At 67.4% G+C, this 49,625-nt stretch carries 40 protein-coding genes (1 of these 40 only partly in view); 15 read left to right on the top strand and 25 right to left on the bottom strand.

Annotated features, from left to right (window positions below):
• On the bottom strand, positions 1 to 4,374 hold a 4,374-nt coding region (locus DUGA2_RS02780; protein ID WP_229214569.1), incomplete at its 3' end, for a two-component regulator propeller domain-containing protein.
• A 118-nt stretch (positions 4,375 to 4,492) separates the two neighbouring features.
• Between DUGA2_RS02780 and DUGA2_RS02775 the strand changes: the two genes are divergently transcribed.
• Positions 4,493 to 5,443, top strand: coding sequence for a 2-hydroxyacid dehydrogenase (locus tag DUGA2_RS02775; RefSeq protein ID WP_070267110.1), 951 nt, complete (start codon positions 4,493 to 4,495; stop codon positions 5,441 to 5,443).
• A gap of 16 nt (positions 5,444 to 5,459) precedes the next feature.
• On the opposite strand, the gene DUGA2_RS02770 is transcribed toward DUGA2_RS02775, so the two are convergent.
• The 5 genes from DUGA2_RS02770 to DUGA2_RS02750 form a co-directional block, all read right to left on the bottom strand.
• Positions 5,460 to 6,245 carry a GGDEF domain-containing protein gene (locus DUGA2_RS02770; protein WP_070267063.1) on the bottom strand — a complete coding sequence of 262 codons (786 nt, stop codon included), beginning with the start codon at positions 6,243 to 6,245 and terminating at the stop codon, positions 5,460 to 5,462.
• A 2-nt stretch (positions 6,246 to 6,247) separates the two neighbouring features.
• Positions 6,248 to 6,637 carry a DUF1987 domain-containing protein gene (locus DUGA2_RS02765; RefSeq protein ID WP_008448922.1) on the bottom strand — a complete coding sequence of 130 codons (390 nt, stop codon included), beginning with the start codon at positions 6,635 to 6,637 and terminating at the stop codon, positions 6,248 to 6,250.
• A 22-nt stretch (positions 6,638 to 6,659) separates the two neighbouring features.
• The gene (locus DUGA2_RS02760; RefSeq protein WP_070267062.1) at positions 6,660 to 7,217 is read right to left on the bottom strand and encodes a SiaB family protein kinase; all 558 of its coding nucleotides are present in this window, start codon (positions 7,215 to 7,217) and stop codon (positions 6,660 to 6,662) included.
• Between the two features lie 11 nt (positions 7,218 to 7,228).
• Positions 7,229 to 8,443, bottom strand: a complete 1,215-nt coding sequence (locus DUGA2_RS02755; protein WP_070267061.1) for a SpoIIE family protein phosphatase — start codon at positions 8,441 to 8,443, stop codon at positions 7,229 to 7,231.
• Between the two features lie 113 nt (positions 8,444 to 8,556).
• Positions 8,557 to 8,814, bottom strand: coding sequence for a hypothetical protein (locus DUGA2_RS02750; protein WP_070267060.1), 258 nt, complete (start codon positions 8,812 to 8,814; stop codon positions 8,557 to 8,559).
• A gap of 188 nt (positions 8,815 to 9,002) precedes the next feature.
• On the opposite strand from DUGA2_RS02750, the gene DUGA2_RS02745 reads away from it, so the two are divergent.
• Together DUGA2_RS02745 and DUGA2_RS02740 are read left to right on the top strand one after the other, a co-directional pair.
• Positions 9,003 to 10,649 carry a methyl-accepting chemotaxis protein gene (locus DUGA2_RS02745; RefSeq protein ID WP_070267059.1) on the top strand — a complete coding sequence of 549 codons (1,647 nt, stop codon included), beginning with the start codon at positions 9,003 to 9,005 and terminating at the stop codon, positions 10,647 to 10,649.
• 54 nt (positions 10,650 to 10,703) lie between these two features.
• Positions 10,704 to 11,570 carry a type 1 glutamine amidotransferase domain-containing protein gene (locus DUGA2_RS02740; protein ID WP_070267058.1) on the top strand — a complete coding sequence of 289 codons (867 nt, stop codon included), beginning with the start codon at positions 10,704 to 10,706 and terminating at the stop codon, positions 11,568 to 11,570.
• Between the two features lie 18 nt (positions 11,571 to 11,588).
• On the opposite strand, the gene DUGA2_RS02735 is transcribed toward DUGA2_RS02740, so the two are convergent.
• The 4 genes from DUGA2_RS02735 to DUGA2_RS02720 all read right to left on the bottom strand — a co-directional run bounded on the left by DUGA2_RS02735 (position 11,589) and on the right by DUGA2_RS02720 (position 20,132).
• Positions 11,589 to 13,706 carry a TonB-dependent siderophore receptor gene (locus tag DUGA2_RS02735; protein ID WP_083296183.1) on the bottom strand — a complete coding sequence of 706 codons (2,118 nt, stop codon included), beginning with the start codon at positions 13,704 to 13,706 and terminating at the stop codon, positions 11,589 to 11,591.
• 62 nt (positions 13,707 to 13,768) lie between these two features.
• Entirely contained in the window at positions 13,769 to 17,917 is a 4,149-nt protein-coding gene (locus DUGA2_RS02730) for an EAL domain-containing protein (protein WP_070267057.1), read from the bottom strand.
• Complete coding sequence (locus tag DUGA2_RS02725; protein WP_070267056.1) at positions 17,917 to 19,086, bottom strand: ABC transporter substrate-binding protein; 1,170 nt, start codon at positions 19,084 to 19,086, stop codon at positions 17,917 to 17,919. The genes DUGA2_RS02730 and DUGA2_RS02725 overlap by 1 nt, the downstream gene beginning before the upstream one ends.
• A 119-nt stretch (positions 19,087 to 19,205) precedes the next feature.
• Entirely contained in the window at positions 19,206 to 20,132 is a 927-nt protein-coding gene (locus DUGA2_RS02720; protein ID WP_070267055.1) for an ABC transporter substrate-binding protein, read from the bottom strand.
• 181 nt (positions 20,133 to 20,313) lie between these two features.
• Here DUGA2_RS02720 and DUGA2_RS02715 point away from each other — a divergent pair, with 181 nt between their 5' ends.
• Positions 20,314 to 21,660: an MATE family efflux transporter gene (locus DUGA2_RS02715; RefSeq protein WP_070267054.1), complete on the top strand. Its 1,347-nt coding sequence runs from the start codon at positions 20,314 to 20,316 to the stop codon at positions 21,658 to 21,660.
• On the opposite strand, the gene DUGA2_RS02710 is transcribed toward DUGA2_RS02715, so the two are convergent.
• The gene (locus DUGA2_RS02710; RefSeq protein WP_070267053.1) at positions 21,657 to 22,556 is read right to left on the bottom strand and encodes a LysR family transcriptional regulator; all 900 of its coding nucleotides are present in this window, start codon (positions 22,554 to 22,556) and stop codon (positions 21,657 to 21,659) included. The genes DUGA2_RS02715 and DUGA2_RS02710 overlap by 4 nt on opposite strands.
• 117 nt (positions 22,557 to 22,673) lie before the next feature.
• Here DUGA2_RS02710 and DUGA2_RS02705 point away from each other — a divergent pair, with 117 nt between their 5' ends.
• Positions 22,674 to 23,417, top strand: coding sequence for an SDR family oxidoreductase (locus tag DUGA2_RS02705; protein ID WP_070267108.1), 744 nt, complete (start codon positions 22,674 to 22,676; stop codon positions 23,415 to 23,417).
• A gap of 51 nt (positions 23,418 to 23,468) precedes the next feature.
• Here the strand turns inward: DUGA2_RS02705 and DUGA2_RS02700 are convergent, their stop codons facing one another.
• The 4 genes from DUGA2_RS02700 to DUGA2_RS02685 all read right to left on the bottom strand — a co-directional run bounded on the left by DUGA2_RS02700 (position 23,469) and on the right by DUGA2_RS02685 (position 29,532).
• Positions 23,469 to 23,879 (bottom strand): hypothetical protein, encoded by a 411-nt coding sequence (locus DUGA2_RS02700; RefSeq protein ID WP_070267052.1) that lies wholly within the window; start codon positions 23,877 to 23,879, stop codon positions 23,469 to 23,471.
• Positions 23,880 to 23,890: 11 nt separating this feature from the next.
• Entirely contained in the window at positions 23,891 to 25,096 is a 1,206-nt protein-coding gene (locus tag DUGA2_RS02695; protein WP_070267051.1) for a hypothetical protein, read from the bottom strand.
• Positions 25,097 to 25,371: 275 nt separating this feature from the next.
• Positions 25,372 to 25,812 carry a carboxymuconolactone decarboxylase family protein gene (locus DUGA2_RS02690; protein WP_008448900.1) on the bottom strand — a complete coding sequence of 147 codons (441 nt, stop codon included), beginning with the start codon at positions 25,810 to 25,812 and terminating at the stop codon, positions 25,372 to 25,374.
• A 111-nt stretch (positions 25,813 to 25,923) separates the two neighbouring features.
• A complete protein-coding gene (locus DUGA2_RS02685; protein ID WP_070267050.1) occupies positions 25,924 to 29,532 on the bottom strand; it encodes a CHASE domain-containing protein in 3,609 nt (1,202 codons plus the stop codon).
• A 148-nt stretch (positions 29,533 to 29,680) separates the two neighbouring features.
• Here DUGA2_RS02685 and DUGA2_RS02680 point away from each other — a divergent pair, with 148 nt between their 5' ends.
• The 5 genes from DUGA2_RS02680 (at position 29,681) to DUGA2_RS02660 (ending at position 36,413) form a co-directional block, all read left to right on the top strand.
• Positions 29,681 to 32,335, top strand: coding sequence for an ATP-binding protein (locus tag DUGA2_RS02680; RefSeq protein ID WP_070267049.1), 2,655 nt, complete (start codon positions 29,681 to 29,683; stop codon positions 32,333 to 32,335).
• Between the two features lie 122 nt (positions 32,336 to 32,457).
• Complete coding sequence (locus DUGA2_RS02675) at positions 32,458 to 32,883, top strand: DUF2141 domain-containing protein (protein ID WP_070267048.1); 426 nt, start codon at positions 32,458 to 32,460, stop codon at positions 32,881 to 32,883.
• 13 nt (positions 32,884 to 32,896) lie between these two features.
• On the top strand, positions 32,897 to 34,384 hold the full coding sequence (locus DUGA2_RS02670; RefSeq protein ID WP_070267047.1) for a carotenoid oxygenase family protein: 1,488 nt from the start codon (positions 32,897 to 32,899) through the stop codon (positions 34,382 to 34,384).
• Between the two features lie 17 nt (positions 34,385 to 34,401).
• On the top strand, positions 34,402 to 35,622 hold the full coding sequence (locus DUGA2_RS02665) for a sensor histidine kinase (protein ID WP_070267046.1): 1,221 nt from the start codon (positions 34,402 to 34,404) through the stop codon (positions 35,620 to 35,622).
• A gap of 20 nt (positions 35,623 to 35,642) precedes the next feature.
• On the top strand, positions 35,643 to 36,413 hold the full coding sequence (locus tag DUGA2_RS02660; protein WP_070267107.1) for a LytTR family DNA-binding domain-containing protein: 771 nt from the start codon (positions 35,643 to 35,645) through the stop codon (positions 36,411 to 36,413).
• 34 nt (positions 36,414 to 36,447) lie between these two features.
• Here the strand turns inward: DUGA2_RS02660 and DUGA2_RS02655 are convergent, their stop codons facing one another.
• Together DUGA2_RS02655 and purT are read right to left on the bottom strand one after the other, a co-directional pair.
• Entirely contained in the window at positions 36,448 to 37,230 is a 783-nt protein-coding gene (locus DUGA2_RS02655; protein WP_070267045.1) for an ABC transporter substrate-binding protein, read from the bottom strand.
• Positions 37,231 to 37,249: 19 nt separating this feature from the next.
• Positions 37,250 to 38,461, bottom strand: coding sequence for a formate-dependent phosphoribosylglycinamide formyltransferase (gene purT / locus DUGA2_RS02650; protein WP_070267044.1), 1,212 nt, complete (start codon positions 38,459 to 38,461; stop codon positions 37,250 to 37,252).
• Between the two features lie 284 nt (positions 38,462 to 38,745).
• On the opposite strand from purT, the gene DUGA2_RS02645 reads away from it, so the two are divergent.
• The 3 genes from DUGA2_RS02645 to DUGA2_RS02635 are packed head-to-tail and all read left to right on the top strand — an operon-like array spanning position 38,746 to position 41,101.
• Entirely contained in the window at positions 38,746 to 39,315 is a 570-nt protein-coding gene (locus DUGA2_RS02645; RefSeq protein ID WP_070267043.1) for a transcriptional regulator, read from the top strand.
• A complete protein-coding gene (locus tag DUGA2_RS02640; protein WP_070267042.1) occupies positions 39,312 to 40,346 on the top strand; it encodes a sensor histidine kinase in 1,035 nt (344 codons plus the stop codon). The genes DUGA2_RS02645 and DUGA2_RS02640 overlap by 4 nt, the downstream gene beginning before the upstream one ends.
• Positions 40,343 to 41,101, top strand: coding sequence for a LytTR family DNA-binding domain-containing protein (locus DUGA2_RS02635; RefSeq protein ID WP_070267041.1), 759 nt, complete (start codon positions 40,343 to 40,345; stop codon positions 41,099 to 41,101). The genes DUGA2_RS02640 and DUGA2_RS02635 overlap by 4 nt, the downstream gene beginning before the upstream one ends.
• Positions 41,102 to 41,110: 9 nt before the next feature.
• On the opposite strand, the gene DUGA2_RS02630 is transcribed toward DUGA2_RS02635, so the two are convergent.
• Positions 41,111 to 41,857, bottom strand: coding sequence for a YdiY family protein (locus tag DUGA2_RS02630; protein ID WP_070267040.1), 747 nt, complete (start codon positions 41,855 to 41,857; stop codon positions 41,111 to 41,113).
• Between the two features lie 126 nt (positions 41,858 to 41,983).
• Between DUGA2_RS02630 and DUGA2_RS02625 the strand changes: the two genes are divergently transcribed.
• Complete coding sequence (locus DUGA2_RS02625; RefSeq protein WP_070267039.1) at positions 41,984 to 42,388, top strand: hypothetical protein; 405 nt, start codon at positions 41,984 to 41,986, stop codon at positions 42,386 to 42,388.
• A gap of 12 nt (positions 42,389 to 42,400) precedes the next feature.
• Entirely contained in the window at positions 42,401 to 43,048 is a 648-nt protein-coding gene (locus DUGA2_RS02620) for a PEP-CTERM sorting domain-containing protein (RefSeq protein ID WP_070267038.1), read from the top strand.
• Here DUGA2_RS02620 and DUGA2_RS02615 read toward each other — a convergent pair.
• The 7 genes in view from DUGA2_RS02615 to DUGA2_RS02585 are tightly spaced (at most 6 nt apart) and all read right to left on the bottom strand, a layout consistent with a single transcriptional unit that may run on beyond the window.
• Positions 43,024 to 44,034, bottom strand: coding sequence for a class II aldolase/adducin family protein (locus DUGA2_RS02615; protein ID WP_168167750.1), 1,011 nt, complete (start codon positions 44,032 to 44,034; stop codon positions 43,024 to 43,026). The genes DUGA2_RS02620 and DUGA2_RS02615 overlap by 25 nt on opposite strands.
• Positions 44,031 to 44,783, bottom strand: coding sequence for an HAD family hydrolase (locus DUGA2_RS02610; RefSeq protein ID WP_070267037.1), 753 nt, complete (start codon positions 44,781 to 44,783; stop codon positions 44,031 to 44,033). The genes DUGA2_RS02615 and DUGA2_RS02610 overlap by 4 nt, the downstream gene beginning before the upstream one ends.
• A 6-nt stretch (positions 44,784 to 44,789) precedes the next feature.
• On the bottom strand, positions 44,790 to 46,796 hold the full coding sequence (locus DUGA2_RS02605) for a uridine kinase (protein WP_070267036.1): 2,007 nt from the start codon (positions 46,794 to 46,796) through the stop codon (positions 44,790 to 44,792).
• A complete protein-coding gene (locus DUGA2_RS02600; RefSeq protein ID WP_070267035.1) occupies positions 46,793 to 47,404 on the bottom strand; it encodes a phosphatidylinositol-specific phospholipase C/glycerophosphodiester phosphodiesterase family protein in 612 nt (203 codons plus the stop codon). Before DUGA2_RS02600 ends, DUGA2_RS02605 begins: the two co-directional genes overlap by 4 nt.
• Positions 47,401 to 48,099, bottom strand: coding sequence for a glycosyltransferase family 2 protein (locus DUGA2_RS02595; RefSeq protein ID WP_070267034.1), 699 nt, complete (start codon positions 48,097 to 48,099; stop codon positions 47,401 to 47,403). The genes DUGA2_RS02600 and DUGA2_RS02595 overlap by 4 nt, the downstream gene beginning before the upstream one ends.
• A complete protein-coding gene (locus DUGA2_RS02590) occupies positions 48,096 to 48,503 on the bottom strand; it encodes a GtrA family protein (protein ID WP_070267033.1) in 408 nt (135 codons plus the stop codon). Before DUGA2_RS02590 ends, DUGA2_RS02595 begins: the two co-directional genes overlap by 4 nt.
• Positions 48,503 to 49,625 carry the 3' portion of a sugar phosphate nucleotidyltransferase gene (locus DUGA2_RS02585; RefSeq protein ID WP_070267032.1) on the bottom strand. Its footprint extends 563 nt past the window's final position, so 1,123 of the gene's 1,686 nt are visible here — the last part of the coding sequence; its start codon lies off the right edge, out of view — the gene reads right to left on this strand; the stop codon is at positions 48,503 to 48,505. Before DUGA2_RS02585 ends, DUGA2_RS02590 begins: the two co-directional genes overlap by 1 nt.

Raw genomic sequence — 49,625 nt, 5'->3', positions numbered from 1 at the left:
GTCCATCAGCACCGCGTCGTAGCGGCCGGCGGCGGTCATGCGCGCCGCCTCTTCGCCGCTGCCCGCCAGGTCCACGCGCACGCCGGCCCGCTGCAGGATCTCGCTGGCCACCTGCTGGTTGATGCTGTTGTCGTCGACCACCAGCACGTGGGCGCCGCGGATGCGCTGCACCGCCACCGACGGCGCGGCCACCAGCCTGGCCGCCGGCTGGCCGCTTTCCAGTCCGAGCGCCGCCAGCACCACGCTGCGCAGCAGATAGGGGTGGGCCGGCTTGTCGAGGAAAGGCATCAGGCGGCTTTGCTCGCCGGTCTGGCGGCTGTGCTCGCGCGCGTAGGCGGTGGTCATCAGCACCGCCGGCACGGCCGCCAGCTCGGCGTCGCCGGCGATGCGCTGCAGGGTTTCGATGCCGTCCATGTCGGGCATGTCGGCGTCCATCATCAGGATGTCGTAGTCGTCCAGCTGCATCGCCGCCACCGCCGCCGTGCCCGACGCCACCGCGCGCGCCTTCAGGCCCAGGTTGGACAGCTGGATCTTCAGCATGTGGCGCACCGCTTCGCTGTCGTCCACCACCAGCACGCGCTTGCCCAGCACCGACGGCGGCAGCGGCGCGGCGCGCGGGGTCTGGTCGCTCGCCAGCTGCACGGCGATGCTGAAACCGAAGCTGCTGCCGACGCCCGGTTCGCTGTCGACGCGGATCACGCCGCCCATCTTGCGCACCAGCTGCTGCGAGATCGCCAGCCCCAGTCCGGTGCCGCCGTACAGGCGCGTGGTGCTGGCGTCGGCCTGGGCGAAGGCCTGGAACAGGCGGGCCTGCTGCTCGTCGCTGATCCCCAGGCCGCTGTCCTCGACGACGAAGCGCAGCCCGATGTAGCCGTCGCCGGGCACCGGGGCCTGGTGGTCGCGCTCGACCCGCAGTTCGATGTGGCCGCGCGCGGTGAACTTGAGTGCGTTGCCGACCAGGTTGACCAGGATCTGGCTCAGGCGCAGCGAGTCGCCCAGCAGGTTGGACGGCACGTCCGGCGCCGCCCAGATCACCAGTTCCAGTCCGCGCTCCGCGGCCCGCCACGAGAACAGGTCGGCCAGCTGGCTCAGGGTGTCGGGCAGGTCGAAGGGCAGCGCCTCCAGTTCCAGCTTGCCCGATTCGATCTTGGAGAAGTCCAGCACGTCGTTGATGATCTCCAGCAGGCTCTGGCCGGCGCGGCCGATCTTGCGGAAGTAGTCCAGCGGCTGCGGCGGCAGGTCCAGATGCGTGCCCAGGCCTGCGAAGCCGAGGATGGCGTTCATCGGCGTGCGGATTTCGTGGCTGATGTTGGCCAGGAAGTCGCTCTTGGCGCGGGTGGCCGCTTCGGCGTTGGCGCGCGCCTGCTCCAGCAGCCGCAGCGCGCGCGCCTTCTGGTAGGCCGAGACGAAGGGCTCCTTCAGCGCCTTGAGCAGATCGAGGTCGGTGGGGGCGAAAGCCGCCTGGTACTGGTAGTTTTCGAAGATCAGATAGCCTTCGACCTGGCCGTCGATCACCACCCGCACCGCCAGCAGCGCGCAGACGTCGCCTGGCAGCGAATTGCGGTGGTGGACTTCGAAGATGTCCGGCGCGATCATGCAGTTGGCCGGCGCGTAGCGCAGCTCGGCCTGGCGCAGGTCGATGGTGTAGGCGTCGGCCGTGGTGTCGATGCGGCCCCAGGCCGCGCGCAGCGACAGCGTCTCGGTGCCGGCCTCGCGCACCAGCGCCATCGCCGAGTCGATGCCCTGGATGACGGTCGACTCATGCAGGATGGTGTGCAGCAGGGCGTCGAAATCGAGCTGCTCGTTGATCGACTTGACGATGGCGTTGAGTTTTTCCAGGTGCTGGGTGCGCGAGTACACCAGCGCCTGCAGCGTCTCGCCCTTGTGGTGCAGCTGCCGCACGCGCCAGCGCACCAGGCCCCATGCGAGCAGGCAGGCGGCCAGCAAGTAGCCCAGCCACGCCCACCAGGTCTGGTGCCAGGCCGGCAGCACCACCACCCGCAATTGCAGCTCTTCGGCGTTCCACAGGGCGTCGCGGTTGCTGCCGCGCAGGCGCAGGCGGTAGCTGCCGGGCGGCAGATGGTTGTAGGCGGCGATGCGGCGCGTGGCGTCGGCCTCCACCCAGCGCTGGTCGAAGCCTTCCAGCAGATGGGCGTAGCGGTTGCGCTGCGGCGCCGAGAAGTCCAGCGCGGCCAGCTCCACTTCGAAGCCCTGGTTCTCCGGCTTGAGCGTCAGCGTCGGGCCGTTGTCGCCTGCCAGCTGGGCCGGGGCGACAGGCTGCTGGTCCAGGCGCACCGCGCTGATGACCAGCGGCGGGCGGTAGCCCCAGTCGTTCAGGCGGCCCGGATACACCACCGCCATGCCGGAGGTGGCGCCGAACACCAGGTCGCGTTCGGCCGTGACGGTGCTGGAACCGATGAAGAAGGTGCGGAAGGCCAGGCCGTCGGCGCGGGTCAGCGCGCACGCCTTGAGGGTGGCGGCGTCGATCACGGCGATGCTGTCGGCGGTGGAGGCCCAGATGCGGCCCACGGGGTCGGCCTGCATGGACATGATGGTGCCGGTGGTCAGGCCCGCCAGGGAGCCGACCCGCTGGAATTCCGGCACGCCTTGCGCATCGCGCCCGGTCATGACGCAGATGCCGCCGCCGTAGGTGCCTACCCACAGCCGGCCGCGCGGGTCGATCACCAGCGAGCTGATGATGGCCTCCGACAGCGCGGTCGACACGGCGGGATTGGCGCGTATCTGTTCCACCTTGCCGGTTTCGGGATCCAGCCAGTTCAAGCCGTTGCGGGTGGCGATCCACAGCGCGCCGTCGCCGTCGGGCGCCACCGCGTGGATGCGGTTGTCGGTCAGGCCGCCGGCGTCGGCCGCGCCCTGCACGTAGCGGCGCACGGTGTTGGCCTGCGGGTCGTAGCGCAGCAGGCCGTCGAAAGTGCCCAGCCACAGTTCGCCCTTGCGCGCCAGGATGGTGCCGATGCGCGGATAGGCACTGGCCTGCGGCAGCGGCACGCGGCGCACGCTGCGTCCCTGGGCGCTGGTACGGTAGAGGCCCAGCTGGGTGCCGATCCAGGCCTCGCCGGGACTGGCCTCGGCCAGCGCCAGCACCACCCGGTTGGGCAGCGCGCTGTCCGGGCGGGCCGGGTCCGGGCGCAGCACGGCGGAGCGGTCGCCGTTGGCGTGCACGATGTCGACGCCCTGGTCGGCCAGCGCGATCCACACCTGGCCCTGTTGGTCCGTCATCAGCGCGGTGACGGCGGCTTCCTGCGCGCCCTGGGCGCCGAACACCGAATCGACGCTCTCGTTGTGCGGATCGTAGAAGTCGACGCCGCGTTCGGTCGTCACCCAGATCATGCCGCTGCGGTCGCGCAGCAGGGCGGCGGTGCGGTCGTTGCTCAGGCTGAAGGGCACGGCCGCCTGGTGCTGGATGCGGTGGCCCTCGTTGCTGCCGCTGCGGTACTCGACCACGCCGCCGCCGTAGGTGCTGGCCCACCAGGTGCCGGGGGTGGTTTCGACCACCGCCAGCACCATGTTGGCCTGCAGCTCCTTGACGCCCTTGATCGGCAGGATGCGGCCGCGGTCGGCCTGCGAGTCGATGACGCCGATGCCGCTCTTGAGCGTGCCGAAGGCGATCTGGCCCATGGCGTTCTCGCCCAGCGCCATGACGGTGTCGCTCCAGCCGGACTGGCCTTCGCCGCTGACGGCGACCTGGGTGATGGCGCCGCCCTCGCGCAGGCGCGCCAGGCCGGTGCCCGTGCCTATCCACAGGGTGCCGGCGTGGTCCACCAGCAGGGCGCGCACCTGGTTGTCCGGCAGCCCGGCATGGGTTTCGTGGGTGTAGCGGCGCAGCGTGCCTTGCACGGTGTCGTAGTATTTCAGGCCGTTCGGCGTGCCTATCCACAGGTTGCCCTTGGCGTCGCTGGCGATGGCGCTGACCTGGCCCTTGCCCAGTTCATCGTTGAGGCGCGTGAACTGTTCGCTGCGTTTATCGAACATGGCGATGCCGGCGGCCGCCGTGCCTATCCACAGGCGGCCGCGCCTGTCCACGTGCAGCACCTGGATAAAGTCGCCGGGCAGCGAGGCGGGGTTGGCGGCGTCGTGATGGAAGCTGCGCATATGATAGCCATCCCAGCGCGCCAGGCCGGTCTGGGTGCCGACCCAGATGTAGCCGTCGCCGTCCTGCGCCAGCGCCATGCCGATCGGGTGCGGCAGCCCCTGTTCCAGGCCAAGGTGCTCGAACAGCGGCGTGGCCAGCTTGCCCCAGCGCTCGGGCCCTGCGGCGGCGCCGCTGCACAGCATCGCGCATGCCGCCAGCGCCGCGGATAACCAGCGGCGGAAGGCGAGGCAAGTTTGCGGAGTGGTGGCGGGGACGTTCAAATCGGGGCGCGCTCCAGGATGGTGGGTCCAGCATACGGAAATGCCGACAGAAAGTCCATGCAAAGCAACGGGAATCTGGGCCTGCTTGTACAATCGCCACATGCATAAGGATACCGATATGAAACCGGAAATACTGGTGCTGGCGGCCAGTCCGTCGGCGGACGTGATGGCGCAGCTGGAGCAGGCGTTTCACTGCCACCACCTGTGGCGCCAGCCCTGCGAGGCCCAGCCGGCCTGGCTGGCGAGTGTGGCGCCGGGCATACGAGGGGTGTTGACGACCGGCTCGATAGGCATAGGCCCGGCGTTGCTGGCGCAGCTGCCGAAGCTGGAAATCGTCGCCGTCAACGGCATCGGCACCGATGCGGTGGCGCTGGAAAAGACGCGGCAACGTGGCATTTTTGTTACCAACACTCCGGGTGTGCTGACCGAGGACGTGGCGGACCTGGCGCTGACGCTGTTGCTGTCGGCGGCGCGCGGGTTGCCGGCGCTGGACCGCCTGGTGCGCAGCGGCGCCTGGGAGCACGGCCTGCCGCTGGCGCCGACGCGGTCCCTGCGCGGCAAGGTGTGCGGTGTGTTCGGTTTCGGCCGCATCGGCCAGGCGGTGGCGGCACGGGCGACGGCCTTCGGCATGCGCGCGCTGTACTACCAGCCGCGCGCGGTGGATGGCGTGGCGGCCGGGCGCTGCGCGTCGCTGCTGGAGCTGGCGCAGGCCAGCGACTACCTGGTGCTGTGCGCGCCGGGCGGCGAGGCCACGCGCCATGCGGTGAATGCGGAGGTGATGGCGGCGCTGGGGCCGCGGGGCACGCTGGTCAACGTGGCGCGCGGTTCGCTGGTGGACCAGGAGGCCTTGGTCGCGGCCTTGCGCGACGGCGTGCTGGGCAAGGCCGCGCTGGACGTGTTCGACCACGAGCCGCATGTGCCGGCGGCGGTGCGGGAGCTGGACAACGTGGTGCTGACGCCGCACGTAGGCAGCCTGACGGTGGAAACCCGGCACGCGATGGGCCAGCTGGTGGTGGACAACCTGCGCGCCCACTTCGGCGGCCGCCCGCTGGTCACGCCGGTGGCCTGACTGGACGCCTGACGTATCAGTGGCAGGGCGCCGGCAGGTCTTCCGGTGTGGGCGGCGTGGCGGCCGGATGCGGCGGCGGCAGTGTGGAATACAGCTTGACGCAATTGCGGCCGGCGCGCTTGGCGGCGTACAGCGCTTCGTCGGCGTGGCTGTAGGCGGTTTCGAAGCTGGTGCCCACGCGGTTCCAGCTGATGCCCACGCTGGCCGTGATCTGGCGGTTGATCGGCGCGGCGAACACCTGGTCGGCGATGGCGTCGCAGATGCTGGCCGCCACGCGCTGCGCTTCCTCCACGGAGCTGGTCGGCCACACCACCGAGAATTCCTCGCCGCCGACGCGGCCTATCGCCACCTCGGGGCCCAGCAGCGCCTGCAGGCACAGCACCACGGTCTTGATGACGGCGTCGCCGGCCGGGTGGCCGAAATCGTCGTTGACCCATTTGAAGTGGTCGATATCGAGCACGATCAGCGCCATGTCGCCGCGTTCCAGGCAGCCGGAGGCATGCTCGATGACGGCGGCGCGATTGAGCGCGCCGGTCAGCGGATCGTGGGTGGCGCGGTACTCCAGCTGCAGCGCCAGTTCGTGCAGCTGGCGGTTCATCTGGTTCATATCGAGTTCGGCGCGGTCGCTGCGGCGTATCAGGCGGCGGCTCTCGCGCATCAGGCGCTCGTAGTGGACGATCATCTCTGCCAGCGCGGCGCGGGCGTCGGCGCGCGGGTCGGCGTGGGCCGCGCGGGCGTTGGCCAGCGCCGCGCTTTCCAGCGCAAACAGGTCAGCCTCTTCGCGGCCCGGGATGGTCATCATGGTCAGTTTCCGCTCACGGGGTGGTCGTGGAAGTCCAGCGCGCCGAAATCGTCCTGCAGCTCCTGGCCGAATTCGAGGATGGTGTCGTCGTCCTCGTCGTGGTACCAGTTCAGGCGCACCTGGTTGCCGGCGATGGCGGCCTTGTTCAGCGCATCGAAGAAGGAGAACAGCATCTTGGTGCTGGAGCTGTTGAAGTAGGCCAGCGAGACGTTGACGGTGATGCTGGCGTCGCTGCAGCCGTCCAGGTAGGCCTGCACGCGCGCGATCAGCGGGCCGTAGAAGGCGGCCGCGTTTTCGGGATAGGACTCGCCCTTGATCGACAGGGTGTCCTGGTCGAAGCGGAAGTCGATTTCCGGCGATGTGGGCGAGGCGCTGATAAAGAGTGGTTCCATAACTGTTCCAGTACTGATTTTTTTAAATGATCGCTTTGATGCAGAACACCGTGGTGCCCGGATCGTGCGCTTCCTGCACGAACTCGAACTCCAGCGGCTCGCTGGCGTCGCGCGCCATGGTCAGGAAGCCCAGGCCCGCGCCCTTGCTGTCGGCCGGCGTTTCGTCGCGCAGCGCCTTCTTGTAGGCGGACTTGATCTCTTCCATGGTCATCGTGTGCAGCGGCTCCAGGCGGCTGCGGATGCGCTCGACGTTGGTGCTGTCGACCGGATTGGCGCACAGCAGGAAGAAGCTGTCGTCCTTCATGCCGATGCAGAACGAGCCGCGGCGCATCTGGTTGTCGCTTTGTGCGTGCGGGGTCAGCGTGTCCGACGAGTAGTGCATGATGTTCTGCGACATCTCGACGAAGGACGAGAAGATGCGGCGGCGCGTCGGCCCGGCCGCGCCGGCCGTGTCCAGCCGCGCCTTGATGGTTTCGGAAATGGCGGCCACCACGTGCTGCGAGAAATAGCCCACGTAGAAAAAGATGATGTGGCGCTTGCGGGCCACATCCCAGAAATCGTTGAATTCTTCGTACAGCAAAATCGGCGCTCCTATGGGCGGAAACAGAAAAAGGTCAGGTCGTCGCGGCGCGGCTGTTCGCCTTGCCAGGCCTGGTAGTCGGCCAGCATGGCGTCGCTGACGTCGCGCGCGCCGGCGCCGCGCTGGGCCAGCATCACGTCGCGCATGCGGCGCTTGCCGTAGGCGATTTCCTTGGGACCGCCGATCTGGTCGATCAAACCGTCGGTGGTCAGGAACAGCAGGCTGCGCTCGGGAATGGCGATGGTCTTGTTGGTCCAGGCGTAGTCCAGCGGCGTGTCGACATAGCCCACGCCCATGCGGTCGCCGTCCACCGTCTGCACCGCTTGCTGGTCCGGGTCGAGCTGGAACAGCGGCAGCTTGGCACCGGCGAAATGCAGCTGGCGGCTGGCGTAGTCGAACCACAGGAAGGCGGCGTCCATGCCGTCGTTGGAGGCCGCCGCGCCGTGCTGGCTGTGGCGCTCGTCGACCTGGCCCAGCATGCTCTTGACGCCGCGATTGACTTCGGCGATCAGCGCGGCCGGATCGCGCGGACCCAGTTGCTGCAAGGCCTGCGCCAGGGTCGACGAGGAGATCAGCGTCATGAAGGCGCCCGGCACGCCATGGCCGGTGCAGTCGGCGATGGCGGCGAACCAGCCGTCCGGGTAGCGCGCGAAGTGATAGAAATCGCCGCCGACCACGTCGCGCGGCTGCCATTCGAGGTGGGCGTCGCGCAGGGTTTCGGCCAGCGCCAGGTCGGAGGGACGCAGCAGCGAGCGCTGGATCACGCTGGCGTAGTCGATGCTGTGCATGATCTGGCGGTTTTTCTCGGCCTGCATATTGGCCACCACGTTCATCAGCTGCAGGCCGAAGCCGACGCCGGCCAGGCCGCCGTCGCGGGTGACGATGAAGCCGTCGGCCAGCGCCTTTTCGCCCGATTCGACGGCGCGGAAGGTCAGCTCTTCGATGCTCATGGCGGCATCGACGATCAGCGGTTCCTTGTCCATGAAGGCGATGCAGCTCTTCTTGCCGTACAGCTCATGGTAGAAGGGCTTGGACATCTGCGACATGAAGATGTTGCGGCTGATGAGGCCGATAGGGCGGTCGCTTTCCAGCACCGGCAAGCTCATCAGGTCACGGCGTTCGGTGAACAGTTCCAGCACGCCGAAGTTGCTGGTGTCGGACACCACCGAGACCGTCTCCACGCACAGGTCGGCGGCGACGGACAGGCGAAAACGGGGCAGGTGCAAACGAGAGGCGTTGAACTCCACGGGCAGTTACCTTTAGTTGACTACAGTGCCGGTAATGCTAGTGGGAAATTGTTACGAGCCTATTACATCTTAACCAAAAGAAAAGAATGTTATCAGTCTGCGCATAATGACAACATGAAGCGCAGGTGCTGGCTGATGGCGCCGCGTTCGGCGTCCAGGCGCGTGTCGGCGCTCTCGGCGGCGAACTCTTCGCGGATGGCGTGGCATTGCGCGACGGTGGCGTCGAGCGAGCGCAGCATGCCGTGCAAGCCCGCTTCGCTGTACCAGATGTGCAACAGCTTGCTCAGCGCGAGCAGGGCGTCTTGTTCGGATTGCAGCAGATCGGCGTCGGCGGAGAGGAGTGGGCTCACGATTTTCAGAGGTGGCGAGTGGGTCGAAGCAGTATATACGAATCCCCCATAAAGTTTCTCTTGAAAAATATCTATTGTTTCGTAATAAACATATAAGAATAAGTTTCCGTACGGTAATAACGGCGTCATATTTGTTGCGTATAGTCGGCTTTATCTTGTACGAACCGCACTTCTCTTATAGAAACGTTATGAAAATTCCTCAATTGAATACCGGTGTCCGCGTGATGGCATCGTTCGCCGCACTGTTGTTTTTAATGGCATGTATGTCGGCGGTGGCGCTGTGGCGCCTGCAAACGGCCAACGATACCGCCTCCAACCTGGTCAGCGAGAAGCTGGCCAAGCAGCTGCTGACCTCCGAGCTGCTGGGTATGACGGAACTGAATGGTTTGCGCGCCACGTCGATCGCCCGCAGCGACAGCCTGGAAGTGGGCGACATCTTCCAGGCCCAGCTGACCGCCGGCGACAAGCTGGCCACGGCCATGGAAGCGAAGCTGGCGGCGATGCCGGCGCAGGGCGCGGAGGCGGAATTGTTGCGCGCGGTGGCGGCCAGGAAGGGCGTCTACATGGCGTTGCGCGCCGAACTGTTCAAGCTGAAGGACGGCGGCCGCACGCAGGAAGTAAGCGACCTGCTGGACACGAAGATGGCGGCGGTGTTCCAGGCCTATACCGGCGCGCTGGGCAAGCTGCTGGCTTACCAGACGCAGCAGGCCAGGCAACTGGCCGAGCAGTCCGCCAGCCAGTTCCAGGGCAGCCGCGCGCTGCTGGCGGGCTTCGGCCTGGTGACGCTGGCGCTGGGCGCGGCACTGGCGCTGGCGCTGACGCGCAGCATCGTGCGTCCGCTGACGCGGGCGGTGGCGCTGGCCGAACAGGTGGCGGCGGGCGAGCTGCATGGGGCGATCCGCCATGGCCGCAGCGACGAGATCGGCCAGCTGTTCAATGCGCTCAGCCACATGACGGCCCGCCTGGCCGACACCGTGGGCCGCGTGCGCGATGGCGCGGTGGCCATCGACGCCGCCTCGCGCGAGATCGCCAATGGCAATATGGATTTGTCGCGCCGCACCGAGCATCAGGCCGGCGCGCTGGAGGAGACGGCGTCGGCGATGGTGGAGCTGACGTCGGCCGTCAAGCAGAACAGCGGCAATGCGCGCCAGGCCAACCGCCTGGCCGAGTCGGCGTCGGCGGTGGCGGGCAAGGGCGGCAAGGTGGTGTCGGAGGTGGTGCAGACCATGGCCAGCATCAACGACTACGCGCACAAGATCGTCGACATCACCAGCGTCATTGACAGCATCGCTTTCCAGACCAATATCCTGGCGTTGAACGCGGCCGTTGAAGCGGCGCGGGCCGGCGAGCAGGGGCGCGGCTTCGCGGTGGTGGCGTCCGAGGTGCGCAACCTGGCGCAGCGTTCGGCCAGCGCGGCCAAGGAGATCAAGCAGCTGATCAACGAATCGGCCGAACGCATCGCCAGCGGCAGCGAGCTGGCGCAGGCGGCCGGTGCGACGATGGAAGAGATCGTGCAGAGCGTGGAGAAGGTCACAGGCATCATGTCGGCCATCAGCGCCGCCAGCGCCGAGCAGGAGCACGGCATCGAGCAGGTCAACGCCGCCATCGGCGACATGGACGACGTCACGCAGCAGAACGCCGCGCTGGTGGAGGAAGCCGCTGCCGCGGCTGACGCGATGCAGGACCAGGCGCGCGAACTGGCGCAGCTGGTCGGCTCGTTCAAGATCGAAGGCGACAAGCACAGCGTGCACCAGTTCCCGGTGGCCGCGCCGCGCATGGCCTTGCCGGCGCCGGCGCCGGCGTCCAACGCAGGCAGCTTGCGCCGGGCGGCATGATGATGGGGGTGCGCGGCATGTAGAATGAACGCCCGACCATTCCGCGTTCACGCCATGAGCCATAGTCGCCGCATCCTGATACCGATACCGCTGCACGACTTCGATCCGACCGAAGTGGCGCTGAGCTGGCGCATCCTGCGCGATGCCGGCCACCACATAGCGTTCGCCACCGTCGACGGCACGCGCGGCCATGCCGACCCGTTGATGCTCAGCGGCGAAGGACTGGATCCGTGGGGCTGGCTGCCCGGCCTGCGCAAGCTGCGCCTGTTTGGCCTGATGCTGCGCGCCGACCATCACGGCCGCCAGGCCTACGCCGCGCTGGAGCAGGATCCGGCCTTCCTGCAACCGCGCCGCTTTGAAGACCTGCACGCCGCGCAGTACGACGCCTTGCTGCTGCCGGGCGGTCACGCCAAGGGCATGCGCCCCTATCTGGAAGACCAGGTTCTGCAAACCGTAGTGGCGGAGTTTTTCGACAGCGGCAAGCCGGTGGCGGCTGTGTGCCACGGCGTGCTGCTGGCGGCCCGCTCCATCTCGCCGCGCACGCAGCGTTCGGTGCTGTACGGCCGCAAGACCACGGCGCTGACGTGGAAGCTGGAACGCAGCGCGTGGGACCTGACGCGCTTCCTGGCCCGCTTCTGGGATCCCGGCTATTACCGCACCTACGGCGAAAGCAAAGGCGAGCCGGCAGGCTATTGGAGCGTGGAGCAGGAGGTCAAGCGCGCGCTGGCCTCGCCTGAGGACTTTATCGACGTCCCGGCCGGCACGCCGGACTATTTCCGCAAGACGGGTGGCCTGGTGCGCGACCGTGTGGGCGACGATCGCGCCGCTTGGGTGGTGCAGGACGGGAACTACCTGTCGGCGCGCTGGCCGGGCGACGTGCACACCTTCGCGCGCCGCTACGCCGCCATGTTGGCGGCGTAGCGATGCTCGGGAAGCCGCTTACATCTTGTACGAGGCTTGCAGCGACAGGGCGCGCGGCGCCATCGGCAGGTCGTGCGGCAGGTTCAGGCCGGGTGCAGGGCTGGGCTCGCGCACGTCGGCGTTGAAGGCGTTGCGCAGCGCCAGCGCGAAGTTCCATTGGTTGCGGCCGTTGCGGGTCGCCAGCGTGAAGTCGATGGTGGTGTAGTCGGCGATCACCGGACGTGCATCGCCGAAGGCGCGCTGGCGGCCGGCCACCCAGTTCAGCTGCGAACCGGCCTGGTAGCCGCTGGCAAAGGTCCAGTCGGCGCGGCCGAAGGCGTGGTGGCGCGGCGCGTAGCCGGCGTCCGCATGCGTGGCCTGGTCGGTCGAACGCTGCCAGGCGTAGTTGCCGGACAGGCGCAGGTCGCGTGTCACCGTCCAGTTCGATTCGAGCTCGACGCCGCGCCCCTTCTGGTCGCCGGTGTTGGCGTAGGTGGCGCCGGTGCCGGGGATGGGGTTGGCCACGGTGCGGATGATGTTCTTCATATCGTAGCGATAGAAGGTCAGGTTGACGGTGGCGTCGGTGCGGGCCTGCCAGGCGAACGACAGTTCGGTGGTGGCGTTGCGTTCCGGCTTCAGGTTCGGATTGCCGAGCGCGACCGGATTGCTGATGCCGTAGCTTTCCAGGAAGGCCGGGGCGCGGAAGGCGCGGCCGTACAGCAGCTTGGCGGTCAGGTCGAAGCTGGCGTCCCACACCAGCGCCAGGCGCGGATTGGTGGTGCCGCCGAAGTCCGAGTAATGGTCGTGGCGCACGCCGGCCGTCAGGTTCCAGTCCTTGGCGAAGTTCCACTCGTCCTGCAGGTACAGGTAATCGACCTTGCGCCGCTGCGGCAGCATGAAGGGCGTGGTGCCTATCGTGTCGATCACCGCAGGCAGCGGGATCGGCGTGCCGTTGGGCGCATAGTTGAAGTTGCGGCGCTCGGTCGTGCGGTACAGCTCGATGTCGTCGTGGCCGGCGCCGATGCGCACGTGATGATTGTTGAAGCCGCTGTAGTCGGCAAAGCCGGACAGCCGGTAGGTCCGTTCGAAAGTCTCCGGCGCGCCCAGCATGCCGTTCGGGAAGGCGCCGGTCGGGAAGGTTAGGCCGGGCGGCAGCAGCTGGTAGATGGTGCTGACTTCCTGCGCATACTGCTGGCTGCTGAGCGTGGCGCCCAGGCCCCAGTCGCGCGTGAACTGCGGGTCGGCCCAGGCCAGGCTGCCGGTGATGCGTTCGCCGCGCTGGCGGCCCACCGGGTCCAGCGCCGAGGCGATGCCGGCGCCGGTGCCCATGTCATAGCGCTTCTTGTAGCCGAAGCGGCCGCGCCACTGGCCGTAGATCAGGTCGAGGTTGGCGTCGATCGCCTTGAGCTGGTTGTTGAGCGAGCCGGGCGCCAGGCTGGCGTGGGTCTTGAACAGCGTGTCGTTGCGGGTCTGGGCGTCGGCGTCGATGATGGCGTCGGTGCCGTCGGTCTTGCCGAGGCGGACATAGGCCGCCACCTCGACCGGGCCGATCTTGCCGCCGTGCTGCACCCAGCCGTCGTAGCTGCCGAAGGAGCCGGCGCGGGCGCCGAACTCGCTGCCCTGGGCTTCGCCCGGGCCCTTGGTGATGATGTTGATGACGCCGGAGAAGGCGTCGGAACCGTACAGCGCCGAGCCGGGGCCGCGGATGATCTCGATGCGGGCGATGTGTTCGACCGGATAGCCGCCCCAGATATTGCCCTTGTTGCCGACGTAGGCGGTGGTGATCGGCACGCCGTTTTGCAGCATCAGGATTTGCGGCGTGTAGGCGCTGACGATGCCGCGCACCACGTACAGCGGCGAGTTGCTGTTCGGCGTGCGGTTGACGTGCACGCCGGGGACGGTCTCCAGCACTTGATCGAGGTCGGTGGCGCCCATGGCGGCGATGTCGGCCGCGGTGATGACGGAGGCCACGGCCGGGGCGCGGCGCAGCGCTTGCAGATTGCCGGTGGCGATGCTGACGCTGTCGCTGGTGCCGTAGACCAGCGCCAGTTCGTCTTCCTCAGTCACGGGGTCGGCATGGGCCATGCCGTGGACTGCGACCAGCGGTAGGGTGAGTGCCGCGGTCAGGTACAGCCGGTGGGCGCTCAACGCTTTCAAAATGCTATCTCCTGTTACGTTTTTTTGATTCTAGCCTGCCGGTTGTTGCTTATGTGTAAAAATCAACAAATTCGCGCGGCGACTGTTGTAGGCGTGTCGATATGGCGACGCACCAGTTCGGCGAATTGGTCCGCCGGCACGGCCGGACTCAGGTAGAAGCCCTGCAGCAGGTCGCACTCGCGGCCCTTGAGGAACTGCAGCTGGGCCTCGGTCTCCACGCCCTCGGCCACCACCTCCAGGCGCAGGCTGTGGGCCAGCGCGATGATGGCGCTGACGATGGCGGCATCGTCGGCGTCCTGCGGCACGTCGCGCACGAAGGAGCGGTCGATCTTGATGATGTCGACCGGGAAGCGCTTCAGGTAGGACAGCGAGGAGTAGCCGGTGCCGAAGTCGTCGATGGACAGGCGCACGCCCAGCGAGTGCAGGCGGTGCAGCGCGGCCAGCGTGTCCTGGGCGTTTTCCATCAGCGTGCTCTCGGTGATCTCCAGCTCCAGCAGGTCGGGCGGCAGGCCGGTGTCGGCCAGCACGGCTTCGACCGAGGCGGTGAAATCCTTTTGCAGCAACTGGCGCACCGACAGGTTGACCGCCACCCGCATCGGCGGCAGGCCGGCGCAGATGAACTGCTGCAGCTGGGCGCAGGCGGTGCGCAGCACCCAGTCGCCGAGCGGGTTGATCAGGCCGGTTTCCTCGGCCAGCGGGATGAAGTCGACCGGCGCGATCATGCCGCGGGTCGGATGGCGCCAGCGCACCAGCGCCTCCATGCCGATGATCTTGCCGCTGGCCAGGCAGGCTTGCGGCTGGTAGTACACTTCCAGCTGGTGCTGCTGCTCCATGGCGCGGCGCAGGTCGCTCTCCAGCCGCACGTGCTCGGAGATCGAATGCTCCATCGATGCTTCGTAGAACTGGAAGCCGGAGTTGGTGCGCTTGGCGCGGTACATGGCGCTGTCGGCGTGCTTGACCAGCGTGGCGACGTCGGCGCCGTCGTGCGGATACATGGCGATGCCGACGCTGGCGGTGACGAAGATGTCGTGGCCGTCGATGGGGAAGGGCGCCGACAGCACGCGCACGATGTTGTGGGCGGCGGTGGCGGCCGCGGCCGGGCTGTCGAGCTCGTTGAGGACGACGGTGAATTCGTCGCCGCCGAGGCGGGCCACGGCGTCGTCGGCGCGCACGGTGTGGCGCACGCGCTGGGCCACGGCCTGCAGCAGGCGGTCGCCGACGTCGTGGCCGAGGTTGTCGTTGACATACTTGAAGCGGTCCAGGTCCATGAACAGCACGGCCACCTGCTGGCCGTTGCCGGCGTGGCGGGCCTGCTCGATGCTGGCGGCCAGCAGCTCGAAGAACAGCGTGCGGTTGGGCAGGTTGGTCAGCACGTCGTTGTAGGCCAGGTGGCGGATGCGCTTCTCGGCGCGGTTGGCCTCGATGATGCGGCGCACCCGCTGCGACAGCACGGCGTAGTGGATCGGTTTCGGGATGTAGTCGCTGGCGCCGGCGGCGAACGCGCGCTCGACCGAGGAATTATCCTGCAGCGCGGTGATCATCAGCACCGGCACGGCGCCGGCGTTGGGCAGTTCCTGCATGCGGGCGCAGGCGGTGAAGCCGTCCATCACCGGCATCATCGCATCCATCAGGATCACGTCGGGCTGGAAGCGGGCCAGCATGGCCAGCGCTTGCGCGCCGTCGGCCGCTTCCTCGACGCGGAAGCCGTCGCGCTGCAGGGTGTGGCGCAGCGTGCTGCGGGTGCTGCGGTCGTCGTCGACCACCAGCACCTGCGGGCGCTCGTCGCCGGTCTGCGGCGCGGCCGGGGCGGTGTCGCTGATCTCGGCTTGCAGGAAGGCGGCCAGCGCCTCGTAGTGGGCGCGCAGCGGCGCCAGCAGCGGTTCGATCTGCCCGGGCTGCTGTTCGGCGGCGAAGTGTTCGGCCTGCTGCGCCAGCTGGGCCAGCGTTTCGGCGCCGAAGTTGCCGGAGGAGCCCTTGAGCGCGTGGGCGCGGGCGCGGGCGGTATGCATGTCGCCCGCTTGCACGGCTTGTTCCAGTTCGTCCAGGCAGGCCGGGGTGTCTTCCAGGTAGGGCGTGACGGCGTGCGGCAGCGTGTCGCCCAGCACTTCGCGCAGCTTGTCGAACACGGCCGGGTCGACCGGGCAGGGGATGCCGGCGCCGCGCGGCGCCGCGGCATAGGCCTGGGCCGCCGTGGCCTGCGGGGTGGGCGTGCTGAGCGGGCCGCCGTGCGGCAGCCATTTTTCCAGCTTGTGGCGCAGCTCGACCAGCGTGATCGGCTTGGCCAGGTAATCGTCCATGCCGGCGGCCAGGCATTTTTCGGCGTCGCCGACCTGGGTGTTGGCGGTCATCGCCACCAGCGGCGTGCGCCGGCCCATGGCCAGCTCGGCCAGGCGGATGTGGGCGGTGGCTTCGTAGCCGTCCATCTCCGGCATGCTGCAATCCATCAGGATCAGGTCGAAGCGCTCGCGCTGGGCGGCGCGCACGGCTTCGACGCCGTCGGCCGCGAATTCGCAGACGCAGCCGTTCATCGCCAGCATGCCGGCGGCCACCATCTGGTTGGTGCGGTTGTCCTCGGCCACCAGCACGCGGAACTGGCGCTCGGGCTCGGCGGCGGCCGGGCTCAAGGTCGGCGTCAGCGACGGCACCGGCAGCGGCGCGGCCGATGGCGCGGCGGTTGGCGGACGCATCGGCAACGGCGGGCCGGCCACTTGCTGCAGCGCCGGGCGGCACAGGATGGAGAAGGTGAAGGTGGTGCCACGGCCGGCCTCGCTGTCGACGCCGATGCGGCCGCCCAGCAGCTCGACCAGCTGCTTGCAGATGGCCAGGCCGAGGCCGGTGCCGCCGTAGCGGCGCGTGGTGCTCGGGTCCGGCTGCACATAGGCTTCGAACAGGTGGCGGCGCACTTCTTCGCTCATGCCGATGCCGGTGTCGCGCACTTCGAAGCTCAGGCCGAAGGCGGCGCCCGGCAGCAGCGCGACGGCGATCGCCACTTCGCCGCGGTCGGTGAACTTGATGGCGTTGCCGATCAGGTTGATGAGGATCTGGCGCAGGCGCAGCGAATCGCCGGCGATGCGGGCCGGCACGTCGGGCGCGATGGTCCAGTTCAGGGACACGCCTTTCTGCTGCGCCGGGCGGGCCACCAGCTCGGTCACTTCGGACAGCAGGGTGCCGAGGCAGAATTCGGTTTCCTCCAGCTTGAGCTTGCCCGCTTCCATCTTGGAGAAGTCGAGGATGTTGTTGATCAGCGCGATCAGCGTGCGCGAGGAATTCCAGGCGACGTCGACGAACTCCTGCTGGCGCTGGGTGAGGCGGGTTTCCTTCAGCATGTCGAGCATGCCGACCACGCCGTTGAGCGGCGTGCGCACCTCGTGGCTGACGGTGGCGGCGAACTGCGCCTTCATCTGCGCCATGTTGACGGCGGCGTCGCGCGAGTCCTTCAGTTCGGCCTCGCGCTGCTCCAGCACGTTCATCATCTGGTTGAAGGCGTGGGCCATCTCGATCAGGTCGCGCGGGCCGGCCGGCGCCGCGCGCATGCCCGATTCGCCGGACTCGGCGCGGCGCATCAGCGTCGACAGCGCGTTGAGCGGGTTGATCATGTGGCGCGTCAGCAGGCGGCCCAGCACCAGCAGCACCACGGCGAAGGACAGGGTCAGCGCCAGGTTGCCCAGCAATAGCGACCAGGTCAGCTGCTTGAGCGTGCTCTTGGCGATCTGCACGTGGACGTAACCGAGCAGCTGCTGCTGGTGTTCCTGCAATTCGAACGGCGAAGCCTCGCTCTGGCCGCCGTAGACCGGCGCGGCGAACAGCCAGCCGTCGGCGGTTTCGCCGACCAGGCCGGCGTGGGCTGGCACCGGCTTCGACAGGTTGGCTTGGTCCAGCCTGGCGCCGTCGACCACCTTGGACAGCAGCACCTTGCGCTTGGTATCCATGATCTGCAGCGCCGCCACGTCCGGGAAGGACAGCGTGGAGTTGACCACTTCGCGGGCGTTCTCGGACGAGTGGAACAGCAGCGCCAGCGTGCTCTGGCGGGCCAGGTTGTCGGCGATGCGCTGGCCCTGTTCGATGAAATAGTCGCGCATGCGGGCATTGGCTTCCCACGAGTTCATCAGCGCGGAGAACACGGCCAGCCCGAGAATCGCGCCGGAGACGATGACGGTGAGCTGGCGCTGGAAACCGGTACGGCGCAGGAAATTACGGACTATGTTAATCATCAGGGCTGCGGATAGACGAAATCGAAACTGCGCTGTTGCAATGCGCCCAGGTTGAGACCGATGTGGCTGGCCGTGCGGAGATTGATGGCGGTCTGCAGCTCGCGCAGCGGCACCAGCGCGCGGCGGCGGACGTCGCCGGCGATCACGCCCAGCGCCGAGGCGGCCAGCGTGCGGCCCAGCTCGACGTTGTCCGGCACCATGGCGAACAGCGCGCCTTTCTTCACGTGCAGCACGTTGCTGGAGAACAGCGGCACGCCGCTGTTCCACGATTCGCGCAGCACCAGCGGCAGGATGGTGCTTTCCTCGACGGTGGTGCTGTCGTGCGGCAGCCAGACGGCGTCGTGGCGGTTGTCGGCGGCGGCGATCAGCTGCGGATACAGCTGGGCGGCGCGGGCCAGGTCGCCGGCCACGTGGGCTTGCAGCTCCAGCCCCTGGGCCTTGGCGGCCTCGCGCGCCAGCTTGACCAGCCATTCGGATTTCTGCGGGTTGTAGACCACGATCACGCGCTTGAGTTCCGGCAGCAGCGCGCGCAGGCGCGAGAACAGCATGGCCGGATCGGGCGTCATGCTGATGCCCATCACGTTCTCGGCGTCGGACAGCAGCAGCACGCCGCCGGCCAGCACGGCGATCTCGCGGTCCAGCCCGGCGGTGGCGTTCAAGCCCTGGCGGCCCAGCGCGATCACCACCTTGGTGCCGTTGCGCTTGAGCGTGGCGTTCAGCTCGGCGGTATCGACCCTGGGATCGACCGGGTAGCTGCGGACCTTGAGCTTGGTCCGCTCCTCGATGCCCTGGATCATGGCGATGAAGGCGGAGCGGAACGGTTCCTCGACGTTGGGGTAGACCACGGCGATGGTGCCCTTGCCGATGGAAGCCTGCAATTCGGGGCGGCGCAACTGGTCTTCCAGCTGGGCCAGGGTGACGGGGCGCACGTCGGCGCGCAGCGGCGCCGGCATGGGCATGGGCGGGGAAGACTGGAGCGGCGACTGCGGCGGCGAGACGAGCGGCGCGGCCGGCTCGATCAGCATGCCGCCATGGGCGGCGCCGGCGCTGACCAGCGCTATGCTGGACGGAATCACGCCGCCCCCGGCCTGCGCGGCGCCGGCGACGCTCGCCAGCAGCAGGGCGGCGGCGCGTCTCCAGCGCCGTGGATTGAATATTGTGTTTTTCATCAGACGATCTTTACTGCACTTCTACTGCGGCGCCAGGAATGACGTTATTAAGATGCTTTCATAGTATAAGCTGAGAATTTGCAATTCGGAAATAATATCGGCCTATGGCGGGCTCGTCCCTAGGGTTCGGGGAAGACGGCGTCGAAGCTCCGTTGTTGGCTGGAGACAAGATTGAGGCCGATGTGGCTGGCGGTGCGGGAATTGAGCGCGCTGCGCACCGCGCGCAGCGGCGTGACGCCGCGCCTGGGCTGCTCGCCGTTTTGCATGGACAGCGCCAGCGCGGCGAGGTCGCGGCCCAGCTGCACATTGTTGGGATACATGCCGAACAGTACACCTTTCTTGACGTGCAAGACGCTGCTGGAAAACACCGGCACGTTGCGGCTCCACGACTCCTTCAGCACCAGCGGCAGGATGGTGGTTTCCTCGACGGTGGTGCTGTCCTGCGGCAGCCACAGCGCGTCGCGGTGGCCGTCGGCGGCGGCCAGCTGGGTTTCGTAGGCGCGCGCCGCGCCGGCCAGGTCGGACGCCTCCAGCGCGGCCAGCTCCAGCCCCAGGCTTCGGGCGGCCTCGCGGGCCAGGCGGATCTGCGTCTCGTTGACGGCCGGGTTGTAGACCACGATCACGCGGCGTATGCCGGGCAGCAGGTTTTTCAGCATGGAGAACAGCAGGGCGGGGTCGGGCGTGAGGCTGATGCCGTTGAGGCGGTCGGCGTCCGGCGACGGGCCGACGCCGCCGACCACGACGGCCTGCGCCGGGTCCAGCGTGCCGGCCGCCTTCAAGCCCTGGCGGCCGAGGGCGATCACCACCTTGCCGTTTTTGAGCAGGTTGCGCAGTTCGCCCAGGTCGGTGGCGGCCGTCAGCGCGATGGCGCGCGGCCTGGCCTTCGATTGTTCCTCGATGCCCTGGAGGATTTCGGCAAACACCGTGCGATAGGGATCGCCGATGTCGGGATACAACACCGTCAGCGTCTGGGCGTTGGCCTGCCCGCCGAGTAAGCTCAGCAACAGGACCAGCAAATGGGCAACGACGTAAATGGTGAATCGCACAATGATAGTCGCGGCTGGGTAAGAACAGCGGAAGTGTATCCTTTGCTAACGATTCTACCTTCATAGATAATTTCAATGTAGAGGATGAAAGCGCTTCCAGTTGATATAAACTAAGATTCTGGCAACACTTATTTAACATTGCTCCATGCCTGCCTCCAAAACCCCGGTCCGCACACCACCCATGTTCAACCTCGCCTGGCCCCTGCTCGTGGAGCTGGGACTGGCGATAGCCTCCAGCGTGATCGGCACGGCGCTGGCCTCGCGCATCTCCGACGCCGCCGGCGGCGCCTTCGCCATCGCCAGCCAGGTGTCGGCCACCTTGTTCATCCTGTTCCGCATCATCGGCGCCGGCGTCAGCGTGGTGGTGACGCAAAACCTGGGCGGCGGCCAGCGCGCGGCGGCCGACCGCGTGGCCTGCGCGGTGGTGGGCGCCAGCACCTGGCTGGGCGTCGTCACCGGCCTGATGGCGCTGCTGGGCGCGCACGGCGTGCTGCACCTGCTGAACGCGCCGGCCGAAGTGCTGCCGCTGGCGGCGCCGTTCCTGCAGGCGCTGGCGCCGGCCATGCTGCTCGACGCCTGGAACGCCTCGATGGCCAGCGTGATGCGCGCCCACCTGCGCACGCGCGACACGCTGGTGGTGCTGGCGATCATGCACCTCAGCCACCTGGCGCTGGCGATACCGCTGATGCACGGCTGGGGGCCGATACCGGCGCTGGGCCTGCCCGGCTACGCGGTGGCGCTGGCGGTCAGCCGCGCCATCGGCCTGGCGCTGCACCTGCTGATGTGGCGCGTGCACCTGCACATCCGCGTGGCGCGCGACGACTGGTGGCGCCTGCCGCGCCGCGAACTGGGCGCGGTGCTGCACATCGGCCTGCCCGGTGCGGCCGAGAACATCGCCTGGCGCCTGGCCTTCATGGTCAGCGTGGCGACGGCGGCGGAGCTGGGCGCGAGGTCGCTGGCGACGCAGGCCTATGTGCTGCAGCTGATGGGCGGCGTGATGATGTTCAGCATCGCCACCGGACTGGCGGTGGAAATCGTGGTCGGCTATCTGATCGGCGCCGGGCGGCTGCGCGAGGCGCATGGCGTGGTGCGGCGTTCGCTGGCGCGCGGACTGGTGGTCTGCGTGCTGATCGCCGCCTGCGCCGCGCTGCTGGGGCGATGGCTGCTGGGCTGGTTCACGCAGGACCAGGAGATCATCGCGGCCGGGGCCACGCTGTTGTGGATCACCGTGCTGCTGGAGCCGGGCCGCACCTTCAACCTGGTGGTGATCAACGCGCTGCGCGCCGCCGGCGACGCGCGCTTTCCCGTGATGGCGGGCGCCCTGTCGATGCTGCTGGTGCTGGCCGGCGGCAGCTGGCTGCTGGGCGTGGTGCTGGGCTGGGGCTTGCCCGGCGTGTGGATCGCCTACGCCGCCGACGAATGGATACGCGGCCTGGTCATGTGGCGCCGCTGGCAGACCCACGCCTGGGTGCCGCACGCGCGCGCCTCGCGCAAGCGGCTGCGGCCTGTCATCGTGGTCGAAGGCTAGGCCAGTTCCGCGAAGCGCCCGGTGATCCAGTCGATGAACACGCGTACGCGGTTGCTCAGGTGCCGGTTGGGCGGATAGACCACGTGGAACGCGTAGGGCGCCGGCTGCCAGCTTTTCAGGATGGGCACCAGCGCGCCGCTGGCGATGTGGTCGCGGGCGATGTAGTCGAAGGTCTGGATCACGCCCAAGCCGGCCAGCGCCGCCGCGAAGTGGGCATTGCTCTCGTTGATGCCGATGGCGTGGCGCGGCCGTATCTCCAGCTTCTGGCCGGCGCGCGCGAAACTGGCCGGCACCGGCCGCCCGCTGCGGGCGGACAGATAATTGATGAAGCGGTGTTCGCCTTCCAGCTCGGACGGATGGCGCGGCGTGCCGTGCGCCGCCAGGTAGTCCGGCGTGGCGCAGGTGATCCAGGCCGCCTTGCCGATCGGCCGCGCCACCAGCGACAGGTCGGTGATGACGCCGCCCCGTATCACGCAATCGACGTTGTCGCTGATGAGGTCCACGTGGCGGTCGCTGACGCCCAGGTCGAGCTGGATGCCGGGATAGCGTTCCAGGAATTCCGGCAGCGCCGGCACGATGATGCGGCTGGCCACCGAGGAACCGGTGTCCACGCGCAGGTGGCCGCGCGGTGTGCCGTGGGCGGCGCCGAAGCTGTTGTCGATGTCCCCGAGATCCTTGATGAACCGCGTCGCCCTCTCGTAGTACAGGGCGCCGTCTTCCGTGACGGCGACATGGCGCGTGGTCCGCTGCAGCAGGCGCACGCCCAGGTGCGCCTCCAGCGACTGCACCAGCTTCGTCACCGTGGCCTTGGGCATTTGCAGCGAATCGGCCGCCTTGGTAAAGGTTCCCGCCTCCACCACGCGGGCGAAGGTGCGCATTGCCAGTAGCTGATCCATGATTCCTCCTGCTTCGATTATACATACAGGGGAATAAAGCATTCATTTATAGCTACTTTATCGAATAATGCGATGGCCTTAAAGTGGCTGCACTCAACTCACTTTATGGAGCAGATCATGAAACTTCAAGGCAAAGTAGCACTCATCACCGGCGGCACCTCGGGCATCGGCCTGGCGACGGCGCAGGAGTTCGCGCGGCAGGGCGCCACCGTCTACGTTACCGGCCGCCGCCAGCCGGAGCTCGACGCCGCGGTCGACGCCATCGGCCACGGTGCCGTCGGCGTGCGCGCGGACAGCGCCAATCTGGCGGACCTGGACCGCGTGTGTGCGGAAATCGGCCGCCGCTCCGGCCAGCTGGACATCCTGTTCGCCAACGCCGGCGGCGGCGACATGCAGCCGCTGGGGGCGATCACCGAGGAGCATTTCGACCGCATCTTCGGCGCCAATGTGCGCGGCACCGTGTTCACCGTGCAGAAGGCGCTGCCGCTGCTGAAGGATGGCGCCTCGGTGATACTGTCCGGTTCGACGACGACGGTGCAGGGCACGGAGAACTTCAGCGTCTACAGCGCCAGCAAGGCGGCGGTGCGCAACTTCGCCCGCTCCTGGCTGCTGGACCTGAAACCGCGCGGCATCCGCGTCAACGTCATCAGCCCTGGCCCGGTGGCCACGCCGGGTTTGGCCGGGCTGGTGCCGGCCGAGCATGTGGACGGTTTGTATGGCCACCTGGCCAGCCTGGTGCCGATGGGCCGCCTGGGCGATGCGGCGGAAATCGCCAAGGGCGTGCTGTTCCTGGCCTCCGCCGACAGCAGCTTCGTGAACGGCATCGAGCTGTTCGTCGACGGCGGCGTCGCGCAGATCTGAGGATAAAAAAAGCGCCGGAAATTCCGGCGCTGTTGCTGGCAGCGGTGCGGCTTACTGCACCGTGAGGATCACCTTGACGGTGTCGTCGACCTGCGATTTCTCGATGTAGCCGATGGCCTGCGGATCGGCCGCCACGGCTTTCTTCACCTCGGCGCTGGAGCCCAGCTCCTTCGGTGCGCTGGCCTTGCCGGTAAATACCAGCTTGGACCAGATGGCCTTGACCTGCGTGGAATCCTTGTCCAGCACTTTTTTATAGAACTCGTTGCGCAGCGGGCCGTCGGTGTGCTCGATAGGCGTGAACAGCGTCGATTTACCAAGGAAGAACTGGGCCGCCTGTTCGCTGAACATGCGCGTGGCCGGATTCTTCGGGCTGACGATGACGACGATTTCCGCCGCGAATACAGGGGCTGCGGCCAGCCATACGCCTGCCGCCAGCAGCAATTTTCCGATAGTCGTTTTCATATGGGTTCTCCTTAGAAGACGAAATCGATGGCGGCGGCGTACACGTTGACGGTGCTGCCCGCAAAGCCCGGTTTGGGATTGAGGAAGTAGCCCGCGCCGTCGCGCGTTTTGATGCGATCCATCTGCACCTTGAACGCGGCCGATTTGTAGAAGTCCCAGCGCACGCCGATGCCGGTGGTCGATTGCAGGCCGGATTTGATGGCCGCGTTGGTGCCGGCGGTCAGCGCCGCCAATGGACCCGCGGTCGGCATCGACGCGAAGTCGCGGACGCTGTCCTGCTTGACGTCGCCGTGCACGATGAAGGGCACGAACTTGCCGTAGCGGTAGCCCATCATGATGTACCAGGAACTGGTGTCCGGCACCAGGCGCGATTCGGTCTTGCGCTTCGCGTATTCGGCCTGGCCGATGATATTGTTGTAGTCCATCGTGATGCCGGCCGACGTGAAGGTGCCCTTGATGTCGGTGAGCTTGACTTCATTCGCCACCGAGGTCAGGCCGACTTTGTTCAGCGTGCCCACCAGGCCGGTGAGGCTGGCGTTGTCGTAGATGCCGAAGCTGGCCTGCGAGCGGCCGATGCGGTAGGTGAACGGGCCGTTCTCCACCAGCAGCTGGGTCGAGACCACAGGCTTGAAGTCGACGTAGTAATTGCCCGGCGAGCGCACCTTGGCGCGGCCGACCGCCGCCTGCGCGGTCACGGTGGTGTCGCCGAAGCTGTGCTGGTAGACCACGTCGCCGCCGTCGGCGTTATCGACCGTGACCTGGCGATACACCTCGTTCGGCGGGCGCAGCATGGTGTTGGCGTAGCCGACGTTGCGCACGTCGGAAATCATGTACACCGGCAGGCCGATGCGGCCCACGCGCAGCGAGAAATCGTCATTGAGCTTGAACTTGGCGAAAGCCCATGCCAGTTCGGCGCCGAACTGGTCGTTGTTGCCATTCTTGCGGACCAGGCCTTGCGCGGTGAACGAGACGGTGTCGCTCCATTTGGCGGTGGCCTGGATGCCGAGATTCGAATCGACGCCGGGGCGTGCGTGCTTGGTGACGCCGGACGCCTGGTTGACGCGGTTGAATTCCGCCTGGTCGGAGTTGGACATCGTCAGGGCGCCGGTGCCGAAACCGCTGACGGTGATCGGCATGCCGTCCTGCGCACGGGCGGTGGTGGCGGCCAAGGCGCCGAGGACTGCTAAAGCTGTAATTGCAAGCTTGGGTTGTTTCATCGTGTACCCCTCCGTTGGTTGATGGCGCCGTTATAGGTTGTTGTGTGCGCCTTTTTTAGTGTGGCCCGGGGAGCAGGGCTTGTGGGCGATTTTGTGGAGAAATGTCACAATTGCGTTGTGCAGAGGCAACAAATTGCAAGATGGAAGCGGTGTCATATGATGCAAACGGCAAGCTTGTCTAAAGGATGTGCTTGATCTACAGAGGGTATTCGGCGGCGGCCGGCGCGCCTTGTCCAAGACAGCCATGACACAATTTGCGCCGGCGCGCGGGGTGTTTACAGGGCCGGCATTTTGCGGAAGCCGACGCCCAGGCGGTTCCAGGAATTGATGGTGTTGATGGCCAGCGTCAGGTCCACTTGTTCCTTGGGCGTGAACTGGGCTTGCAGCCGTTCGTAGTCGGCGTCCGGTGCGTGGGTGGTGGAGAGCTGGGTCAGCGCCTCGGTCCAGGCCAGCGCGGCCTGTTCGCGCTCGCTGAAGAACGGCGTTTCGCGCCATGCGGCCACGCCGTGCATGCGGCGGTCGCTCTCGCCGGCCTTGCGGGCGTCGGTGGTGTGCATGTCGATGCAGAAGGCGCAGCCGTTGATCTGCGAGGCGCGCAGCTTGACCAGCTCCAGCAGCGACGGCTCCAGTCCCAGTTTATTGACCGCGACTTCCAGCGCGATCATGGCTTTCATGGCGTCGGGGGAGGCGGTGTAGAAGTCGGTGCGTGCGTTCATGGTGGTCTTCCTTCAATGTGGTGGGTGAATGAAGCCATTGTAGGAGACCAATCGCGGGCCTGGAGAGGCCAATCCGGACTGAAAACACCAGTCCAATGCGCATTGCGCGGTCTAGCGGCCGGCAGCCGCGCGCTGGGCGGCGGGGAGGTTGCGGGCGATGGCGCGCAGCATCTGTTCGACGTCGATAGGCTTGGCGATGAAGTCGTTCATGCCGGAGGCGATGCACTGCTCGCGCTCGGACAGCATGACGCCGGCCGTCATCGCCAGCACCGGCAGCTCCAGTTTGAGTTCGCCGCGGATGCGGGCGGTGGCTTCGAAGCCGTCCATCTCCGGCATCTGCACGTCCATCAGCACCAGGTCGTAGCGGTGGGCGTCGGTGCGCAGCAGGTCGAGCGCGGCGCGGCCGTTGTCCACCGATTCGATGCTGGCGCCGGCGTGGGCCAGCATGCTTTGCGCCACCAGCTGGTTGATCGGATTGTCCTCCACCAGCAGGATGCGCACACCGTCGATGCGCACGCCCGGGGCGCCGGCATCGGCGCCCGGCGCGGCGCTGGCGACGACGGGCGCCTTGTTCAACGCCAGTTGCAGGGTTTCGTTCAGGCGGGCCATGGTGACGGGCTTGAGCAGCACCGCGTTGGCCGCCTCCGCGCCCTCGGTGTGCAGCAGCTTGCCCTGGCCGAAGGCGCTGACCATCAGGATCACGGCGGGGCAGTGGTCCGGCATGGCGGCGCGGATCGCCTGCATGGTATCGAGGCCGTTCATGCCGGGCATGTCCCAGTCGACCAGCACCGCGTCGTAGCGGGTGGCGGCGGAGCGCAGCAGCGCCAGCGCCTGTTCGCCCGAGCCGGCCCGGTCGCTGCTCCAGCCGCGCGCGACGATGGTGCGGCACAGATAATCGGCGCCGAGCGGATCGTCGTCGACCACCAGCAGGTGCTGGGGCGGCAGCTGCGCGCCTTGCGGCGGCGGCTCGTCGGCGCGCAGCAGCGGCACGGTCAGCGTGAAGGCGCTGCCGGCGCCGGAGGTGCTCCGGACTTCGATGGCGCCGCCCATCAGCGCGGCGATGCGGCGCGAGATCACCAGTCCCAGGCCGGTGCCGCCGAAGCGCCGCGTCATCGAGGCGTCGGCCTGCGAGAACGGCGCGAACAACTGCGCCAGCTGGTCCGGCGGGATGCCGATGCCGCTGTCGCGCACCGTGAAGCGCAGCGTGGCCGTGCCGTCGGTGGCGGCGTCGCCGATGCGCTCGACCAGCACCGATACCGATCCCTTCTCGGTGAACTTGATGGCGTTGCCGACCAGGTTGATCAGGATCTGCTGCAAGCGGTGGCCGTCGCCGAGCAGCGACTGCGGCACGTCGGCTTCGACGCCGATGGCCAGCTCCAGGTCTTTCTCGCCGGAGTTGACGGTCATGATGGTGGCGATGGCCTCGAGCACGGCCTGCAGCTGGAACGGCGCCGGCGCCAGCTCCATGCGGCCGGCCTCGATCTTGGAGAAGTCCAGCACGTCGTTGAGGATGCTGAGCAGCGAATTGCCGGACGACCGTATCATCTTCAGATACTTTTGCTGGTCGGGCGAGAGCGAGGTGTTGTTCAACAAATGCGTCATGCCCAGCACGGCGTTGAGCGGGGTGCGGATTTCATGGCTCATGTTGGCGACGAATTCGGACTTGGCGCGGCTGGCCGCTTCGGCCAGGTCGCGGGCGACGATCAGCGAGCTTTCCGATTCGCGCAGCGCGGCGGTCTTTTCCTCGGCCAGCGCGGAGGCGTAGGCCTGGCGCGCGGTCAGCGCCCGCACCACGCCGAAGAACAGCAGGCTGATGATGGCGCCGGCCAGCAGCACGATGTGCGACTTCTGACGGTCGATGGAATTCTCGAACGCCGGCAGCGACGTGAAACGCAGCGTCCAGCGATGGTGCAGCAGCACCAGCGGCGCGGTGCGCAGATAGGGATTGGGATACTGCAGGCTGTCGTCTGCGCTGCGCTTGCTGCTGGCGTACAGGCGGGCTTCGGGCGTAGTGTCCTTGCCGTCGAAGATCTCCAGCTGGATCGCCTGGTCGGCGGGGCCGAGCAGGCCGGCCATCATGTCGTCGGCGCGGATCGGGCTATACGAATAACCCTGCAGCGCCGCCATGCGCTGCGCCGCCGTCAGCGCGGCGCCCGGCGTGGCGGGCTTGCGGTAGATCGGGAAGTACATCAGGAAGCCGGGCTGGCCCTCGTTGCCGGCGTTCTGCACCAGCACCACCTTGGCCGACAGCACCGGCTCGCCGGTGCGCGCGGCCTCCAGCAGCGCGGCGCGGCGGATCGGCTCGGACATCATGTCGTAGCCGAAGGCGCGCAGGTTCTGGCCCTGGAACGGTTCCAGGTACAGCACCACGGTCGACATCTCGCCCAGGCTCTCGCCCGGCCGCGACCAGATGCGGAAGTCGGGATGCCCCTGGCCGCGCACCTGCGCCGCCAGCGCGTCGCGGCCGGCGGCCGGCACCAGCGGCGCGTAGCCCAGCCCCAGCACGCCGGGGAAGCTGTGCGGCAGGTCCAGCGCGTCGGCGAAGTCGCGCCACTGCGCGCGGGTCGGCTCCGGTTCGGCATTGAACAGCGCCCGCGCCCCGCGCAAGCCCGATTCGTACAGGGCCATGCGGCTGGCGATGCGCTCGGCGATGTCGCCGCATTCGGTGTCGAACTGTTCGCGCGCGCGGCGCTCGGTGCTCAGCGCCACCAGGTGCCAGACCACCACCGTCAGGCCGACGCCGATCAGCAGCGTGGCCCATTGCGCGGCGCTGTGGCCGCGCACCGCGCCGCTCATGCGCCGGCGCTCGCTGGCGTCGGCGCACAGCACCATGCCGATCAGGCTGCACAGCACGACGAAGCTGTCGAGCGCGATCAGCGCGTCGTTCAGCGTGCCGACCGCGAACGGGCCCAGGCCGCGGATGGTGCACCACACCGCGCCGCCGGCCGTCGCCAGGCAGACCAGGCAGGCGCCGCGCAGGCCGTGGCGGTACGAGGCCCAGCCCACGCACAGCATGAAGATGTAGGGCAGCCAGCCCAGGCCATCGCCGCCGGCGTAGCGGCGGCCGAAGATCCAGGCGATCAGCGCCGCCAGCGCCGCCAGCGACAGCGCCGCCTCCAGCGCCACGGCCGGCCGCCAGCGCGGGTGGCGCCAGGCCAGGATCGCCGGCGCCACCGTCAGCACGCCGGCGATGTCGCCGACCCACCAGGTCAGCGCCACGGTGCCGTAGGCGGCGGCAGGCACCACGCCGCCGGCCACCAGCGTGCTGCTGCCGATGCCGGCGCTGAGCACGCACACGACCAGGGCGATCATCGCGAATTTGTAGACATCCTGCAGTTGGCTGAGCGGCCGCGCGCTGTCGGTGTAGCGCCGCATCAGCCAGGCGCCGGCCAGCGCTTCGAGGGTGTTGCCGAAGGCGATCAGCAGCGAGGCCGTCACCAGGCCTGTGCTCAGCGGCAGGCCGTTGGCGGTGAAGGTGGCCAGGTTGGCGGCCAGTGCGCCCAACAGGATCGCCGGCCAGGCCCGGTAGCCCATCAGCAGGACGGCGGCGAAGGCGATGCCCGACGGCGGCCAGACCGGCGTGGCGTTGGTGTGGGCGAAGGCCAGCATCAGGCTGGCGTTGGCGACCAGGTAGTAGCACACGGTCAGCAGCACCAGCGCGAGCGGCGCGGGGCCTGAGTGGGGGGCTGGCGGATTGTCCGGTTTGGGGCCTGCGCGCATGGCAGATAGCTAGGTTGTCTGGGTGGCAATCACTATACCCCGAAATGCGGCGGAGCGACATTTGTTGGGTTTATGGCAGGAGGACGTAGCCAACCGGCTTGCGGCATGTAATACTTAAATTTCATCATTCTAGTGACGTGCGCAGCCCATGGCGTTGAAACAGTATCTGCCGACCACCCTTAGATTCCGCCTCAGCGGCCTGGTCATGCTGCTGGTGCTGGGCGCGACCGTCACCGTGACGGTCGTCGCGCTGATGCTGGCCGAGCGCGATATGAAAGAGGTCATCGGCAGCCAGCAGTATGCCCTGCTGTCCGGCGCCGCCGCCCACATCGATGAACACCTGGCCGGCAAGAAGGCCATGCTGGCGGCGCTGGCCGAGTCGCTGCCGGCGGCCACGCTGCGCGACCCCGCCGCGCTGCGCGCCTACCTGAAGGCGCGGCCGACGGCGCGCGGCCAATTCTCCTTCCTTGAAATCTACGATGCCCAAGGCCTGCTGACCGGCGCGCTGGAGGAAGCCTTGCCGGACCAGCCCTATCACGCCGCCGGCCAGGAATGGTTCGACCTGACGCTGTCGCGGCGGCGCGGCGTGGTGTCGGCGCCGTTTGCCAGCAAGCTGGCCGGGGCGCCGACGGTGCTGATCACGGCGCCGGTGCTGGACGGCGAAGGCCGCGTGGCGCTGGTGCTGGCGGGCGGCATCAACCTGCTGCACTACGCGCCGTTCGAGTCGCTCAGCGCGCTCAAGCCGGGCAGCACCGGCTTCACCTTCATCATGACGGCCGAAGGCATCCTGCTCAGCCATCCGAACAAGGCGCGCCTGCTGCACAGTATTAATGAACGCCCCGGCAAGAACCGGGCGACGGAAATGGCGCTGGCCGGCTTCCAGGGCTGGACCGAGGCCGAGAACAAGGACGGCGTCAAGGGCATCTACTCCTATCGCCGCCTGCAGCATGCGCGCTGGATCGTGGCGGCGCGCTTCCCCAGCGACGAGGCGCTGGCGCCGCTGCGCGAGATGCGCTACGAGGCCGCCGCCGCGGCGACCGTGTTCGCCTGCCTGGCCGGCGTGCTGGCCTGGCTGGGCATCGCGCGGCTGCTGCGGCCCTTGCAGCGGCTGCGCCGCAACATCGCCGAGGTCAAGGACAGCCGCGCCGGCATCCAGGTGCTGCAGCTGGACCGCAAGGATGAAATCGGCGAATTGAGCGGCGCCTTCTACCGCCTGATGGCCGAGCGCGAGGCGGCCCAGCTGCGCACCTATGAAAGCGAGAAGCGGGCGCGCATCCTGGCCGACAACCTGCCGCTGCTGATCGCCTACCTGGACCGCGACAAGCGCTACCTGTTCACCAACGAGCACTATCGCACGCTGTGGGGCATCGATCCGCAGGGCATGCTGGGCAAGAGCGTGGCCGAGATCTTCGGCCAGGCCGCCGATTCGTGGCAGGGAGACCTGGATCATGCGCTGGACGGCGGCCGCCTGCACTACGAGCGCGAGTTCGAGAGCGGTGGCCAGATCCAGCACTTCATGGTGGACCTGGTGCCGGACATCGATGCCGACGGCGAGGTGCAGGGCACGTATCTGATGGCGATGGATATCACCGACCGCAAGAACGCGGAGCTGATCCAGGCCGCCGGCGAGCAGCGCGCCGCCGCCGCCAGCCGCGCCAAGAGCGAGTTCGTGGCCAATATGAGCCACGAGATCCGCACGCCGATGAACGCGGTGCTGGGCGTGGCCTACCTGCTGGGGAACACGGAGCTGAGCGCGCAGCAGCAGGAGTATGTGGACATGATACGGTCCTCAGGCAATGTGCTGCTGGGGATCCTGAACGATGTGCTGGACTTCTCCAAGATCGAGGCGGGGCGCATGGAGCTGGCGCCGTCGGCCTTCAAGCTGGACGAGGTGCTGGAGGCGGTGAGCACGGTGATGACGCCGAATGCGGCCGCGCGCGGCATCCAGCTGACGGTGGCGGCCGACGCCGCGGTGCCGCAGACGGTGGTGGGCGACGCCATGCGCCTGCAGCAGATCCTGATCAATTTGCTGGGCAACGCGATCAAGTTCACCGAGCATGGCCAGGTGGCGCTGCGGGTCGAGCGTTCGGCCAACGGCATGGCCGGATACGCCGGCGACGCCGTCGGCCTGCGCTTCGTGGTGCGCGACACCGGCATCGGCATGGACCTGGAGCAGCAGAGCCGCCTGTTCGAAGCCTTCAACCAGGCCGACGCCTCGACCACGCGCCGCTTCGGCGGCACCGGCCTGGGGCTGGCAATCTGCCGCCGCCTGGCGGAGCTGATGGGCGGCGGCATCGCCGTCAGCAGCATGCCGGGCAAGGGCAGCGAGTTTGTCGTCACGCTGCCTTTCCTGCTGCCGCAGGCCGAAGCGATCGCGCCGCCGGCGCCCGCCGACGACGACGCGGCGGAGCAGTGCCTCAAGGGCCTGCGCCTGCTGCTGGTGGAGGACCATCCGCTCAACCAGGTGGTGGCGCGCGGCATGCTGGAATACGCCGGCGCCAGCGTGGACGTGGCGGAAAACGGCCAGCTGGCGGTGGACCGGCTGCGCGCGCATCCGGCCGACTACGACATCGTGCTGATGGACGTGCAGATGCCAGTGATGGACGGCTTCGCGGCCACCGGCGCGATACGCCAGGAGCTGAAGCTGGACCTGCCCATCCTGGCGATGACGGCGGGCGTAATGCAGTCGGAGCAGGAGCGCTGCATCGCCGCCGGCATGAACGACTTCATCGCCAAGCCTATCGATGTCGAGCAGATGCTGGACATCATATCGCGCCACATACCGGCCGGCCGGCGGCCCTGATCCCCAGCATTTGGCGACGGCGGCGTGCATTTCGCGCCGGCCGGCCGCATTTCGTCGCATCGTCCCCGCCGCCGGTGGAGCGCTGGCTAGAGTGGAGTCTCATACACTCACCGGAGTTCATCATGCGCTACACCAGTCTCGTTGCCGCCGTCCTGTCCACCCTGACCCTGCTGGCCGCCACGCCGTCGCAAGCCGCCGACCTGAAGATCACCGTCACCGGCGTCGCCAGCGCCGACGGCCAGGTGCTGGTTGCGCTGTACAACTCGGCCGAGACCTACCAGAAGAAGGCCTTCCGCGTGGCGGGCGCACCGGCGGTGGCCGGCGCCATCGCGATCGAGATCAAGGACCTGCCGCCCGGCGACTACGCCTATTCGCTGTTCCACGACGCTAACGGCAACGGCAAGATGGACAGCAACGTGATCGGCATTCCGACCGAGGACTACGCCTTCAGCAACAACGCCATGGGCAAATTCGGTCCGCCGAACTACGAGGCGGCGCGCTTCACGCTGCCGGCCGCCGGCGCCACCACCAGCGTCAACCTGCACTAAGCGGAGGCCTGCCATGAGCGACCGCCGCCAATTCCTGTCCCGTAGCATCGGCCTGGCCGCCCTCGGCCTGAGTTCCGGCGCCGCGCTGGCCGACGCCGACACCTACCGCCGCTTCCACCAGGCGCTGGCCCGCGAGCCCAGGCTGGCGGCCTTCGCCGGCGCCACCGGTGAGCTCTCCGGCGACGCGGCGGTCCACGGCCGCATGCCGGCCGACCTGCAGGGCGTCTTCTACCGCAATGGCCCCGGGCGATTCGAGTTGGGCGGCGAGCGCTATCACCACTGGTTCGACGGCGACGGCTTCGCGCAGCGCTGGCAGATCGGCGGCGGCAAGGTCAGTCATCGCGGCCGTTTCGTCGCCACGCAGAAGTTCGTCGAGGAGAGCGCTGCGGAACAGTTCCTGTACCCGGCCTTCGGCACCCACATCGGCCGCAAGCAGCCCAAGAACAACGACACGATGAACGCCGCCAATACCAACCTGCTGCCGCTCGGCGGGCGGGTGTACGCTTTGTGGGAGGGCGGTTCCGCCGTCGAAGTCGATCCGCAGACGCTGGAAACGCGCGGCATCAAGACCTGGAGCCCGGAGCTGAAGGCGATGCCGTTCTCCGCCCATCCCAAGGTCGATCCCGACGGCGGCGTATGGAACTTCGGCACCATGCCGGGTGCGAACCTGCTGGTGCTGTATCAACTGAGCGCCGCCGGAGAATTGAAACGCAGCGCCGTCGTCAAGGTGCCGCAGCTGAACATGGTGCACGATTTCGTCGTCAGCGGCCGCCACCTGATCTTCCTGGTCCCGCCGTACGACCTGGTGGGCGGGGTGGACACGAGCTTTCGCGAGAACCTGCAATGGGCGGGCGACAAGCGGCCCTTGCGCGCGGTGGTCATCGCCAAGGACACGCTGGAGCTGCGCCAGATATTCGAACTGCCGGCGCGCTCGGTCTTCCACTTCGGGAACGCCTTCGAAGACGGCGCCTGCACCCGGCTGGACGTGGTGATGCATGACGGCGACATCCTGCCGGAACTGGGCCTGGTCATGCGCGGCGAGCTGCGGCCCTTCCATGCGTCCGCCAGCACGGTGCAGGTGACGCTGGACTACGCCAGCGGCCAGGCGCGCGAGGCGCGTTTGTTCGGCGCCAGCGAGTTCCCACGGGTGGCGCCGCAGGTGGTGTCGGCGCGCCACCGCAAGCTGGCGGTGCTGGGCGTGGCGTCCGGCAGCAAGGACTACATCCTCAACACCGTCAACCTGATCGACATCGGCAGCGGCAAGGCGGACAGCTACAGCTTCGGCGCCGGCTGGCAGGTGGAGGAGCATGTGCTGGTGCCACGGCGCGGCGCCCGATCCGAGACCGACGGCTACCTGGTCGGCGTGGCCCAGGACTCGCGGCGCGCCCAGACCGTGCTGACGGTGTTTGATGCACACAACATCAAAGCCGGTCCAAGGGCGATGGCGAGGCTTTCTTATACTTCGCCGCTTTGCTTTCATGGTAACTTTCTGCCGGCATGACTAACTTGGGATACACGATGAATAACCGCAGCGAGGCAGGCATGGCCTCATTGGATGTCGCAGAGCCGTCGCTGGCGCATCCGATGGACCTGATCCCGTTCTTCCGCCGCTGGCCGGCGACGGCGCAGCGCAACCTGCTGTACACGCTGTTGTGGAACTGCGGCCTGGGCACGGTCCTGACGGTGCTGGAGATGCTGATGTCGGCCGACCGTCGGGCATTGCTGGGGGATTGGCAGTGGGCGCTGGTGCAGGCGCACTGGCTGCCGATGCTGTTCATTTCGAACCTGATCGGCTTCCTGGTCCATGGCGGCACCGCGGCGACCAACGCGCTGACCCAGGGCTGGCCGGGCCGCGCCAAGGGCATGCCCCGGCTGCTGTTCAACCTTGGGCTGGTGCTGGCCAGCGTGCTGATAGGCCTGAGCGTAGGCACGGCACTGCTGAACGGGCAGAATTTCTTCGACTTGCTGGGCAACCGCAGCGCCGTGCTGCAATCCGTGATCCTGGCGATGGTGATCGCGCTGCTGATGTACCTGGTGCGGCGCGGCGCCGAGCGCAGGCTGGCCGCAGCGCTGGAGAAGGCGCGGCAGCAGGAGCTGATCGCCTCCAGCGCGCGGCTGCTGGCGGAGGCGCGCTTGCGCGCCCTGCAGGCGCAGATCGAACCGCACTTCCTGTACAACACGCTGGCCAATGTGGTGAGCCTGATCGGCCCGCAGCCGGCCAAGGCCCAGCACATGCTGGAACGGTTCATCGACTACCTGCGCGCCAGCCTCGCGGCCAGCCGAGGCGAGGAGGCGACGCTGGGTTCCGAGGCCAAACTGATCGCCGCCTACCTGGACGTGCTGGCGGTGCGCATGGGCGAGCGGCTGCGCTATCGCATCGAGGTGCCGGACGAGCTGCGCCAGTTCGCGATCGCCCCGATGCTGCTGCAGCCGGTGGTAGAGAACGCGATATCGCACGGGCTGGAGCCGAAGGTGGAGGGCGGCGAGATCGTCGTCAGCGCCCAGCTGGACGGCGCGCACCTGCGCCTGCAGATCAGCGACACCGGCGCGGGCCTGGGCAGCACCATGTCTGCCAAGCCGGGCGGCGGGGTAGGGCTGAGCAATCTGCGCGAACGTTTGCGCAGTTTGTACGGCGCCGCCGCTCGGGTAGAATTACTGGAAAATCAACCTTGCGGCATGACGGTGCGCCTCATGCTGCCTTTGAATGCGAGCCTGACATCGAACCACTCCGCGCCCTGATCGCAGACGACGAAGAACATCTGCGCGACTATCTTGAAGGTCAACTGAAAACGGCGTGGCCGGAACTGAAGGTGGTGGCCAAGGCCGCCAACGGCATCGAGGCGCTGCGCCTGATCGGCGAGGAGGCGCCGGACGTGGTGTTCCTCGACATCCGCATGCCCGGCATGACGGGGATGGACGTGGCGGCCCGGCTGGTGGCGGACGCCAAACCGCCGCACATCGTGTTCGTGACGGCCTTCGACCAGTACGCGGTGGAGGCGTTCGAGCATTCCGCCGTCGACTATTTGCTGAAACCGGCGAGCCTGGAGCGGCTGGACAAGACCGTCGCCAAGCTGAAGGCCGCGCTGAGGGCCAAGGAGCCTGCGGCGGCCGGCATCACGGCGGCGACGCTGCATGCCTTGCTGGCGCAGCTGGGCGGGGCGGCGCAGGCGGTGGCGGCGCCTGCAACGGCCCCCGCGCCCGCACCCACGCTGCAATGGATACGCGCCTCGCAAGGCGACCAGACGCGCCTGATCTCCGTCGACGAGGTGATCTACTTCCAGAGCAACGACAAGTACACCAGCGTCTTCCTGGCCGACGGCGAGAGCCTGATACGCACGCCGATCAGCAAGCTGCGCGAGCAGCTGGACGAGCAGAAGTTCTGGCAGATCCACCGCAGCGTGATCGTCGCCGCGCACCACGTGGCCGGCACGCGCCAGGATTTCCGGGGCCGCCTGATGGTGCAGCTCAAGGGCCGCGAGGAGCAGCTGGTGGTCAGCCGTAACTACGTCGACCTGTTCCGCCAGATGTAGGCGCCAGCAGTGGAGGTGGCCGCCGCGCTTGCCGCTACCTGACCAGCATGCTGCCGGGGGCGATATGATAGGCGTCGTAGTAATAGCGCTTGTAGATCGCCGCGATGGCGCCGCTTTTCTGCATGTCGCGCATCGCCGATTCCAGCGCCGCCAGGCGCTCCGGCGACACCGCCTTGCGCGATACCGCGACCGCGCGCGGCGGGCCATCGTCGACCATGCGGTAGGCGGCTTTCTCCACCTGGTCTGCCATATGCAGCTCGGCGACCACGGCCTCGCCCTGGTCCTCGGGTATCAGCACCGCATCGATGCGCCCCAGCGCGAGCTTCTGGAAGTTGGCCTCCATGTCCTTGACGGCTTCCTTCCGCAAATTGCAATCGTGCTCGATACGGCGCACGTGCTCGGCGCCGAACTTGACGCCGATGCGCAGCGGCGCCAGGTCGGCATACTCGTTGATGACGATGTTCGCGCCTTTGCGCACATAGAACACGCGGTCGGCGCTGTGCTCGCGGTAGGGCGTCTGCAGGAATTGCAGGTAGGCGCTGCGGCGCGGCGTCTCGCGCACGCCGATCATGACGTCGGCGTCGCCCTGTTCGAGCATGAACAGGCAGCGCCTCAGCGGGCATGGCTTGATCTGCAGCGTCATGCCGCTGCGGCGGGCCAGCTCGCGCATGACTTCCGTGTAGGCGCCGCCGTAGACACCGTCGTTTTCGGTGGACCACGGCAGTATCCTGTTAAAGGCGAGCACCAGCGGGCGCTCCGCAGCCGTTTCGGCATGCGCAGGCGCCGCCAGCGACGCCGCCAACGCCGCTGCGATCATCAGGTGAGCGCGCAGAATCTTATTTGCCCAGCACAGGTTTGACCTTGGCCGCCGCTTCCTTGGCGCGGCTGCGCGCGGTCTCCACGTCGTCGGCGGTGGCCAGCGCCACGCCCATGCGGCGGCGCGCGAACGATTCCGGCTTGCCGAACAGGCGGATGTCGGTGCCCGGCACGCGCAGCGCTTCGGCTACGCCTTCAAAGGCGATGCCTGCCGCTTCGTGCTGGCCGTAGATGACGGCCGAAGCTCCCGGCGCCTTCAGCGCGACGTTGACCGGCAGGCCGAGGATGGCCTTGGCGTGCAGCTCGAATTCGCTCTGCACCTGGGTCGCCATCGTCACCATGCCGGTGTCGTGCGGGCGCGGGCTCACTTCCGAGAACCAGACCATGTCTTCCTTGACGAACAGCTCGACGCCGAACAGGCCCAGGCCACCCAGGTCGCCGGTGACTTTCCCGGCGATGTCGCGGGCGCGCGCCAGCGCCAGAGGGTTCATGCGGCAAGGCTGCCAGGATTCGACGTAGTCGCCCTGTATCTGCACGTGGCCGATAGGATCGCAGAACTGCGTCTCGACCTTGCCGTCGGCGCCGATGGAGCGCACCGTCAGCAGCGTGATTTCGTAGTCGAAGTCGATGAAGCCTTCAACGATGACGCGGCCCGAATCGACGCGGCTGCCGGCGGCGGCGTAGTCCCATGCGGCTTTGACTTCGGCGGCGCTGTCGATCTTGGACTGGCCTTTGCCGGACGAGGACATGACAGGCTTGATCACGCATGGGAAGCCGATGGCGGCGGTGGCTTGCTCCAGTTCCGCCAGGCTGCTGGCGAAGCGGTAGGGCGACGTCGCCAGGCCCAGGGTTTCGGCGGCCAGGCAGCGGATGCCTTCGCGGTTCATGGTCAGCTGGGCGGCGCGGGCGGTCGGGATGCAGGTGATCTTGCCGGCCTGTTCCAGCGCGGCCAGCGTGTCGGTGGCGATGGCTTCGATTTCCGGCACGATCAGGTCCGGCTTTTCCTGCTCGATCAGCGCGGCCAGCGCGGCGCCGTCGGCCATGTTGATGACGTGGGCGCGGTGCGCGACCTGGTGGCCCGGCGCGTTCGGATAGCGGTCCACGGCGATCACTTCCACGCCAAGGCGCTGCAGCGCGATGATAACTTCCTTGCCGAGTTCACCGGAGCCGAGCAGCATGACCTTGGTGGCGGTAGGAGATAGTGGGGTGCCGAAAATGCGTGGAGTGTTCATGTGGACGTCCGGGATATATAAGGGGAAAACGGTGGATGGTGTGCAGCCGCAGCGCTGCGCGGGCCGACTATAGCAAACTGCGGCTATTTTGGACAGCGGCCGGGAGCTTATAATAAGCTCAATCTTGGCATCGCATTAACCGGCGCTGCATCGGGGGCGCTTATCGCGGCCCGGCCGCGCTTATCCGGCGCCGGCCGCGCCGGTCGCATGGCCGCCCGCGCAGCCGCGCCATCGGGCAAAGTGTGTCCATGACATCCCGTCATGGACATGATTAAGGACATAAGATGAAACCAATGCACGTCATCGCAGCGGCACTCGCCGCCACCTCGCTGTGGGTAGTCGCCGCGGAATCGACCGGCAAGCTGCCGGCGCCGTGGTTCGTGACCGGCGGTGCGCCGTCGTCGTACCAGGCTGGCATCGACAGCGTCGAAACCGTCAGCGGCAAGGGCTCCAAGTTTTTGCGCTATACGCAGGGCGATGGCAAGAGCTGGGCCACGCTGGCGCAGGCGGTGTCCTCCCAGCGCTACCTCGGCCAGCGCGTGCGCTTCCAGGCGCGGGTCAAGTCGCGCGATGTGAGCAAATGGGCCGGATTGTGGATGCGGGTCGACGGCAAGACGCCGGTCAGCCTGGCCTTCTACAACAGCCAGGACCAACCGATATCCGGCACCACCGACTGGCAAACCCGCAGCGTCACGCTGGACGTGCCGGAGGAGGCGACGTCCATCAATTTCGGTGTGATCAACGCCGGTGTCGGGCAAGTCTGGATAGACGATCTGTCGCTGGAGATCGTGGGCAAGGACGTGCCGGTAGACGCGCCGCGCCCCAACAAGCTGCCGGAGTCGCCGACCTTATGACTGCCGCCGTTGGCAGCAGTTACCTGGCGTTGAGGCAGGTGGCATCAAGCACCGGGCGGCAGAAGGTGCTCAGCGCGGTCCTGGCCGCCGGCTTCGTGCTGACCTGCCTGGTGCTCAAGGCTTATACCTTGCTCGCCTTGTTCGGCGCGATGCTGCTGCCGGTCGGCGCCAGCGGCGCCAGCTTGCTGGCGCTGCTCGAAGCCTTGGCCAGGCTGCGGGAGTGGCGCTTCCTGTGGCCGGCCTTGCTGGCCATGGTAGGCTTGTCCAGCTGGATGGCCGGTTTGCTCTATCACGGCGGCCTGGCGACGCTCGGCATCATCACGCACAACGATTTGCTGGTGCAGCTGGCGGTGGCGGCGCTGGCCTTGCTGCTGCTGGCGCCGCGCCTGTGGGTCGCGCAGCAGCAGTCTCGCGCCTTGCTGGTGGCGCAGCTGAAGCAGGCCGCCTTGTCCGCCGACCTGAAGGCCTTGCAGGCGCAGATCGAGCCGCACTTCCTGTACAACACGCTGGCCAACACGCGCTACCTTGCGCGCCACGATCCCGAGCGCGCGGTGGAGATGCTCGATCACCTGATCGGCTATCTGCATACGGCCTTGCCGGACCTGCGCAGCCCGATGTCCAATATGGCGCGCGAATGCGAACTGGCGGGGCACTACCTCGCGCTGATGGGCATACGCTTCGGCGACCGCCTGCAGTTCGAGATCGACTGCCCGCCCGAACTGGGCGCGTTCGTGCTGCCGCCGTTGATGCTGATGCCGCTGGTGGAAAACGCCGTACAGCACGGCGTCGAGCCGCATCCCGGCAACGTCACCGTGCGGATGCAGGTGCGCCGTCGCGAAGGCACGCTGGTGGTGGCGGTGCGCGACAACGGCGCCGGCCCAGGCAAATCCGTGTTGGGCAGCGGCGTCGGCCTGCGCAATCTGCGCGAGCGGCTGGCGGCCCTGCATGGCGGCGCCGCCGCGTTCCGCCTGCAAGTGGCGGCGGACGGCTGGACCGAAGCCGAAATCACCTTACCGATGGAGAACGCATGACGTCCCTGTCCACGCGTCGCCCGCGCATACTGATTGCGGACGACGAGCCCTTGCTGCGCGCGGAACTGCGGCAATCGCTGGCGGCCCTGTGGCCGGAGGCCGAGATGGTGGCGGAGGCGGCAGACGGCTACGAAGCGCTGCGGCTGGCCCGCGCAATGGAGCCGGACGTCGCCTTCCTCGACATCCGCATGCCGGGCCTGAGCGGCCTGGAGGTGGCGCGCACTTTCGGCGCACGCACGCATGTGGTGTTCGTCACCGCTTACCAGGAGCACGCATTGGCCGCCTTCGACGAAGGCGCGATCGACTATGTGCTCAAGCCCACCGACCCTGTGCGGCTGGTGCGCGCCATCGAGCGCGTACGCGCGCGCCTCGGCACGCCGCCGCCGGACCTGGCGCGGCTGATGCAGCAGCTGTCGCCCAAGCCGGCCGCGCCCTCATGGCTGCAAGCGACCGTCGGCAACGCGATCCATTTCATCGACTTGAGCGATGTGATCTACTTTTGTTCGGAGTTTAAATACACGAGGGTGGTCACGCCGCAGCAGGCCGAAGCCCACATCCGCACGCCGTTGAAAGACCTGGCCTCCGAGCTGGAGGACGCGGGATTCTGGCAGATACACAGGGGATATGTGGTGGCGGTCAAGCGCATCGCCGCCGTCAGCCGGGATGCCGACGGCGCCTTGTGGCTAAGCCTGCGCGGCCACGCCGACAAGCTGCCCGTGAGCCAGCGCTTCCAGCACCGCTTCAAGGGCATGTAGCGTTCAGCGTTAGAACGAATAGACCAGCGTCACCGACGTCTGGGTATCGGTGTTCTTTTTATCTTCCGGCACGTTGGTGTCGTTGCGGACGCTGAAGGCGGCCTTCATCTGCATGGTGCTGTTGATCTTGGTGCGCAGCGCGGTCTCGGCCAGCGAGTGGATGTTGGACGTGCCGCGCTCCACGCTCAGGTTCTGCGTGAACAGGGCGGTGTCGCTCAATTTCCATTTCAGGTTGGCCGCGCCGCGCACGGTCAGGCCGCTTTCCGCTTCGCCGGTCGAACGCGTGCCGTTGAAATAGCCAGGACCGATTTCCACGTCCATGGTGTGTTCCGGCGTCGTGTAGGTCTGGGTTCCGTAACCGACGCCCACGGTGGAGTAGCGTGTATAAGCGCCGAATTTATCGTTGACGTGCGTGGCCAGTGCGAACAGCTTGTCGTGATCCTGCAGCAGCTTGTACGCCGACTTGGCGGAGAACGAATAGCGTTGCGCCGAACGCTCGCGCACTTTTTCGCCGTTGGCGTTCGTTACCTGCTCGTCCTTGAAGTATCCGGCCAGGATGTACTCGTTGCTCCAGTCGGGCAGCTCCTGCTTCGCATCCAGCTTGCCGGTGACGGAAGTACCGACCGTGTTACCGGAAGTGGAGATGGCGCCCAACTCCGCGGAGTTGTTCCAGCCATGATCGGGGACGGACTCCGCGGCGGCATAACCTTGAACCAGGGAGAGGGAAAGGGCGGGGATGAGGAATATCGCTTTCATGCCGATATTGTACCTTAGACCAAAAAGCAACGCATTCAAACGGGCTCTGCCGGTGCGTGCGGCGTCGTACAGATAGATATCCAGGCTTGCGAGAAAATTAATATACTTTCTCAAAGGACATCGATCATGGACGCCTCTCTTCGTTTCGCACAATGCCTGTTATGCCTCGGCCTTGTCGCCAGTACCGCCTATGCCGCAGCCGGCGTCAATCGCTGCGTTTCGGCCGACGGCAAAGTGCTGCTGACCGACGCCGATTGCCCAGCGGGCAGCCAGTCCGATGCCAGCGATGACGGCGCGGCAGGCATTGTCATTAACAGCGGCGGCGTCGCTCCGAAGTCCGCCAGCGGCTTCGAACGCGTGGCGGTGGGTGTTCCAGCGGCACAGCTGCCGCGCAGCCCATGGGCCGATCTGCCGCGCCCCCTCACACGCAAGACCATCGGCCAGGATGCGGGAACCCTCCAGGCAGCCTATCTCACCATGCAGATGCAGGACGAAATGCGCCGTCAACGCCATGTCGCCGCGCTGCGCTAACCGGGACACCATATGAAAATGACCACCGCTGCGGCCATGGCCGCGCTGCTCTTGTCCTGTTACGCCCACGCCGATGACAACGTCGCCTACCTTGCAGATGTCGACTCGTTTGGCGACGGCATGGGCGATTCCGCCGGCGCCACCTGGGGAGGCGGCATCGCGCGGCTCGACAGCGTGACCGATGGCGAGTTCAATCCGATCGGCCAGCAGTGGAATTTCGGTTCCGTCTACTGGTCCGGCGTGGACACCGGCCTGACCATCACGCTGGCGCATACCGCCTCCGTCAACCGTCTGGTCCTGGAAGCCGACAACGGCGACGACTACCGCATCGAATTCCTCGACCGCGCCAATGTCTGGCAATCGGCGACCACGGTCAATACCGACCAGTCCCCGACGGGCCAGAACCTGTTTGGCGGCCCGTTGCTCACGCCGGTGGTGGCCAAGGCCTTCCGCATCACGGCGAAGGGCGACAACCATTATTCGGTGGCCGAGTTCCAGGCCTTCGGCGAACTGGTGGTCGACGATACGCCTCCCGGCGGCCCAGGCGATCCGACTTCGCCGATTCCGGAACCATCGACTTGGCTGATGATGGCTGCGGGCCTGGCGCTGCTGGCCGCACGCCGCGCGCAGCTTGCCTACCTGGCCATCGCCAGGCGATAGCGTTCGGCGTCCCAGTCCAGCAGTTCGGCCAACTGCGGCGTCGACAGCGTGGTCAGCGCCGCATCGAAAGGCTGGCGGGCCAGGATGTCGTAGTAGCAGCGCAGCTGCGCCGTGCGCGCTGCGCCGAAGTCTCCGGCCGCATACACGCCCACGCCAGCGATGAAGGCCAGCCTGGCCTCGGCGCCCATGGTTTGCGCGGCGACGAACGAATCGGCATCCGCGTAGCACGCGGCCTCCGCGCCGAGGAACACCACATGATCCGGACACAATGCCCACTCCTTCCGGAGCCGTTTGTACAGACGCGGATCGAGGGCCAACTGCTGTATGCCTTCGTCGGGAATGGCTGTCAGTGGCGGCATTGCGTTCGCCTCGGCGCCGGTCGGTGCGACCGGTGCGACGGGCTCGATGCGCATGCAGGCCAGCAGCGACGTCAGTATCGCTTCTACTTCCCCCACGTCGGCACCGCCTATCACCACGCCATGATTCTGCAGGAAGACAATCTGCGCGTCCGGCTGTTCGCGCAAGCGCGCCGCAATCGCCCCGGCCAGCGTGGCCCCCGGTTTGTGGTAATCCACCCAGCACCAAGGCGCCGGGGCCGGTGCGGGGCCGGTGAAGTCCGCACGGACCAGATGCGCCAGTACCTCGACCGCATGCAGATGCAGCACCACTGTCTGCGGCATCAGCGCATGCATCAGCGTCTCGATCGATGGCCGCAGTATGCTGCCCGCGAGCGCTCGCGGCACGACATCCAGGTCGCCGGCGGCGATGGCGGCCCGCAAATGGGCCAGGTCCACCGGCACGAAGATGTCCGACCGCTGCGCCTCCGCCAGCCACGTGCCCGAAGCCTTGACCCACATCGTGTCGCCGTCCTTCCACGATGCGTTGCCGCCAGCACCCTGTACCAGCAGGGGATCGGCGCCAACCCGCGCACAATAGGCGCTGACCGCCGCGCGCAGGCCGCCGCGCTTGTCGTCGCGCGCGTTCAATGCGCCGCCCCAAGCCGTTCGAGCAGCTTGCGCACCTGGCCGAATTCCTGGAACACCGCGTCGGCGGCATTCTCGCCCTGGCCTTGCTGCACGCCGTTGTGCAGTTTTTGCAGCGTGACAGCGTCTATCCTGCGGCGGGCGCCGCCGATGTCGTTGACCGGGTTATCGCCGATCATCCAGATGCAGTTGCCGCTGGGGCGTACCTTTTTCAGCGCCAGTTCGAACTGCGCGCCGTGCGGCTTGTCGTAGCCCGCTTCCTCGCTGGTGACGATATAGTCGAAGTAGCGGTCCAGGCCGAAGTAGACCATCTTGCGGAACTGGATCTGCGCGGTCAGGTCGGTGACGATGGCGGTGGGGATGCCGAGCAGGCGGATGTCGTCCAGCAGTTCCTTGACGCCGTCGAACAGCACCGCGTTGCTGAGGAAGGTGCGCCAGTAGGTCTGCTCCAGGTCCAGCGCCACCAGCACCTGCGAGCCCAGGCCGATGATCTCCAGCATGCGCTGCAGGTACAGCAGGCGGCTGTGCGAGGCCGCCGTGTCCTTCAGGCGCAGCTTCACTTCGCTACGGGCGCTGGCATAAGCCTTGTCGAAATCGTCCGGGTCGAGCGAGAAGGTGGCAGCCACCTTGCCGCGCACCGCGCTCATGGCCAGCGCGTGGGCCGGGTCGTAGTGGTACAGCGTGTTGTCGGTGTCGAACAGGATGGCGTCCGGGATCTGCGTGAAGCGGTCGTCGTTGGATATTTTGATCATAATGATTTACCAGATTAAGCGTTTGTTCAAGGCTTGGTGTATGTGCGCCAATGCGATCAGCTGCATCAGCCCCAGCGCGCCGTCGCGCCATTGCGGTACGGTGTCGAGAAACTCGGTAATGCGCGGGAACAGCGTGGCGGCGGCCATGGCGATATCCTCGCTGGTGGCTTCGCCTTCGATGGTCAGGGCGATCTCGCTGGCGTCGTCGTCCATCGCCAGGTCGACATGCAGGCCGCACACGCCGACCAGCACCCGCCGCAGCGACAGCTCGTTGAGGCCATTGCGGGAGCGCACCAGCAGCTTGACGCGCGGCGCCTCGCTGCCGAGCGGGTGCTCCAGCAGGTCCGGGTGGATCGGCCGCAGCGACAGCACCAGGCTGGCGTGGCGCGCCTGCGGCCGCACGAAGCGGATCGAGTCCGGCTCCCGCTTGTCGAGCGAGGAGCGCACCCGTTCGGCGCTGTGGCCCCGTTCCAGCACGTCGCGCTGCAGCTTGTAGTAGCGCCGCAGCCCTTCGTCGATGTCGAGGTAGATGCTCAGGTCATAGCACTCGCGCAGCACCGGCAGGTACAGCGCATGCAGGCCGCTGGCGATGATGAAATCGTTGCTGCGCACGCGCTGCGGGCGGCTCATCTTGCCGCTGCCATGGTCGTAGTGGCGCGACAGGATGGTCTTGCCGTCGGTGAGGGCCAGCAGATCGTTGGCATAGGATTCCAGGTCGTTGGCCATCGGGCTCAGATGGGTCATGACCTGCCACATCGGCTTGGCCCGGTCCCACAGGTGGTAGTCGTCGCCGGACAGGTGCGCCACCGAATGGCCGCCGAACAGGCCGCGCAGCGATTCGGCCAGCGTATCCTTGCCGGCGCCGGAGTCGCCGGCGATGCCGATCACGAAAGGCTTGCGGCTGAAACGGAAGTAGTCGTTCGAGCTGACCGTTTCGCGCCACATCCGCAGCGCCAGCACGATGCCGACGGCGGTCATCATCGTGTGCACCACCGGCGTCACCGACGCCAGCGGCAGCGCGGCCATGACGTCCGGCGGCAGGTTGTCCAGCACGTACAGCGCCGAGAAGCCCGCCGTCAGCAGCACTGCCATCCTGTCGCTGGCGGCCTGGTAGAAGACCAGCGCCGGCACGATCCACACGAACCAGCCTGGCGAGGCAGGCGTCAGCAGCACCACCAGCAGGAAGCCCAGTCCCAGCAAGGCGCTGAACAGTTCGAAGTTCATGCGCCGCACGCGCCAGGCCAGGTATAGCGTGACCAGGTAGGCCAGCGGCATCACGTACACGGTGGTGCCGGCGCCGACGTGCAGCGAGAACTGATAGACCTTGCCCATCTCCGGGTTATTCAGCAGCATGCGCAGCGCCGACGCCGAGTACAGGAAGGGCAGGCCGAACACGGCGCCGGCCAGCGCCGCGCCACGCGCGAAGGCGGGCAACTGCTGCTGCAAGGCGCGGTTGCGGGTCAGGTAGATCAGGAAGAAGGGCAGCGCCAGCACCATGCTCAGTTTTGCCGATACCGCCGCTGCACACAAGGCGCCTGCCGCCGCCAGCTGCCGCCGCCGCGTGCAGTACAGCGCCGCCACCAGCAACAGCATCGGCACCACGTCGTTCAGGCCGAGGCCATAGGTGGCCAGCAGCATCACGGGCGACAGCCAGTACAAGGCCAGCAGCAGCGTGTCGCGGCCGGGCAGCATCCGGCTCAGCACCAGCAGCAGCAACAGGTCCGCGCCCAGCAGGCCGGCGCCGTAGGCATGGCCGATGCCGATCCCGGCCGCCTTGGCCAGCAATGCCAGCGGCATCAGCGCCAGCCACATGACGTAACCGTAGGGGAAGGCCGCCGGCGTGCCGCCCTGGGCGAGGAACACCGTCCAGGGATCGGCGGACAGCTGGCCGGCGCTGGCGGACAGGAAGGGCGCATACCATTCGGTGACGGCGTGCGGCACGATCGTCGCCAGCATCGCGATCCTCAGCGCCAGGCCGAATGCAAACAGCGGATGGCGGAACAGGCGCATCATGCAAGCACCTGGTCTTGCGACAGATCCCGCCACAGGTCCGGCCGTTTGGTGCAGACCGCGTCGGCGACGATGCCGCGTTCGGCCAGCAGCGCCGCCAGTTGGGCGATTTCTTCCGTGCCCCGTCCCTGCAGCTCCGGCGACACCAGGCATAGCTTGAAGCCCGCGCCACGCAGGCGCGCGGCGTCCCCGCCGCTGAGCGGGAAGCGGCTGAAGCAGTCGACCCACACCCAGTCGATCTGTCCGGCCAGCGTCAGCGCCGTGTCGACGGATTCGAACTCCGACACCCGCACCGCGCAACGCCGCTCACCGGCCCTGGCCCACTTCACCAGGAAGGGAAAGGACTGGTCGAGGAAAAAATAGTCTTCGATGCCGTGCTTGCGCAGCAGCGCGATCAGCGGCGCTTCCAGGCCTTCCTCCTTGACGTTGAGGATCAGCGTGCCGTGGCGGTAGGCCGACAGCCACGGTTCGAACGCCTCGCCGGGCGTCAAGGGATCGTGATGGATGATGAGCCGCCCGCCGTCGCTGCGGATATCGACTTCCACGCCGAGGTGTTCGGGCGTGTCGGCCAATTGGGCCAGGGTATTGCGGCGATGTGAGATCAGTTTCATGGTTTCAGTGAGTTTTTTAATTGCAGGCTGAAGTCGACGGTGCGCCGGATGAATTTCCGCTTGGCCGCCCAGTTGACGTTCCAGTGCGAGACGCCGTGCGCGCGCTCGCCGAAGTGCACGGGGAAGCGGTGCACAGCCAACCCGGCGCGGCGTGCCTGGTAGTAGGCGTACAGGTCGAGCGAGAAGTCGTGGGGTGCGTTGCGCCAGGTGTCGAAGAAGCGCCTGGAAAACATGGTCGGCTGGGCGTTGATGTCCCACAGCGGGGTCGCCAGCAGCAGCGTCTCGAAGGCGCTCATGCCGGCGGTGAACAGCACATCGGCCAGCGGCCTGCCGTAGCGGCGGCCCTTGACGAAAATGCCGTCGCCGTGGCGTTCGAACAGGGCTAGTCCGTGCAAGGCGTCCTGCGGATCGGTCTGGAGGTCGGCATGGGTCCAGCCGACGATCTCGCCGGTGGCCGCCGCCAGTCCCGCCAAGATGCCGTGGCCGTAGCCCTGGTTGACGTCGACGCGGATGCTGCGGCAACCGGGGCAGGCCGGCAGCAGCGCGGCCAGCACCTGCGGGCTGTCGTCGGTTGAACCGTTATCGACAAGGATGATTTCGACGTCGTCCCGCAGCGCCAGTGGATAGCAGCGCTTGAGTAGAAGAGGCAGATTGGCGGCTTCGTTGTAGCAGGGGATCACCAGCGAGAATCTCATGGCAGCTCCGTACGGCGGGCGTGGGAGAAGACCAGCGTCTTCATGCCGATGAAGTTCAGCGTGGCCGATACGCCGGTCGCCGCCACGAAGGCCAGCGGTACCGCAACTGCGGGTCCGGCCGCGTCCAGCATCCGCAGCACGACGGCGTTGACCGCGACGTTCGCGGCCAGCGTTGCGCCGTACAGGACGGCGAAGCGCGCCGCGCTGCCGGGAGCTGCGGCGCGGTGGCCGAAGGTCCAGCGGCGGTTGGCGCAGTAGGCGAACACCGTACCCGCCAGGAAGCCGATAGCTTTGGCCGGCGCGGTGGCCGCCAGCCCGGACGCCATCAACGCGCGATAGACCAGCAGGTCCACCAGCACCGTCAGCGTGCCGACCACCAGGAACACCGGCAGCTCGCGCCGCATCACGCCATCCTCCCGGGATCGGCCGGTGTGATAGCGCGGTAGCGGTGCGCCAGCTCCGTCACGGCTTCGGCGGGAACGCGGGCGTCCTGCTCCAGCGTGTACGGATGGCCGGCCCATTTGTGGAAGCAGGACTGCCAGTACTCGAAGGTACGCAGGTCATCCGGCGTGCCCCAGGACAGGTAGTGGTCCACTTCGAACAGGCGGCAGTTCAGCCCCATGGCGATGGCGTCGTTGATGCAGGAGTCCAGGTAGTACTCGCCGTTGACGCGGCCGTCGCGCGCGATCAGCGCATCCACCAGTCGGCGCAGGTCGGTGGCGCGGCGGAAAGTAAAGGCGCCCAGCACGATGGCGTCGGTGGCGGGATCTGCCAGCGGCGTCTTGACCGATATGCTGCGGATGCGGCCCTGGTCCTCGTCGATCCAGCCGAACATCTGCGGCCTGCGGATGGCGTTGGCGTTGCCGCGCACGCCCCATACGATCACGTCGACCTGCGGATCGTCGGCGAGCCGGCGGAACGCCGCCTGGTCGTACAGCATGCCGAAGTCGCATGCGCCCACCGTCAACGGGCCTTGCGTGTCCAAAGCCGCTACGGCCAGCGCGTCGACGCCGGCCAGCGCGGTGCAGGCCTGGCCTTCGCTGACCTGGGGCAGGGTGGCGATCACGGCGCCGGGATGGCGTTGGCGCAGTTCGTCGGCGATTGCTGCATGGCCCGGCATGTCGGCGCGCAGCACGAAGCAGTGCTGCAGCGCCGGCGGCAGGTCATGCACGGCCTGCGCCACCATCGGTTGTCCGGAGACGCCGATCAGCGGCTTGGTCAGCGCGTAGCCCTGGTCGGCGAAGCGCTGGCCCATGCCGGCCATCGGCAGCACCAGCGCGCCCGCCGCCGGGGCCTCCGGTGACGCGGCCGCGGACTCCGGCCGCTGCGCCAGGCGGGCGAAGGCGGACGACCAGCCCCGGTATTCGGCCACGTCATCTGGCGTCCCCCACTGCATGAAGTGCTGCAGCGGGTAGACTGCCACGCGCCGGCCGGCCGCCAGCATCGGACGGTAGGCCAGGCTAACGTAGTACTCCCCGCCGACCGTCAGTTGCTGTTCCATCGCGGCCGTGAAGGCCTCTTCCATC

The sequence above is a fragment of the Duganella sp. HH101 genome, from assembly GCF_001758795.1.
In the GTDB taxonomy this organism is placed as follows: domain Bacteria; phylum Pseudomonadota; class Gammaproteobacteria; order Burkholderiales; family Burkholderiaceae_D; genus Rugamonas; species Rugamonas rivuli.
Note: the sequence above shows the minus strand (reverse complement) of the source record. Positions and strands in the feature narration are given on the sequence as shown.

What these genes read in the sequence shown, in the direction of transcription:
- DUGA2_RS02775 (WP_070267110.1), top strand. Translation starts at nt 4,493, where the DNA reads ATGAAACCGGAAATACTGGTGCTGGCGGCCAGTCCGTCGGCGGACGTG.
- DUGA2_RS02770 (WP_070267063.1), bottom strand. Translation starts at nt 6,245, where the DNA reads ATGATGACCATCCCGGGCCGCGAAGAGGCTGACCTGTTTGCGCTGGAA.
- DUGA2_RS02765 (WP_008448922.1), bottom strand. Translation starts at nt 6,637, where the DNA reads ATGGAACCACTCTTTATCAGCGCCTCGCCCACATCGCCGGAAATCGAC.
- DUGA2_RS02745 (WP_070267059.1), top strand. Translation starts at nt 9,003, where the DNA reads ATGAAAATTCCTCAATTGAATACCGGTGTCCGCGTGATGGCATCGTTC.
- DUGA2_RS02740 (WP_070267058.1), top strand. Translation starts at nt 10,704, where the DNA reads ATGAGCCATAGTCGCCGCATCCTGATACCGATACCGCTGCACGACTTC.
- DUGA2_RS02730 (WP_070267057.1), bottom strand. Translation starts at nt 17,917, where the DNA reads ATGATTAACATAGTCCGTAATTTCCTGCGCCGTACCGGTTTCCAGCGC.
- DUGA2_RS02725 (WP_070267056.1), bottom strand. Translation starts at nt 19,086, where the DNA reads ATGAAAAACACAATATTCAATCCACGGCGCTGGAGACGCGCCGCCGCC.
- DUGA2_RS02715 (WP_070267054.1), top strand. Translation starts at nt 20,314, where the DNA reads ATGTTCAACCTCGCCTGGCCCCTGCTCGTGGAGCTGGGACTGGCGATA.
- DUGA2_RS02710 (WP_070267053.1), bottom strand. Translation starts at nt 22,556, where the DNA reads ATGGATCAGCTACTGGCAATGCGCACCTTCGCCCGCGTGGTGGAGGCG.
- DUGA2_RS02705 (WP_070267108.1), top strand. Translation starts at nt 22,674, where the DNA reads ATGAAACTTCAAGGCAAAGTAGCACTCATCACCGGCGGCACCTCGGGC.
- DUGA2_RS02700 (WP_070267052.1), bottom strand. Translation starts at nt 23,879, where the DNA reads ATGAAAACGACTATCGGAAAATTGCTGCTGGCGGCAGGCGTATGGCTG.
- DUGA2_RS02695 (WP_070267051.1), bottom strand. Translation starts at nt 25,096, where the DNA reads ATGAAACAACCCAAGCTTGCAATTACAGCTTTAGCAGTCCTCGGCGCC.
- DUGA2_RS02690 (WP_008448900.1), bottom strand. Translation starts at nt 25,812, where the DNA reads ATGAACGCACGCACCGACTTCTACACCGCCTCCCCCGACGCCATGAAA.
- DUGA2_RS02685 (WP_070267050.1), bottom strand. Translation starts at nt 29,532, where the DNA reads ATGCGCGCAGGCCCCAAACCGGACAATCCGCCAGCCCCCCACTCAGGC.
- DUGA2_RS02680 (WP_070267049.1), top strand. Translation starts at nt 29,681, where the DNA reads ATGGCGTTGAAACAGTATCTGCCGACCACCCTTAGATTCCGCCTCAGC.
- DUGA2_RS02675 (WP_070267048.1), top strand. Translation starts at nt 32,458, where the DNA reads ATGCGCTACACCAGTCTCGTTGCCGCCGTCCTGTCCACCCTGACCCTG.
- DUGA2_RS02670 (WP_070267047.1), top strand. Translation starts at nt 32,897, where the DNA reads ATGAGCGACCGCCGCCAATTCCTGTCCCGTAGCATCGGCCTGGCCGCC.
- DUGA2_RS02665 (WP_070267046.1), top strand. Translation starts at nt 34,402, where the DNA reads ATGAATAACCGCAGCGAGGCAGGCATGGCCTCATTGGATGTCGCAGAG.
- DUGA2_RS02655 (WP_070267045.1), bottom strand. Translation starts at nt 37,230, where the DNA reads ATGATCGCAGCGGCGTTGGCGGCGTCGCTGGCGGCGCCTGCGCATGCC.
- purT (WP_070267044.1), bottom strand. Translation starts at nt 38,461, where the DNA reads ATGAACACTCCACGCATTTTCGGCACCCCACTATCTCCTACCGCCACC.
- DUGA2_RS02645 (WP_070267043.1), top strand. Translation starts at nt 38,746, where the DNA reads ATGAAACCAATGCACGTCATCGCAGCGGCACTCGCCGCCACCTCGCTG.
- DUGA2_RS02640 (WP_070267042.1), top strand. Translation starts at nt 39,312, where the DNA reads ATGACTGCCGCCGTTGGCAGCAGTTACCTGGCGTTGAGGCAGGTGGCA.
- DUGA2_RS02635 (WP_070267041.1), top strand. Translation starts at nt 40,343, where the DNA reads ATGACGTCCCTGTCCACGCGTCGCCCGCGCATACTGATTGCGGACGAC.
- DUGA2_RS02630 (WP_070267040.1), bottom strand. Translation starts at nt 41,857, where the DNA reads ATGAAAGCGATATTCCTCATCCCCGCCCTTTCCCTCTCCCTGGTTCAA.
- DUGA2_RS02625 (WP_070267039.1), top strand. Translation starts at nt 41,984, where the DNA reads ATGGACGCCTCTCTTCGTTTCGCACAATGCCTGTTATGCCTCGGCCTT.
- DUGA2_RS02620 (WP_070267038.1), top strand. Translation starts at nt 42,401, where the DNA reads ATGAAAATGACCACCGCTGCGGCCATGGCCGCGCTGCTCTTGTCCTGT.
- DUGA2_RS02610 (WP_070267037.1), bottom strand. Translation starts at nt 44,783, where the DNA reads ATGATCAAAATATCCAACGACGACCGCTTCACGCAGATCCCGGACGCC.
- DUGA2_RS02605 (WP_070267036.1), bottom strand. Translation starts at nt 46,796, where the DNA reads ATGATGCGCCTGTTCCGCCATCCGCTGTTTGCATTCGGCCTGGCGCTG.
- DUGA2_RS02600 (WP_070267035.1), bottom strand. Translation starts at nt 47,404, where the DNA reads ATGAAACTGATCTCACATCGCCGCAATACCCTGGCCCAATTGGCCGAC.
- DUGA2_RS02595 (WP_070267034.1), bottom strand. Translation starts at nt 48,099, where the DNA reads ATGAGATTCTCGCTGGTGATCCCCTGCTACAACGAAGCCGCCAATCTG.
- DUGA2_RS02590 (WP_070267033.1), bottom strand. Translation starts at nt 48,503, where the DNA reads ATGCGGCGCGAGCTGCCGGTGTTCCTGGTGGTCGGCACGCTGACGGTG.